49 protein-coding genes, 1 tRNA gene and 1 pseudogene (1 of these 51 only partly in view) are annotated in these 57,671 nt (G+C 34.9%); 16 read left to right on the forward strand and 35 right to left on the reverse strand.

The window, feature by feature from the left end; all coding sequences use genetic code 11:
• Positions 1–581 precede the first annotated feature (581 nt).
• From UABHE_RS15560 to UABHE_RS15590, 7 genes are all read right to left on the reverse strand, one after another.
• A complete protein-coding gene (locus tag UABHE_RS15560) occupies positions 582–1,250 on the reverse strand; it encodes a leucine-rich repeat domain-containing protein (RefSeq protein ID WP_372371257.1) in 669 nt (222 codons plus the stop codon).
• Between the two features lie 956 nt (positions 1,251–2,206).
• On the reverse strand, positions 2,207–2,479 hold the full coding sequence (locus tag UABHE_RS15565) for a hypothetical protein (protein WP_372371258.1): 273 nt from the start codon (positions 2,477–2,479) through the stop codon (positions 2,207–2,209).
• A 239-nt stretch (positions 2,480–2,718) separates the two neighbouring features.
• Positions 2,719–3,216 (reverse strand): shikimate kinase, encoded by a 498-nt coding sequence (locus UABHE_RS15570; protein ID WP_372371259.1) that lies wholly within the window; start codon positions 3,214–3,216, stop codon positions 2,719–2,721.
• Entirely contained in the window at positions 3,203–4,018 is an 816-nt protein-coding gene (aroE, locus tag UABHE_RS15575; protein ID WP_372371260.1) for a shikimate dehydrogenase, read from the reverse strand. Before aroE ends, UABHE_RS15570 begins: the two co-directional genes overlap by 14 nt.
• Positions 4,015–4,182: a hypothetical protein gene (locus UABHE_RS15580; RefSeq protein ID WP_372371261.1), complete on the reverse strand. Its 168-nt coding sequence runs from the start codon at positions 4,180–4,182 to the stop codon at positions 4,015–4,017. Before UABHE_RS15580 ends, aroE begins: the two co-directional genes overlap by 4 nt.
• The gene (locus UABHE_RS15585) at positions 4,182–6,326 is read right to left on the reverse strand and encodes a RecQ family ATP-dependent DNA helicase (RefSeq protein ID WP_372371262.1); all 2,145 of its coding nucleotides are present in this window, start codon (positions 6,324–6,326) and stop codon (positions 4,182–4,184) included. The genes UABHE_RS15580 and UABHE_RS15585 overlap by 1 nt, the downstream gene beginning before the upstream one ends.
• A gap of 54 nt (positions 6,327–6,380) precedes the next feature.
• On the reverse strand, positions 6,381–8,186 hold the full coding sequence (locus tag UABHE_RS15590) for a protein kinase (protein ID WP_372371618.1): 1,806 nt from the start codon (positions 8,184–8,186) through the stop codon (positions 6,381–6,383).
• 705 nt (positions 8,187–8,891) lie between these two features.
• On the opposite strand from UABHE_RS15590, the gene UABHE_RS15595 reads away from it, so the two are divergent.
• Complete coding sequence (locus tag UABHE_RS15595; protein WP_372371263.1) at positions 8,892–10,310, forward strand: hypothetical protein; 1,419 nt, start codon at positions 8,892–8,894, stop codon at positions 10,308–10,310.
• 319 nt (positions 10,311–10,629) lie between these two features.
• A complete protein-coding gene (locus tag UABHE_RS15600) occupies positions 10,630–11,091 on the forward strand; it encodes an NUDIX domain-containing protein (protein WP_372371264.1) in 462 nt (153 codons plus the stop codon).
• Here UABHE_RS15600 and UABHE_RS15605 read toward each other — a convergent pair.
• The 13 genes and pseudogenes from UABHE_RS15605 to UABHE_RS15665 form a co-directional block, all read right to left on the reverse strand.
• Complete coding sequence (locus tag UABHE_RS15605) at positions 11,086–14,868, reverse strand: anti-sigma factor antagonist (protein ID WP_372371265.1); 3,783 nt, start codon at positions 14,866–14,868, stop codon at positions 11,086–11,088. The genes UABHE_RS15600 and UABHE_RS15605 overlap by 6 nt on opposite strands.
• On the reverse strand, positions 14,869–15,801 hold the full coding sequence (locus UABHE_RS15610; RefSeq protein ID WP_372371266.1) for a hypothetical protein: 933 nt from the start codon (positions 15,799–15,801) through the stop codon (positions 14,869–14,871).
• 32 nt (positions 15,802–15,833) lie between these two features.
• Positions 15,834–16,769 carry a tRNA (adenosine(37)-N6)-dimethylallyltransferase MiaA gene (gene miaA, locus UABHE_RS15615; protein WP_372371267.1) on the reverse strand — a complete coding sequence of 312 codons (936 nt, stop codon included), beginning with the start codon at positions 16,767–16,769 and terminating at the stop codon, positions 15,834–15,836.
• On the reverse strand, positions 16,756–17,523 hold the full coding sequence (locus tag UABHE_RS15620; RefSeq protein ID WP_372371268.1) for a YebC/PmpR family DNA-binding transcriptional regulator: 768 nt from the start codon (positions 17,521–17,523) through the stop codon (positions 16,756–16,758). The genes miaA and UABHE_RS15620 overlap by 14 nt, the downstream gene beginning before the upstream one ends.
• A gap of 11 nt (positions 17,524–17,534) precedes the next feature.
• Positions 17,535–18,770, reverse strand: a complete 1,236-nt coding sequence (locus UABHE_RS15625; protein WP_372371269.1) for a hypothetical protein — start codon at positions 18,768–18,770, stop codon at positions 17,535–17,537.
• Between the two features lie 162 nt (positions 18,771–18,932).
• Positions 18,933–20,156 carry a hypothetical protein gene (locus tag UABHE_RS15630; RefSeq protein ID WP_372371270.1) on the reverse strand — a complete coding sequence of 408 codons (1,224 nt, stop codon included), beginning with the start codon at positions 20,154–20,156 and terminating at the stop codon, positions 18,933–18,935.
• 1 nt (position 20,157) lies between these two features.
• A complete protein-coding gene (locus UABHE_RS15635; RefSeq protein WP_372371271.1) occupies positions 20,158–20,922 on the reverse strand; it encodes an ABC transporter permease in 765 nt (254 codons plus the stop codon).
• Positions 20,922–21,845 (reverse strand): ABC transporter ATP-binding protein, encoded by a 924-nt coding sequence (locus UABHE_RS15640; protein ID WP_372371272.1) that lies wholly within the window; start codon positions 21,843–21,845, stop codon positions 20,922–20,924. The genes UABHE_RS15635 and UABHE_RS15640 overlap by 1 nt, the downstream gene beginning before the upstream one ends.
• Positions 21,842–22,903 carry an aminopeptidase gene (locus UABHE_RS15645; RefSeq protein ID WP_372371273.1) on the reverse strand — a complete coding sequence of 354 codons (1,062 nt, stop codon included), beginning with the start codon at positions 22,901–22,903 and terminating at the stop codon, positions 21,842–21,844. Before UABHE_RS15645 ends, UABHE_RS15640 begins: the two co-directional genes overlap by 4 nt.
• Before the next feature lie 73 nt (positions 22,904–22,976).
• Complete coding sequence (locus UABHE_RS15650; protein ID WP_372371274.1) at positions 22,977–23,981, reverse strand: hypothetical protein; 1,005 nt, start codon at positions 23,979–23,981, stop codon at positions 22,977–22,979.
• Positions 23,981–25,237 carry an ATP-dependent Clp protease ATP-binding subunit ClpX gene (gene clpX / locus UABHE_RS15655; RefSeq protein WP_372371275.1) on the reverse strand — a complete coding sequence of 419 codons (1,257 nt, stop codon included), beginning with the start codon at positions 25,235–25,237 and terminating at the stop codon, positions 23,981–23,983. The genes UABHE_RS15650 and clpX overlap by 1 nt, the downstream gene beginning before the upstream one ends.
• 473 nt (positions 25,238–25,710) lie before the next feature.
• Positions 25,711–25,989, reverse strand: a complete 279-nt coding sequence (locus UABHE_RS15660) for a four helix bundle protein (RefSeq protein WP_372371276.1) — start codon at positions 25,987–25,989, stop codon at positions 25,711–25,713.
• Between the two features lie 106 nt (positions 25,990–26,095).
• Positions 26,096–26,242: pseudogene (locus UABHE_RS15665) on the reverse strand (IS1 family transposase); the annotation flags it as partial.
• 537 nt (positions 26,243–26,779) lie between these two features.
• On the opposite strand from UABHE_RS15665, the gene UABHE_RS15670 reads away from it, so the two are divergent.
• The 3 genes from UABHE_RS15670 (at position 26,780) to UABHE_RS15680 (ending at position 30,486) form a co-directional block, all read left to right on the forward strand.
• Positions 26,780–27,844: an anti-sigma factor antagonist gene (locus tag UABHE_RS15670; RefSeq protein WP_372371277.1), complete on the forward strand. Its 1,065-nt coding sequence runs from the start codon at positions 26,780–26,782 to the stop codon at positions 27,842–27,844.
• A gap of 75 nt (positions 27,845–27,919) precedes the next feature.
• Positions 27,920–30,352, forward strand: coding sequence for a response regulator (locus tag UABHE_RS15675; protein WP_372371278.1), 2,433 nt, complete (start codon positions 27,920–27,922; stop codon positions 30,350–30,352).
• A 50-nt stretch (positions 30,353–30,402) separates the two neighbouring features.
• A tRNA-Leu gene (locus UABHE_RS15680) sits at positions 30,403–30,486 on the forward strand.
• Positions 30,487–30,506: 20 nt separating this feature from the next.
• On the opposite strand, the gene UABHE_RS15685 is transcribed toward UABHE_RS15680, so the two are convergent.
• Genes UABHE_RS15685 through UABHE_RS15695 form a run of 3 tightly spaced genes read right to left on the reverse strand, consistent with a single transcriptional unit; the run spans position 30,507 to position 32,535 of the window.
• Complete coding sequence (locus UABHE_RS15685) at positions 30,507–31,463, reverse strand: DUF368 domain-containing protein (RefSeq protein ID WP_372371279.1); 957 nt, start codon at positions 31,461–31,463, stop codon at positions 30,507–30,509.
• A gap of 7 nt (positions 31,464–31,470) precedes the next feature.
• A complete protein-coding gene (locus UABHE_RS15690) occupies positions 31,471–31,818 on the reverse strand; it encodes a hypothetical protein (protein WP_372371280.1) in 348 nt (115 codons plus the stop codon).
• Positions 31,819–32,535, reverse strand: a complete 717-nt coding sequence (locus tag UABHE_RS15695; RefSeq protein ID WP_372371281.1) for a polyprenol monophosphomannose synthase — start codon at positions 32,533–32,535, stop codon at positions 31,819–31,821.
• 105 nt (positions 32,536–32,640) lie between these two features.
• On the opposite strand from UABHE_RS15695, the gene hslV reads away from it, so the two are divergent.
• Genes hslV through UABHE_RS15710 form a run of 3 tightly spaced genes read left to right on the forward strand, consistent with a single transcriptional unit; the run spans position 32,641 to position 35,717 of the window.
• Positions 32,641–33,183, forward strand: a complete 543-nt coding sequence (hslV, locus tag UABHE_RS15700) for an ATP-dependent protease subunit HslV (protein ID WP_372371282.1) — start codon at positions 32,641–32,643, stop codon at positions 33,181–33,183.
• Positions 33,176–34,540, forward strand: coding sequence for an ATP-dependent protease ATPase subunit HslU (gene hslU / locus UABHE_RS15705; RefSeq protein WP_372371283.1), 1,365 nt, complete (start codon positions 33,176–33,178; stop codon positions 34,538–34,540). Before hslV ends, hslU begins: the two co-directional genes overlap by 8 nt.
• Positions 34,541–34,556: 16 nt before the next feature.
• Positions 34,557–35,717, forward strand: a complete 1,161-nt coding sequence (locus UABHE_RS15710) for a protein kinase (protein ID WP_372371284.1) — start codon at positions 34,557–34,559, stop codon at positions 35,715–35,717.
• A gap of 275 nt (positions 35,718–35,992) precedes the next feature.
• Here the strand turns inward: UABHE_RS15710 and UABHE_RS15715 are convergent, their stop codons facing one another.
• From UABHE_RS15715 to UABHE_RS15730, 4 genes are all read right to left on the reverse strand, one after another.
• Positions 35,993–36,478: a hypothetical protein gene (locus UABHE_RS15715; RefSeq protein ID WP_372371285.1), complete on the reverse strand. Its 486-nt coding sequence runs from the start codon at positions 36,476–36,478 to the stop codon at positions 35,993–35,995.
• A gap of 10 nt (positions 36,479–36,488) precedes the next feature.
• Positions 36,489–37,799, reverse strand: coding sequence for a hypothetical protein (locus tag UABHE_RS15720; RefSeq protein ID WP_372371286.1), 1,311 nt, complete (start codon positions 37,797–37,799; stop codon positions 36,489–36,491).
• 377 nt (positions 37,800–38,176) lie between these two features.
• Positions 38,177–40,732 (reverse strand): hypothetical protein, encoded by a 2,556-nt coding sequence (locus tag UABHE_RS15725; protein WP_372371287.1) that lies wholly within the window; start codon positions 40,730–40,732, stop codon positions 38,177–38,179.
• A 300-nt stretch (positions 40,733–41,032) separates the two neighbouring features.
• A complete protein-coding gene (locus UABHE_RS15730; protein ID WP_372371288.1) occupies positions 41,033–41,893 on the reverse strand; it encodes a peptidylprolyl isomerase in 861 nt (286 codons plus the stop codon).
• 547 nt (positions 41,894–42,440) lie between these two features.
• On the opposite strand from UABHE_RS15730, the gene UABHE_RS15735 reads away from it, so the two are divergent.
• Entirely contained in the window at positions 42,441–42,605 is a 165-nt protein-coding gene (locus UABHE_RS15735) for a hypothetical protein (RefSeq protein ID WP_372371289.1), read from the forward strand.
• Between the two features lie 122 nt (positions 42,606–42,727).
• On the forward strand, positions 42,728–43,696 hold the full coding sequence (locus UABHE_RS15740) for an MvdC/MvdD family ATP grasp protein (protein ID WP_372371290.1): 969 nt from the start codon (positions 42,728–42,730) through the stop codon (positions 43,694–43,696).
• Positions 43,697–43,900: 204 nt separating this feature from the next.
• Here the strand turns inward: UABHE_RS15740 and UABHE_RS15745 are convergent, their stop codons facing one another.
• From UABHE_RS15745 to UABHE_RS15780, 8 genes are all read right to left on the reverse strand, one after another.
• Positions 43,901–44,128 carry a hypothetical protein gene (locus UABHE_RS15745; protein WP_372371291.1) on the reverse strand — a complete coding sequence of 76 codons (228 nt, stop codon included), beginning with the start codon at positions 44,126–44,128 and terminating at the stop codon, positions 43,901–43,903.
• A gap of 800 nt (positions 44,129–44,928) precedes the next feature.
• Complete coding sequence (gene topA, locus UABHE_RS15750) at positions 44,929–47,487, reverse strand: type I DNA topoisomerase (RefSeq protein WP_372371292.1); 2,559 nt, start codon at positions 47,485–47,487, stop codon at positions 44,929–44,931.
• A gap of 35 nt (positions 47,488–47,522) precedes the next feature.
• On the reverse strand, positions 47,523–47,978 hold the full coding sequence (locus tag UABHE_RS15755) for a thioesterase family protein (RefSeq protein ID WP_372371293.1): 456 nt from the start codon (positions 47,976–47,978) through the stop codon (positions 47,523–47,525).
• Positions 47,979–48,347: 369 nt separating this feature from the next.
• On the reverse strand, positions 48,348–49,544 hold the full coding sequence (rocD, locus tag UABHE_RS15760; protein ID WP_372371620.1) for an ornithine--oxo-acid transaminase: 1,197 nt from the start codon (positions 49,542–49,544) through the stop codon (positions 48,348–48,350).
• 99 nt (positions 49,545–49,643) lie between these two features.
• A complete protein-coding gene (locus UABHE_RS15765) occupies positions 49,644–50,312 on the reverse strand; it encodes a prepilin-type N-terminal cleavage/methylation domain-containing protein (RefSeq protein WP_372371294.1) in 669 nt (222 codons plus the stop codon).
• A complete protein-coding gene (locus tag UABHE_RS15770; RefSeq protein ID WP_372371295.1) occupies positions 50,293–50,712 on the reverse strand; it encodes a prepilin-type N-terminal cleavage/methylation domain-containing protein in 420 nt (139 codons plus the stop codon). Before UABHE_RS15770 ends, UABHE_RS15765 begins: the two co-directional genes overlap by 20 nt.
• Complete coding sequence (locus UABHE_RS15775; RefSeq protein ID WP_372371296.1) at positions 50,696–51,895, reverse strand: nicotinamide-nucleotide amidohydrolase family protein; 1,200 nt, start codon at positions 51,893–51,895, stop codon at positions 50,696–50,698. Before UABHE_RS15775 ends, UABHE_RS15770 begins: the two co-directional genes overlap by 17 nt.
• Positions 51,892–52,764, reverse strand: coding sequence for a hypothetical protein (locus tag UABHE_RS15780; protein ID WP_372371297.1), 873 nt, complete (start codon positions 52,762–52,764; stop codon positions 51,892–51,894). The genes UABHE_RS15775 and UABHE_RS15780 overlap by 4 nt, the downstream gene beginning before the upstream one ends.
• A gap of 466 nt (positions 52,765–53,230) precedes the next feature.
• Here UABHE_RS15780 and rplU point away from each other — a divergent pair, with 466 nt between their 5' ends.
• The 6 genes from rplU to UABHE_RS15810 all read left to right on the forward strand — a co-directional run.
• Positions 53,231–53,545: a 50S ribosomal protein L21 gene (gene rplU / locus UABHE_RS15785; protein WP_372371298.1), complete on the forward strand. Its 315-nt coding sequence runs from the start codon at positions 53,231–53,233 to the stop codon at positions 53,543–53,545.
• Between the two features lie 3 nt (positions 53,546–53,548).
• Entirely contained in the window at positions 53,549–53,794 is a 246-nt protein-coding gene (rpmA, locus tag UABHE_RS15790) for a 50S ribosomal protein L27 (protein WP_372371299.1), read from the forward strand.
• A gap of 315 nt (positions 53,795–54,109) precedes the next feature.
• On the forward strand, positions 54,110–54,475 hold the full coding sequence (locus tag UABHE_RS15795; RefSeq protein ID WP_372371300.1) for a DUF6677 family protein: 366 nt from the start codon (positions 54,110–54,112) through the stop codon (positions 54,473–54,475).
• A gap of 225 nt (positions 54,476–54,700) precedes the next feature.
• Positions 54,701–56,911: a primosomal protein N' gene (gene priA / locus UABHE_RS15800; RefSeq protein WP_372371301.1), complete on the forward strand. Its 2,211-nt coding sequence runs from the start codon at positions 54,701–54,703 to the stop codon at positions 56,909–56,911.
• Between the two features lie 8 nt (positions 56,912–56,919).
• The gene (locus UABHE_RS15805) at positions 56,920–57,081 is read left to right on the forward strand and encodes a Trm112 family protein (RefSeq protein ID WP_372371302.1); all 162 of its coding nucleotides are present in this window, start codon (positions 56,920–56,922) and stop codon (positions 57,079–57,081) included.
• 9 nt (positions 57,082–57,090) lie between these two features.
• Positions 57,091–57,671 carry the 5' portion of a bifunctional oligoribonuclease/PAP phosphatase NrnA gene (locus UABHE_RS15810; RefSeq protein WP_372371303.1) on the forward strand. It continues 499 nt past the right edge of the window, so 581 of the gene's 1,080 nt are visible here — the first part of the coding sequence; its start codon is at positions 57,091–57,093; its stop codon lies off the right edge, out of view.

Here is a 57,671-nt window from a genome sequence, read left to right on the forward strand (position 1 = left end):
TTTCCGTACAACAGTCTTTTATTTCAAATACTTTTTTTATCACAAGTCCAAAATTTCACCTATATCGAAATGTCATTGCTTTTTAGACCGTAATGGGTCTGTCACTGAATAGTATTCTAAATATTATTCAAGAACATGCTAAACATAAATACTATGAAAAACGAAAAATTACAAGACGCAAGAAAACGAAATATATACTCTAAGAAAAACAAATATTGATACTAGTTAGTAAGTTATTCTAATCCCAGAGCAAAATGATTGTGAACATCGACAATGCTCAAAGTCTGTCAATAACTCCTTAATGTTACATCTTCTGCACACAATTTCCTCATAATTGAATTTTTATTCAACTACTCTTTTCGCTACTATTCTCTTTTTCTTAAATTCCATTGATTATTCATCCACAAAATCTTTATTTGTATATATAAGTTTGTCTCCGTGAAAAAGGTCTGACACCCTTATTTTTAAAGTTCTGACACCCTTATTTTTAAAGTTCTGACATCCTTATTAGCACCCTTATTATTATAGAGTTTCTCTCTCTTAACTGAATGGCATTCATCGCTGGCACCCTTATAAAAAAATTAGAATTGGATGCAGCAGTTTGGCAAATAAGATCTTATTTGCTTTTTCTCTTCACCAAACATAAAATTAAGGGATAGATATAAACGTTTTAAAGAAATTAACTCACTAATTTCTTTCGGTAAGGTAGTTAATTTATTTCCTTGAAGATCCAAGTACTCCAGACGTTTCAATTTAGAAATTCCTTTTGATATACTATCTATTTGGTTTCCTCTCAATACAAGATGTGTTAAGTTTCTAAATTGATAAATATCTTCAGGTAAAGTTGTTAGCCCTACAAAAGGAATCATTAAACGTTGTAGTGAATGCATTTTCGATATTTCTTGAAAAAATCTGCCTGTGTAGGCAAACTCAACCAAATTAGAAATCTTTAATATTTGAGAAGGAAATTCATCGAGTTCACATTCAACTTGTAAATTCGTTACAGGAATTTTATGTATGTTTTTTAAAATACTTTTATTAGGGTAGGATACAATCAGATTAAACTCATCAGAAGAACAGTTTTCAAACCGACATCCTGATAAATTTGAGAAAACACTTATATATTCAAACTTACAATTATAAAAAAAAGAATTCTCAATAGAAGAAAATTCTTTTACATCAAAACAACAAGAAAAATATTTAGTGTTGCATTGAATAATGTTCAATGTTTTATTTTTTATGATTTGCATTTTGATCTCCAAATATTAAAAAGTGAGAATCTATGTTCTTTATAACTTTTTCCATTTAAATAATGACATTCCAGTCTGACACGTGCCAGACTCTCCCTGAAGTTGCTTTCCTTGGGTTAGATCATTCTTTAATGCCGTTTTGGGTTGTTTTTGCTTCCAGCAGCGCTCTCGTTGAAACCAAAGCTTTTTTAAAATACATCCAGTATCAAAAGGATCGCCAAGAGACAATGAAGATCACTGAATCTCCATGATTTTCGTGTGACTATCACATTGGATTTGATAACTAGCAAAAAAGGAAAATTCTATCTCCCAAAATTTGTAAACAAGCATGTGGTAACAGACCAAGAAGAAAAGGTGTTGTTAAAGAAATGTTAAGAGTTTAAAAACAGACTTCTTACTGATCCTGTTGATACACAGGGGTAAATTATCAACTACTTGTTTGGTGGTGTTTAGCGGCCAAACTAAACACCAAACAAGAGAGATTCATCTGAAATATTTTGTCTTTCTTTTTGTTGAACTAAGGGCATTTGAACAGAAACTAGCGGTTTTGAATTTTTGGTTGCAAGCTGAACCAAAAAATATCGTTTGTGTCTCAGGATAAAAATAACCGTTTTTGTCTCGTGTGCCAATTTAAAACTAATTTGTACATAACAACTGATTATGTTGGGTAAAAGATGTACCATTTTGTCCATATGGATTTTGGCAAAAGGATTGTCAATATGGATTTTGGCAAAAGGATAAGGTTCCTATTTCGTTGCGCTATCTAACCGCTATAGGAATTATAGTTAAGGGCATATCCACCTATTGAAATAAGAAATAAATTATTAGAAATCTTACATATAGAAACAATATTTTCTGTTTATATAAAATTCTTATTTCAATAGGCTTGGGACGAATCCACATTCAAGATTTGTTTGTACAACAAACCAATGGCTTACTCATAAAACAAATGAATGTTAGTTATAGCCAAAAATATTTGCACCTTCACCTCGTCCGCCAGTGAATATTAGTGGATTATCTGGAATTGTCGGAATTGTTGGAATTATAACTGGTGGTGTCGGATTTGGTGTTGTGTTGATAGGAGGTTCTAAAAAAGGTCCTTCTTCGACTCCTGTTGGTTCAGGAGGCTGGTTTTGTAAATCAATTTGTTCTTGAATAGATTGTAATTGTTGTTCTAAACTAGAAACTTCAGTTTCCAGTTGATCGCGTTGAATTTTTAATTTCTTCAACGTTGACCAATAATCTGGATGCGCCTTATCAGAAAACTGACCTAGATCACTAAGCGCTTCCTAAATTAGATTTATCGAACGTGTTAGACGATTATGACATCTCTTTTTATACGATTTTTAGTTAGATGGAATTGAATAAATTCAAATTCTCTAAACTCGAAAACCACAAGCATAAAAAGATCCAAGTCTCTGGCCAGAGACTTGGATCTTTTGGTTCCATTCTGATTCGAATTGGAAGACTATTTTAGATAATCGTATATTTTTTTGGCCACTATTTGTGGATGGGAAACTGCGTTAACGTTTTGGTCGCAATCACAGTATAAAGAGTAGCGTTCGTTGTAGATAGACTGCAATTGCTTTTTGGATTTTGCCAAAGGACGTGTGTAGGATTTTGTTAGCCTGTCGTATAAAGTGTCAATGTCTACTTTTAAAAATACTCGGTAACCATTTCGAGACATGATTTTGCGGTTTTTAGAGCTCAAGATACAGCCTCCGCCAGTAGCAATTACTGACGAGTTGTTACTACTCATTTTTGCCAAGATACTTTCTTCGAGAAGCCGAAAGTAATTTTCTCCGTGAATTTGGAATATTTTTGTTATTTGCATATTTGCGTCTTTTTCAATTTCGACGTCTAGGTCGATAAAACGCAATTTCAAAAGACGAGCAAGGTATTTTCCTACAGTACTTTTTCCTGCTCCCATCATTCCAATAAGGTAGATATTTTTATCGAATGACATTTTTGAGGACATTTCGTATTATTTGTGGTGGTGGAGAAATACCTGTCCACTGTTCAAAAGCATAAATAGCTTGATAAATGAGCATTCCTAAGCCATCAACAACTGTAGCATTTTTAGTACTAGCTATTTGTAAGAGTTTTGTTTGTAGAGGTTTATAGACTAGGTCAAATACAGTATGCTCTTTATGTATCCACTCATCGGGAATAGGGGAAATATTGATGTTAGGAAACATTCCTACGGAAGTCGCATTGATAATAATATCCGCAGAAGTAACTAATTTCTTTGTTTTCTCTCCATCAAAAAAGCAACCTGTAGCTTCAAATAAAGAAACCATCTCTTGTATTTTTAATTTGTTGCGGCCTACAATAATAATATCTTTAGTATGAGAAGTAATAGCAGCTGTTACTGCTTTTGCTGCACCTCCTGTACCAAGCACTACTATTTTACGGTTTGTTAAGTTGATATTTTTCTCTTTAAGCGCAGCCACCGCTCCTTGCCCGTCTGTCGAACTTCCATGTAGTTTATTATTTTTCATAAATAGTGTATTTACTGCCCCACACTTTTTCGCTACTGGACAAAGCTCATCTACATATTTTATCACTTCGCACTTGTAAGGTATTGTTACATTTGCTCCGCTGATTTTGCCACTACGGATGTCATTTATTTTTAATGGGAGTTTTTCTAGGACGGTGTCGCTGAGAGTATATTTGCAATTAAGTTTATTGTGTTTGAATGCTGTATTATGTATTGTTGGAGATAATGATTTTGCGACAGGATGTCCTATTAGTGTGTACTCTTTCATTTCTTACGCTTTTTCTTTTTGAGCTTTTTCTTTATTTCTTTTTTAGCCATAACATCTGCAAAAAAATCTTTTTCGTGTAAATAAGATAATAAAATTAAAATAAGTGGTGGAAATACAATAAGAGAAAACCACTCTAGTTTAGAAAATAACATTGCGATTATCATTATATTCCTTTGTCAGTACATGTATCATTAATAATTTGTAAAATTTCACAACCATATTTTTCTAGTTTTGCTTTTCCAATACCAGATACTTGTCCTACTTCTTCAAGTGTCTGTGGTTTGGATTTTGCCAGTTCTTCTAAAGTTGTGTTATGTAGCACAACAAAAGCAGGCTTGTTGATTTCTTGAGAGATTCGCCTACGCATTTCTGAAAGTTTTTTGTACAAATGTAAGGTATCTTTATGGGTTGCAACTTCAGTTTTCGATTCGAGTGTGGTATTTTTGCCTTTACTGAAGTTGCGTAAAGTATCTAATTTTGTTGAGCGTTTTGTTGTTTTTTTGGTGATTTGTAACAGGCTATCTTGTGGAAAATAACACTTTTCTTCTCCCATCATAATAGCTCTTCCACCTTCCGTAAGACTTAACAAGGGATAACGGCCATCTTTTAAACGTACTTGTATATAACCCATTTCGATCAATTTGTCCAAGAACTCACACACATAGGTTTGCGAATATTTTTTTAGCGCTCCATATGTTGGAATATCAGTAATGTTTAAAGATAAAATATCTTTTGATTTTGATCCAACTAGTAACTGAGCAATCCTTACTTTTCCTAAGCGCCCATTTAAACGAGCAACAGCACTTAAGGCTTTTTGAATATTAATGAGATCATCACCTACAACCTCGTTTAGGGTAACTTCCATATTACAATTATCGCAAGCATTGCAACTTTCTTTTGTGCTACTATCACCAAAGTAATCTAAAATCCACAATCGCCTACAACCTTTATGATAAGCGTATTTTATCATATTGTTTAGTTTTTGTTCGTCATGTTCTTTACGTTTCGCGTCATTGTTGATGATATTTTCTAGAATTTGAAAACCTTCTTTTGAAGGTGTCAATACATAGAAATCACCTGGATTTGCTTTTGCAACAAGACCTGCTCTTTCAAAAAAACCTAAAGTATAGCGTACAGTCATATGGCTGGATGCTTTGCATTGCGAAGTTATTGAGTCTATGCTTGGTACAACTTGTTCATTTTGTATAAAGCTCCACACTGTGTGTACAAATTGGATGGTAGGATGGGCTTCTTCAATAAAAAAACGTGGTATACGCGTATCAGCATAGTTAAATAATAAATAGCAAGAAGCAGGTTTACGGTCTCTACCTGCGCGACCTACCTCTTGATAGTAAGACTCCATGTCTCCAGGAATATCAAAGTGGACAACAAAACGAATATTAGATTTGTCAATCCCCATACCAAAAGCATTTGTCGCTACAATTAAATCAATTTTGTCTTCCATAAAATCATTTTGTATTGTTTCGCGAATATTGTCAGCTAGTCCAGCGTGGTATTTCTGAACATTAATTCCTAGAGCACTTAATTCATTACAAACGTATTCAACATTTTTTCTTGTACTCGCATAGACAATTCCAGCAGCGCCTTTTTCTTGGAAAATATCATAGATACTATCAATTTTGGCTTTTTTTGACGGAGAGAATGCTACAGAAAAATATAAATTATTGCGATCAAATCCTGCAACATGGTCTGCCCATGTATTTAAATCTAGTCTACTTGCTATTTCTTCGCGTACGATTTGGGTTGCTGTTGCTGTCAATGCAATGGTTTGAGGAAAGTTCAAATGCTCTCTGATGTCTTTTATTTTTAAATAGTCTGGACGAAAATCATGTCCCCATTGACTAATGCAGTGCGCTTCATCTATAGCCAGCATTGCAATATTAGTAGAGCGTAGTGCTTCCTGAAAACCTTGGTGTTGTAATCTTTCCGCAGAAACATATACAATATCGTAATGGCCTAGTTGCATTGCTTGTACTTTATTGTGTCTTTCTGTTGCGTTTAGAGAACTGTTTATATAAGTTGCTTTAATTCCAAGTTGTAGCAAACTATCTACTTGATCTTTCATTAAACTTATGAGAGGAGAAATGACAATAACTGTTCCTGGAAATATAATTGCTGGTAGTTGGTACAGCATAGATTTACCAGCACCAGTAGGCATAATAGTAACAACATCTTTTCTGCTTAGTACATCTTCCATAACGACTTTTTGCCCAGGTAAAAAATCATTATAGCCAAACTTAATTTTTAATATTTCGAGAGCTTGTGTTATCGTAAAAATTTTACTCACGTTGCTTTTCCTTGCTTAAGAAGATGTAAAAAAAATTATACAAATTTGTGTAATTTATTTTTTCACAGTCCCTAACCATTCAAATGGAATCTTGGTTTTTTCCCATAAGAAACTATTTGTTCCTGCTTGATTTCTCACTGCTTTTATTGATTCATAAGCGCTAGCATCGCGAAGTCGACCTAGTGCCCAAATAAGGGCTCCAGCCTCTTCTATATTATTGCGAATATCAGTGTATTTTAATTTTTCTAATAGCCATTCCACTGTGTTTTTGTCTTGTACTTTTATTTCTTTATTTCCTATTTTTCCGAGGCATTCTATTGCTAAACGTCTTTGCCATATAAGAGGGCTGTTTATTAGTGAAATAAGAGGCGCAACAACATCTTGCGGTGGCATAGTAATTACTTCGTGTACATATTCATCAAAAAGGCCAAATTTAGGTGGAGTTGCTAAATCGCGTTTAATTGTGGAGAGCCGGTTTAAATAGTATTTTTGCTGCCTTTCTTTGTAATCACGGAGAATCTGAGACAATTGCTCAGCTCTATTTCCGCCAATAGCCTGACAGCGATCAAAAGCTAGCTCACTTAGCAGATAGTTGTGTGCTCCTAAAGCTATAATACCAATGCCCTTTTCTATACGGTATAACAGTTGGCGTATACGATTATCATTTTTGAAAAAAACCTGATTTTTTTCTAATTTACTTCGCAGCACTCGATATTCTTTTATTAAGTTTTTTCGTTTCTCTAGTTCAGAAAGAGGAATACTCGCCCTTTGCTGCTCTGTTACCTGCAAATAGTTAGAATTTTCAGATGTGTCTAGAAATGTTTGAACCTCAACAATTGTAAATTCTAGTTCGGTGCGATGTGCTTCACTTGTCTTTTCTTCGCGTTGATTTTGCCGTTCTTTTGCCCAATATTTAACTACGATGATTCCTAAAATAGTTGACATCATGGCAATGAAGATAAATAATACGCGCAGCAAAAACTTCTCATGTCTTTTGATAGAGTCAACAATGTATGATGAGTTCCCCCATAGTTGAACATGCACTTTTTCTCCACGAAGAAAGCGTAGTAAATCATCTCCCATAAATGCGGCGCTGCGATAGCGAAATTCTTTATTTTTTTGAATAGCTTTTAGGCAAATATTGTTTAAATCTTTTGGAGTACGCGAGTTAATTTTTATAGGCGGTGTTGCCGGAATATTCAATATTTGATGGTAGATTTGGGTGAAAGACCGTCCTGCAAAAGGCAAGCGTTTCGTTAACATTTCGTATAAAATAATTCCCAAAGAGTATACATCTGTTCTTTCGTCAACTAGATTATTTTTACCGCTCGCTTGTTCGGGAGACATATAGTAGATTGTGCCAAGAGAGGTGCCTGTTTGTGATAGTTTTTCACTGGTATGAGTTAATTTTGCTAAACCAAAATCCATAATTTTTGGGGTACCGCTACTAGTAATAATAATATTGGAAGGTTTTAAGTCGCGGTGAATAATGCCTTTGCGGTGAGCATAATGCATAGCATTTGTTAACTGCCCAAGGATCTTAGTTATTTGACGTGTAGTTAAAAGGTTATTTTTGATGGCTTCAGACAATGTATAGCCCGATAAAAACTCCATTACAAAAAAATAAGGCGGCGATGTTATTTGAATGTCATATACTTTGACAATATTAATATGTTCAAGAACGGCGATAGATTTAGCTTCGCGAAAAAATCTTTTTAGTTGTACTTCATTGCAATTTACATCACGTAATACTTTAATAGCGACAGTACGCTCAAGTTTTGTGTCATGAGCTTTGTAGACTTTGCCCATGCCTCCTTGTCCTACTTCTTCTAAAACATCGTAGCGATCAAAGTAATTCATCGTCACTGTTATCCCCAATTGCGGAATGTAAGTTATCTGACAATCAATATGTTTTGTTAGGTTAAGTAGCCAGACAAACTAAGCGAAATGTCGAAAGTACAACAAATTTTACTTTACTAATTAATATACTTTTGCATAATTTAAATAGGCTGTGTCGACATTTATTTTACCTGTAATTTGGTACTTTTAGAGATTAGCTACGTTACTTTTGAAGTGTAAAGCACCACTATTCGCTTTCAAAATGCTTCGCTACTATCTAAAATAACTCACATTATATAAAAATCTAAATGTCGGCATACCCTGAAAGTAAATACTTTTGACCGACCACATTCACCTATCAGATGCGAAAGCCATTATTATATTTGTATCATAAACAATGACAAATATCTATGCTCGTTTTCGCCATTCTCAAAAAAACATAAGGTTCAAAGGTGTCAAAATTATAAAGAAAATAGGTAGTTCCCTACAAGTAACGGTGATCCCGAGTCTAAAAGAGATGTAAATAATTTCTTCTCGACTTTATATGAAGTCATTCACGTTCGCGGCCAGCGTTTACGGACATTGGATGTGCGATACTGTTAAACCATGTGAGCGTGAACATAAATGATGTTCAAAATTTAGAATATAAACTTATTTGTTTGGGATCACCAGGAAATGAATGTCGATACGCCTTACATAAAGATATAAACCTGAAAGGATATATAGATGAAATACTTATGTATTTTATTGGTAACACTTGCGGTTCCATTTACGTTGTGGGCTGATAATTGCAGTGTTACTGTTGGCTCTATGGAGATATCACAGTCTGTTCCAGACAAAGTATCCATAGGCGAAGAGTATGTGAATAATATTGAGCTTCGAGCGCAAACAAATGTACGTAGAGTACAGGCTGTTGTATTTCTTTCTCCCAATATGGAGTATGTGAAAAGTGTGCCACCTGCGGAGCAAACAGGTGATACTTTAACTTGGAACTATGACCAAATGAGCGCTGGGGAAAAGCAAGGGGTTAAATTGTGGTTGAGAGCTGCTTCCGAAGGTGAACTTACTACATGCGCAACTGTCTCATCAATACCTGTTTGTTGTGCAACCACTTTTGCTGGTAAAGCAACTTTAGTTGTTGAAAAAACAGGACCAGCAACGGCGACAGTCGGGCAAAAAGTTACTTACACAATTATAGTGAAAAATACTGGTTCTGCTGCAGCAAGAGATGTAAAACTTATTGATCGTGTTCCTGAAGAACTGGCTTATTCAAAGACTCAAGATCGCAAAGAAATTCGCCACTCGTTAGGAAATTTACAGCCAGGTGCATCTAAAACTTTTACTCTGAGTTTATTTGCTGTGGCGCGAGGAACTGCTTGTAACGTTGTTGAAATTACCTCTTCTAATGCAGAGACTGTTTCAGACCAAGCCTGCACTGAAATTCGTCAATTAGGCGCAGAACTTGTTTTACAATGCCGTAATGTGAGCTATATTGGTAAGAATTCAAAAAATTCACTGATTATACGTAATACTGGTGATGCTCCTTTGACCAATGCAGTTGTCGTTGTAAACATGTCAGATAAACTCAAAGTTACTAAAACTTCAATTCCTGGTGAAGGATATGGATCACGGCTAACTTGGAAATTCGATGAAATAAAGCCAGGAGAAACAAAAACGATTGACATTATTGTTATCTCAAAACACAAAGGCAAGCATTGTGTCGAAGCTTCTATGAAAACAGCTGAAGGTTTACAAAAAAGTGCAAACTGTTGTACTCAATGGCAAGGATTTGCTGCTATTTTAATAGAAATGATTGACACTGAAGATCCACTTATTGTCAATGAAGAAACAACATATATTATTAAAATTACTAACCAAGGTACTGCAGACGATCACGATGTGAAAATACATGTTCAATTTCCACAAGAGATTTCTCCAATAAGCGCGTCAGGTGCTACTAGAGGTACTGTCGAAGGGAAACGTGTTGATTTTCAAGCTTACGCAGTATTTAGGCCGAAACAAATTATAGAATTCCGTGTTCGTGCCAAAGGTGTTTCTACTGGAGACGCTCGTGTGCGCGTATTTTTGACATCAGAGCTACTTAAAAAGCCTGTGCCTGAAGAAGAAAGTACACACGTATACTAAGATTTAAATGAGTATGTCTTAAAATGAGTTACAGTTTCTATGATCTTTGTAATAAAACCATTCAATGTCCATAAAAATCGTAGGCACCCATAAAGGGTGTCTGCGAAAAGAAGAATCAAAATGTTTGTTTTGGGTTATTATATCGATTGTCACGGATATCGACAACGGGGTTCTAGTCTTTGTACATTTCTATCTTTGCGGATTGCGGAACTTATTTGGACACACTTGCCTTTACACACTTGCTTTAATTTGCGAACTGAAGCAGGTACTTATACAATTAAGAATTAAGAGCTGATAATTCGACTTGAAGGAGAAATGAATGCCTAGAGAAACTATCCCTTCTCATTTTTTTACCATTATTATTATTCGCAGGGGACATCGCTTTTTACTTGTGCAGGAAAAAAAAGGACAATGGTACTTTCCTGGTGGAGGTGTACTTCCGCGGGAAGATTTGTTTCAAGCTGCGCAGAGAGAAACGCTTGAAGAAGCTAGCATTTCTATTTTTATTGAAGGAATTTATCGTTTAGAGTATATTGCCAATCCAGATGGAACAAGTCGGTTTCGTATTATTTTTACTGCGCGACCTGTGGATGATATGCTTCCAAAATCGGAGCCTGATGAAGAAACTTTACAGGCTAAGTGGTTTACTGTGAAAGAAATAGAGCAGCTTTCTCTTCGAAGCTCTGAGGTACTTGATATTATTAATGATGTACTAAATGGAGCTGCTATTTCTTCCACAGATTTACTTTTGACCAATCCTTTGAAAATAAGAACACTATGAGTTATGTTCTAGGCTAAAATGATAAACAATTGGAATCATTGAATTGTTACACGCCCATATCTCATTGCCGCAGAAATGACCAGTTAATAAAGAGCGATCCGTTGCAAATACTTGTAAAGCACAACCTCGCGTTAAACACCATAGTCGGAGTGTACCATCGAGAGATGCTGATAAACCTAGTTTGCCATTTGGAGAAAACGCAACGGATGTTATGCTTTTTTTATGCCCTGCGAAGGTAAATATTTCCTTGCCACTTTTTGTATCCCACAATTTAACAAGACAATCTTTTGCACCTGAAATAGCCGTAGAGCCATCAGGGGAGTATGTAATTGCAGTAATTGTGTCAAAATGCCCTGGTAGTTTACGAATGTTATTCGTTTCAAGACTCCACAAAATAACATTTTTATCAGTACCACCAGAGATCATTTCTGTGTTTCTTGGCGAAAAACTCAGGGAAGTAACAGCACCTTTATGCCCGCGAAAGACTCTTAATAGTCGACCAGCTTCAATACTCCACATTTTAATAATACCATCGCGACCACCAGATGAAAATAAACGACTGTAGGGTGAAAAGGCCAAAGAAAGAATCCAGTCATTGTGCCCTTTAATTGTTGTTATAAGAGGATCATCTTGTTTCCAAAAACCAATCGTATCATATTTACAAAAGATAATGTATTTGCCGTTTGGTGCCATCTCAACAACATTTGCATCTGTGACTTTTGACAATAGTGTTGAAACTTCTTTTCCAGTAGCAGTATCCCAAGTTTTAACTGAGTTAGGAGTTGCGACGATAATACGACTACCATTTTTAGAAAATGTTGCTGAGCAAGCATTACCTGCGTATTTTAGAATGCGATGGGTTACTAATTTTGAAGAATCACTTTGAATACGATTGATTCTTTTTAGCCAGTATGCTCCTTTTTTCCATTCGACGTTATTTAATGAATTTTCTAAAATATTAACAAGCAAGTCTCCAGTGCGATTGTTTTCTCTAATACTGTTATAAATTTGCTGAATGAAAAAATGAGAGTAATGAGCAAATTCATAGACATGGTTCTTCTCTTTTACCAACGCTGAACGAAGTTTGTCAATTTCTTTATTTCCTTCACTCCAAACAAATGCAATATTAAAATCATCGATGATCGAATGTAAATCTCGTTTATACAATTGTAGTTCGAGAAAAGAAAATTCTTTGTATAAGTCAAATAGTTTTTGCGCCATTCCTTTTCTAAAATTACGCATCGTATTTTTGTCTGTGAGTTTATAAAAATTCATTATCTCACTTCGTAGAAGGCAGTGCATTGAAAGAGTGCGATCTGTATTCTGGTTTAGTAATTTTAAATTTACTAAACTCTGGATATTTTTTTGGACAATTTCTGATCCTTCGTTAGCCCCAAGAAAAGAAGACAAAGTATGGAGTGAAATACTGCGGTTTTCGGGAAATAAGGCGATAATTTTTAGTATCATCTCTGCATATTCATCTTTTACTAAACTTAGGTGTTTTTGAATGATTGCCTGTAAAATCACAAAAGGAGCCATGTCTGTGAGATTGAGTGACTGGATATAATCTTTGTATGTAGTATTCATATTTTTCTTAAAGTAACTACACAAAAGTGTTATTGCTACTGGAAAGTAAGCTATGCGATTGCATAATTCGCGGACGGCTTTTTCGTCTAGCATGCTTGTTGGTTTGTTAGCGCCGTTTAAATATGTCAAGGTATCTTCGACGGATAAAATTGGTACGCAGTAGTTTTCTATTTCTTCAATTTGTAGTTGCGAACTTATAAAAATTGTTCGACAATTACAACTCATAGGAGAGAAACCAGGAACAATGTCTTGGGTCATTTTTGAAAAATCATGTACATTGTCAATAATAAGTAGAGTTTGTTCTTGCATATGCATTTTAAAATTCATTAAGAACTTAATATTGTTTCTGTCGTATTTAATGTTTAAATTCTTTGCTGCGCGTACAAATTCTTTTTCCATATTGTTTGCAGCATTTATCCAAACAATACCTTTTTCAAATACGCATCCAAAGTTTTGGACAAATTGATAGACTAGCTCTGTTTTTCCAATACCATGTATCCACTGAGGATCGGTGGGGGTAACACATATTTTCTGAGAATCAAGTAATTTTAAATATAGGCTTACTAGATGCTGACGATTGCCGTAATAGTCTGTACTTGGTTTGCCAAAAAAGCTTTTATTTAATGGTGTGATGCTAGCAATTTTACGACTCAATCGATTTTTGGCAATGCTATTCATAATAGTAAGTAATTGCTCTACACCCTTCTTAAATTTACGGAGAGAAACACTTGGTAAATTTTGAAGCGGTAGAGGTAGAGTATATTCATCATCAATAAAACATGGAATAACTTGCTTTTTTAAAAAGACACTTATTGCCCATTCGCGATTAAAAAAAGTTCGTTCGTCTGTATTATCAGAACAAAGTAAAACTACAGTGTCGCTTTGCAAAAGAACATCGGTGATTTCTTTTGTCCATTCTCCTCCTGTTTTGTAGCAACAGGTGTTGTAGCCGTTGTCAGTAAAATGCTCTTCCAGTTCTTGTGCTATACTTAGGTCGTCAGAAGAGTGGCTTAAAAAAATTCGCTTTTTGTTTTCATCTACAGTTTTGTATTTTAACTGGCTTGATTTTTCTTTAGGAGTTGTAGGTGTAGAATTTACCTTGCTAATAGTTTCTTTCTTTTCACCTTCTATTTGAAATGCCGAAATTGCTTGTTCCTCTGTGTCATAAATCCCTAAAAAGTGTTGAACGCCCATCATTTCAAAAAAAGTTTTTATTTTAGGCCGAACATAAACGAGATTTACTTCACCTTTCATCATCTTCGCTTTATTTGCAATTTCTATGATCATACCAAAAGCAGTACTTTGCATATGTTCGACCTCTTTAAAGTCAAGAACTATACGGAAATCACCTGCCAGGTAACACTCTTGTAGTTTTTCTTTTAAAAAGTTGATACTTTCTTTGTCTATTTTGCCTTTTAATCTCAGTAATAAAACGCGCCCTCCGTCTGACATCTCATGTTTAATTTCGTCAACTATTTGGAAATTTTTCATATTTGTTAGGATTTTTTTTATTGACGGATCTAAAACTTTCCTTTGTGTTTGTTCTATTGGTGCGATAACTTTGTTGAGTGGCGTGAATTTTTCACTTGGTTTTTCTTGTTCATTTTTTGACACTAGTTTGTAGTTATTTTCGACAAGTTGATCTGCTAGTATTTCAAACGTATCAAATACTCCATCTCCTGAAACTGCAGATGCTGAAGCCTCTCGTGCTCCCATATAATTAATTTGTTTTTGCAGAACTTCAAGACCAAGGGCCTTTTCGTGGTCTCTTTTGTTCCACTGTATTATAAGAGGTATATCGTTTAACTGTAGATTTTGTTCTAGAAGTGAATTTTCAAGTTTGGTCATTGCTTGAATATTTGAATCTAAATCACAACTATCAACAATAAAAATGATTCCATCCACGTTTTGTAATATCAACTTAAGTATAGGCATATATTCTTCTGAGCCAGGCACACCAAAAAGTTGAAAATTTGTTTTCAAGCCCGCAATAGAACCAACGTTTAAGGATAGAAAGTCAAAATTTAAATCTTTCCCTCTCTCAGTGGCGATAGATGTAAGTTTATTTCCGCGAGCGTAAGAAGAATTTTGTTCAATATATTTTAAATTAGTTGTTGTACCGGAATACTTTGGACCATAATAAACAACTTTATACGAAACTTCTTTCTTCATAGCGTTATATTGCACCATTTACTTCTCCATATTAAAAATCGACTGAGAAAAGTACTGAATTCTGTGGTTAAGAGCGTCAACAATAAAAAGTTTACTATTAGTAATAACAACATCCCAAGGATTGGCAAACATTCCAATTACTCGTCCGCTGGTACCAAAGTAACTAATGGCCTCACCATCTAAAGTAAACTTTTGTATGCGATTATTTCCAAATTCACTAACATACAAGGCGTTGGATGTTACGGCAACTCCGTATGGATAAGATAGATCACCTAAATCGCTGCCTATTTTTCCCCAAACAGCAATAAGGTTTCCTTGTTTGTCAAACTTTTGTATACGATGATTGCAAGCATCAGCAACGTATATTTTTTCGTATTGATCTATGGCGAGACTCATCGGTCGGTCGAATTCGCCAGGTTTATTTCCTCCTTGTCCCCAAGAAGCGACAAAGTTTCCTTCGTAGTCAAATTTATATATACAGTCAAATTTACCTAGAGCACCACCATATTGAGAAATGTAATAGTACTTCTCATCAGCCGTTACATCCGTGACATAGATAAAATCAGGTTGTTCTGCACCATATTTTCCAAAAGACAACAATTGTTTTCCTTGTGGAGTATAACAAAGAATACGATGATAATGAGTATCGGCAACAAGTAGATTTCCATTTGGAGTAAATCCTAACCCTGTAGGTTTTCCTTTTGCTATAGCAGGTGTATTAAAGAGGAAAAGGTATTTTCCCTGAGAGTTGAATACTTGTATACGTCCTGTCATGTCTACAACATAGATATTTCCATTAGGAGATATTGCAGCCGCCCTAGGTTTGTTAAACATTCCTGGAATGCTACCTCGTCCACCAAATGAATGGATACTATCATCGTCAATAATCGAAATTTCCGAATCGCATCCTAAAAACGCAATAAATAAGAAAAAACAAATATACTTAATCATAATTTATACTATTCTAAGAGATAGAAACGATGTCAATTTCTTAATTCAATATTTCCAAATTGAGACAAAACTTGCGTCACAATGTGATCTTCTGTACCATTATTTTCATCAAGATCAATCCATGAAACTTCAAAACTTCTCCACCAAGTCATTTGTCTCTTGGCATAACGTCGTGTATTTTGTTTAATGATTTCCGATAAAGAGTCACAGGGATTTTTACCGGAAAGAACATCGATGATATCTTTGTAACCGATAGCTTTTGCGGCAGTTTTTGAAAGTTCATAATCCATAGAAAGTAAGCGCTTAGTTTCATCAATGAATCCTTGCTCAAGCATAAGATCTACGCGTTTTTCAATACGCGTATATAATAGATCGCGTCTCCAGTTTAAACAACAAACTTTCCAAGGATAATAAGTCGCAGGTTTTGTCTCTTCGCGTTGTAATACAGAAATTGGTTTTCCTGTTAAGTGGAAAACTTCAAGAGCTCTAATTACTCGCTTACGATCATTAATTGCTATACGTTTTGCTGCTTCTAAGTCTACAGATTGTAACCGTTGGTGAAGTTCAAGGCTTTCGCATTTTTCGAGGGTCTTTCGAAATTCTTCATCGGCTTGCGGAGATTCGAACATACCTTTTACAAGAGCTTTAAAATATAAAGGTGTACCAACAACTAACAAAACGTTTTTTTTTCTGCCAAAAATATTCTCAATTGTCTTAACGCATTTATCTAGAAATTTTTGAACGCTGAACTCTTCCGATGGTTCTATTATATCTAATAGATGGTGCGGCACTTTTTTTTGATCCTCTATAGAAACTTTTGCTGTGCCAATATCCATATTTTTATAGACAGACATTGAGTCTATACAAATAATTTCAGCTCCTAATGCTTTTGCTATTTTTATAGATGATCCTGTCTTGCCGCTTCCTGTTGGTCCTGCAAGAACGTATAAAAACTTATTGAGATTCACTAGATATCTTGTCCAATATATCGTCGGGAATTTCAAAATTAGCATACACATTATCTGCGTCGTCGTAGCCTTCTAAATCAGTAATTATATTGAGTACTTTGAGGGCATTACTTTCATCCAAAGTTATTTTATTGCTTGGAACCGTTGTTACCTCTGCTAAAACAATGTTAATTTTTTTGGCTTCAAGCTCTTCTTTTACACTACCTAAGTTTCCAGGATCAGTTATGATTTCATAGCTGTCGTCTTCGCTAATGATATCATCAGCGCCTGCTTCCAAAGCCATTTCCATAAGCTCGTCTTCTGAAAGGTTTTTTTCTTCTACAGAAATAACACCTTTTTTATCAAACATGTACGCGACGCAACCGCTTTCACCTAATTTGCCGCCATTGTTTTCGAATAATTTTCGCACTTCGAATGCAGATCTGTTGCGGTTATCAGTAATGACTTCTACCATAATTGCAACTCCGCCAGGGCCATACCCTTCATACATAATTTCTGTAAAAATAGTATCGCCACTAGAGACTCCAGCTCCTTTTTTTATAGCGCGCTCAATGTTGTTTTTGGGCATATTGTTTTCTTTAGCGCGATCTACAGCATAACGGAGTTTTAGATTACTACTTAGGTCCGTACTTCCTCCACCGTCTTTCACAGAAATTATGATCGCTTTTGCTAATTTAGAAAAGAGCTTTCCTCGTTTTTTATCCGCGGCGCCTTTTTTGTGTTTAATACCAGCCCAATGCGAATGTCCTGCCATTTTTTTTCTCCCTAGTCACTTACATTTTCTTCATCAACTACAAAATCAAAATCATCATCATCTTCGGAGTTGGCCACAAGAGTGATGTCTATTTCGACTTCAACATTGCTTTCTTCATCATCAAAAATATGTAAATCATCTTGATTTATATCCAAAGTTTGTGAAGCTGTTATTCCTAACTGATTTTCTGTAAAATTCGCAATGCTTTCCATGCCCTCTTCATCAATTTCTTCTATTTCTTCAATCTCTTCGATTTCTTTTTCGTGTATATTTTTTATTGTAGGCAATTTGAGATCTTTTAAATCCTCATCGTCTAAAATTAAATGTACCTCAGAAGAAGCATTTTTTACAATACTAGATATTTCTTCTCTAACAATGGGGAGTACGTTTACCTCGTCTGTGTCTTTTGTCTTGAGTATTTTGCGAAAAAAATATGGAGTTAAATATCCATCATCTATCATAATTTGTTCAATAGGTACGTATTTTTTTTGGCCGCGAATTATATTCAATTGTTTGAGTAGACATTTATTAATTCGCCAAGGGCTTAAGTACTTCTTGCGGGCAATTTTTCGCGCAATAGCTATGTCGTCTTTTTGTTTTTTGTAGAAAGGGTATCTTTCGGATATTGTTTTTTGTACGACTTTATTAATTCGTTGTGAGCTTTTGTCGTTTAAAAAACCTCGGTCTAAAAAAATCTCAACCAGTTTTTTGTTTGGCCATTTTTTCTTTAATTCACTCCAACATTCTTTAAACTGATGTTCTGAAATAAAATCGTTTTTTACAGCAATTTGTCCTAAGTATCTATCTTTTTGATATTGAGTAGCATCTACTACTAAATCGTCTGGAGACTCATATTTTTTAAGCTTTTTACGCAAAAGTTTGCGAACCATGTATGGAGTGATGTACCCTTTCTCCACAAATAACTCAAAAAAACTTTTTTTAGTACTTTTTCGCAAATCATTACAAAATTCAATATCTTCTTTACATACGATTTTTAAATTTTGAATTTCTTCCAAAAGCCTTTTATCTTTTTTGCGTTTTCTTTCTTTGCTTTTGACTTGTTCATAGTTTGCTTCTAGTAACAATAGTTCATCGAGAGACTCTTTACTTAGTATTTTTTCTGCAAAAAGTATTTCACCAAGATGTCGTTGTTCTTGATCCTGGACATGAACACACCTGTAGTACTCCAACTGATCTTTAGACAATACTTGTTTTGCTATTAATAATCTTTCAAAGATTTTGCTCATAGCATCTCCTTGATCATCCTGTGCGCTTAAAGTTTTAGTGGTCTTTGATACAACAATATCGACAAGTAGGTAGTTTGCCACGACATGCGATTCATGACGGGTTTAAGGTAGTGGCGAAAAGTAATCTTTCATTTCACTATACTAACCTTTTGTAGAACGAAATTATTCTGAATTACCAACTTCTCCTGTTTTAGGATTATAAGTATATTTTCTGTTTAGTGGTAAAGGGTTTAGCTTTGGAAGTCCAGATTTTTCCACGACCTCTTGAAGGTTTTTGGGAAAATATCCAAGTTTTTTCTTGAATCTATCTACCATTATTTGCATACCACGGATTTGTTTTTCAAGATACTTTTTTTCTATAGTGAAACTCAAAATTTTATCACCACTTACAATGTAACTTTTTCCTAAAGGAAATTCTAATAAAAGTTGTTTGTGAATGAAATTGTTAAGTAATATTTCAATTTCATTTGCTTTCATTCTTTTTTGTAATGAACTAGTGATAATTTGTAATAGTCTTTTCGCTATTTTTGGCATATTTTCGATAATAGGTTCCACGGGAACAACAGCCATACATTGTTCGAGTTTTTGTGGATATACACCATGCTTTTGATAGTACCCTTTAAACTTTTGACGAATAGACGATAGATGAACTTGAGATATCAACTCTTGCAAAGTTTCCAAAATCAGACCGCGTAGTACTTCGTTTTTCTCTGCACCACTATAAATTTGTAACCATGTTAGTAAATCAAAAGAAAATCCTTGGTCCAAACGAACGAGAAAATAAGCAAAAAATTGCGCTCCCGGATGTTTGCCTTCACTTAATTTTAAACATTCATCCATACAATGAACAGCTTTTCTCATTGTTTCTTTAATAGTAACTCCGTCTTTTTTCTGTAGCTCCAAGCGTTGCAAGCAATAAATACGTCCTAAGAGATACCACATCCATGGTTGCTTGGATAATTTTTCATTTTTCGGATACTTAACTCCTAGTGAAGGTTGCTGTTGCAAAGAATTTTCTATGAACTCAACACCTGGTAATGCCTTTTTTTCAACCATGTTAATATAGATGCAAGCAGTTTCATACATTCCTTCGAAATGTGGATCTAATCGCGCTATACTTTGATATACTTGTTTTGCTTCAGAAAACGGAACTTTTTCAATACAATATTGCCGAAAAGCCTGAATGCTAAGCATCCATAAAACATCGGCGTATTCAGATTCAAAACCAAAGGCAAAAGATTTTATTTCATTGTTTTTTGCTAGATACAAAAACTCTTGTAGTTCTTGGTTAGGTCTAATCTCATCGCATTTTTTGGCCACGAAAAAAATAATATTCACCGACGCAATAACAACTAGAAGGTGAATTGTAAAGCGTATTCCGCGCATATTACAAATTCCTTTTATTAATTGCCAATGACGCAAGGTATAGCATCAAAAAACTATATATCAACATATACAAACAGGCGTATAGATAAACTTCTCCTGGTACAGTAAGTGCATGTGCAGCTTCTTCTTTTATGTCAAAGTTATTAAAATTTGGCAGTATGTAGTATAGTATTTCTGAAGTATATTTCGCAAACGCAGAATCGTTAAATTGTGGAATTGCTTTTAAGTGATATGTGCTCCTACCAACGAAAAAAGTAATTGCTGTTACAATAATACTTACAGATGATGAAGCAAGTACGGACAGTAATATTGCGACGGAGTTTAAAACCATAAGTCCCATAAACAGTAGTATGATTGCCCCTATCAAATCAAAAGTGATTTTTCCTCCCATAAGATAATAGTAGGTGCAGAAAAATGTACCCATCACTGATGTTGAGACAAAAAGAGTGATACTCATTCCTAGGTATTTCCCAAGAATAAATTCCCAACGGTTAATCGGGCAAGAAAGAATAGTGTAGAGTGTTTTCTTCTCTATTTCTCGTTGAATAAGATTTGCGCCTATAAAAATACACAATACGACCCCGAATATATCTATTGTTCCCAATGAAAAGTCGACGAGTATTTTGAGATCCTGCCCAATAGACAGTTCTCCTATAATTTTTGAAATAATGATAACAAAAATAGAGACACCTACTATTACTCGTAAAATTCGATCGCGCATTGTTTCTCTAAAAGTATTTATAGCAATTACCGTAAGTTTCACCATTAAACTCCTCTAGAGTTTCTAATATAAAAATCTTCTAAATTTTCTCGATGGGGAATCATAGCACGAAGTGTTCCTCCGCATTTTTCAAGAATGTCTTTAACCTCTTGTGCTTTTTTTTCATTGTTAACAGTAACAAACGTTATATTGTCTTTGTGTACTAAATGAGTACTAATTTTTTGTAGTTTTTCTAAACTATTTTTGTCAAAACCTTCTCCGTGTATATCAATAGAGATAACTTCACGATTGATTAAATCATCTATTTTTCCAAAAGACACAAGTTTTCCTTGGGAAACAAGAGCTACCTCATCACATAACATTTCAACATCTGCAAGAACGTGTGAAGTAAAAAAAATAGTACTACCATTTTTTTTAAGCTCAATGATTTTTTCGCGAACTTCTCTACGGCCTACAGGGTCTAGACCACTTAGTGGTTCGTCAAGAATGTATACATCGGGATTGTGCACCATTGCTTGGGCTAAACCTAAACGCTGTTTCATTCCTTTAGAAAAACCGCGTACGGCAGTTTTCTTAGCTTTTGCAAGACCAACACCGTCTAAAAGTTTATCTACTCGTTTCGCGATTTCTTTTCTTTCGATTCCATGAAGACGTGCATAAAAAGTTAGTGACTCTTCAGCGGTTAAATATTCATAAAAATAGGGATTTTCTGGTAAAAAACCTATTTTATTGCGAGCAATGACATTCTTTACCGATGTCCCCATTATTTCGGCATCCCCACTCGTTGCGCGACACAAACCAGTCAATATCTTGATTGTTGTTGTTTTTCCTGCACCATTATGTCCTATAAAACCAAAAATAGCACCTTCAGAAACTTTTATACTTAGGTCACTTACCGCTTGTTTTTGTATACCCCATTTACCGCGATAGACCACCGTTAAATTTTTTGTCTCGATAGCTGTTTTCATATTACAAAATTTCCATTTTTATAAATAATCTCGTCATCAATATAGACTTCACTGTCACTACGCATATCTTTTACTATGTCAAAGTGAATTGCTGAGCGATTTGTCCCACCAACTTCGGGGTACGCATCTCCCAAAGAAATATTGCAAGTACCTGCAATTTTTTCATCAAATAAAATATCATGTGTCAACTCTTGAATTGCAGAGTTAATTCCAAAACCAAATTTTCCCAAACGTTTTGCGCCCGAGTCTGTTTCTAGTAACTGCGCGAATTCGCTTTTATTACCACTTGTTTGAAAGTTAACTACTTCGCCCTTTTTGAATTCTAGGTATAAATTGGGAAATTCTTTTCCGTTGTAAGAAGCACTATCAAATTGTATAAAACCATCAACAGAATTATCGTAAGGAGAGCAAAAAATTTCTCCGTTTGGTAAGTTAATAAGTAAAGAATGCATTGTGAAAATTCGTCCATCGTCTAGAGAAAATCGCAATTCTGTATCTTTTGTTTTAACATAAAAGTTTTTTCCAACGTTTAGTCGTTTTTCAATATGATTGTATTTTTTATATAGATTTTCAAGGTCAACAGAGACAGCACTATAAAATAGATTTTGGTACTCGTCAAGACTCATGTTTGCTTTGTTTGCATAGTAGGCGTTAGGAAAAATAGTGACCAAGGTCGGTATAAAATCAAGTCTAGAGTGAAATGGTTCTACTGTTTGATTCCACAAATTGAGACGCTCTTGATCAACCTTACTTAATTGATTGGGGTTTATTGCTGAATCAATAGAAATAAGCTTAGTTGCTAACTCTATATCTTTTGCTAACCCTGGCGGAAAACGACGTAAATGTTTTTTTTCTCCATATTTAAAAAGTATATAGCGCGTCTCTTCTAGTGTAATATGAATTTCAGGAAAAGCTTTGCGTAGCAAGATCTCTTTTTGTAACTCAAATAACAACGAAGCTGTATTTCCTGTACTCATAATAAGAACTACATCGTCTTCAACTATCTCTAAGGCATTACATATTATTTGTGTGAAACGTGTAATTCGCGGGTCACTCATCGTTTTCCTTTCTGTAAAACATTGAATTGCGCTTTAAATTTCGTATTGAGTTACAACTTCTCTAACGATGTACCTAAAGTCTTTCTGACAAAATATATTTTTGCGCATATGCTTTATTCATAATTTGTTGATTTACCATTGAACTTTTCGAATTGAGTACGTTTTCCATTACGCAAACATTTCTGCGAATAGGATATGGATGTAATAAAAAAGCGCCGTCAGTTTTCTCCATATCAGACATTTTTATCGACCAATTATCAAATTGTTTCTGGTATACTTCTTCAGCTGCGCGATCAGCATAGTGTTTACAACTACGCCAATTCATTGCATAGACAATATGAGCGCCATTTAAAGCATCATTCATATTGTTACTTACTTCAAAAGATGAACGATTGTGGGCTGTATTTTTATCAATTAGTTTCATAACACCAGAATCTAACTCAAAACCCTTTGGAGCAGAAACAGTTAAGTCCATTCCTAGCTTAGAAGTTGCTAAAGCAAATTCATTTACACTTCCGCTTCCATGCGCATAAGGATGATGTGTCCATACAATACCAGCTTTCCATCCGTTGAAATTTTTTAACAGGTCTTTAACAGTCACAAGATCTGCCAATCCTTGGAGAGGATTGTATAAATTCGATTCTAAATTGATGATTGGAATGGAACTGTAACGAGTAATGTAGCGCAATAACGAATCTTGTCTATCTGTTCGCCATGACCCTGAATAGGGTAAGTGCCTGATGGCAAGAGCATCTCCACACGTGTCTAAAAAAGCGGCTGCATCTTGAATATGGGCCATGTTTGGATGTAAACACATTACCCCATCTTCATGTAGAAGGTTCCACTTTTCACTCGAAAAATTGATATTTACAATACTACCACCGAGTTTTTTGACAGAAGATTCTAAGGAGAGCCTACTGTATGTGCAGTGGTCAGGGAAAAAGCCTAGTATTGTTTTATGTTCGAGGCCAGAGAAATATTCTTTTTCTTTAGCAATTATTACATTATTAATAAGATCGTCTAGCTCATCACGTCTTAACTCTTGTAAAGTAAGAAAGTGTTTAGTTCTAAATCTCATTATGCGCTTTCTAAATTCTTTTTTGTCTTTGTTGAAAGGATAGGTTGTTTGCCTTCTATCATTTTTTCTGTAATAGTTACTTTTTTGATATCATCTCTCGATGGTATTTCAAACATTGCGTCTAACATGAAATGTTCAAGTATTGATCGTAGTCCTCGTGCTCCGGTTCCTCGTTCAAGAGCTCTCTTTGCTACAGCTCGTAAAGCATCTTTCTCAAACTCTAGTGCTACTTCGTCCATCATGAAGAATTTTTCATATTGACGTACAATTGCATTCTTTGGTTCTACCATAATGCGCACTAAATCATCTTCGGATAGCGGATTTAGAGAAGCTACTATAGGTAAACGTCCAACAAACTCTGGTATCAAGCCAAAACTAACTAAATCTTCAACTTGAACTTTTTGTAGAAGATTTCCTTTTTCTTGTTCGTTAAGATCTTTTGCATCTTCATGGAAACCTATTAATTTTTTACCTATGCGTTGCCCTACAATTTCTTCAAGCCCTGTAAAAGCGCCTCCGCAAATGAATAAAATATTTGTAGTGTCTAGTTGAATATAAGACTGTTCTGGATGTTTACGCCCTCCTTGTGGAGGTATATTTGCCATTGTGCCTTCTAATATTTTTAACAAAGCTTGTTGTACACCTTCTCCTGAGACGTCGCGAGTAATGGAAACATTTTTACTTGTTTTACCAATTTTGTCTATTTCGTCAATAAAAATGATACCATTGTTTGCTCGTTCAATATCATAGTCTGCTGCTTGCACTAAACGCAGCAGTATATTCTCTACATCTTCCCCTACATAACCAGCTTCTGTTACTGTTGTTGCATCTCCAATGGCAAATGGAACATCTAATACTTTTGCTAAAGTTTTTGCTAACAAAGTTTTCCCTGCGCCTGTTGGACCAATAAGCAAAATATTACTTTTTTCTATTTCTACATCGTCTCCAACGTTACCGCGTAAGATTCTTTTGTAATGATTGTGAACTGCGACAGAAAGTACTTTTTTAGCTATTTTTTGCCCAACAACAAATTTATCAAGTTCGGCCATCACTTCTTTAGGAGAAAGTAACTTGTTATCTTTTCCTGAACTTTTATCGTGTCCTTTACGTCTTACTTCTTCCACAAGGATCGTGTTACAAAGTTCGATACATTCATTGCAGATGTAAATTCCAGGAGGCCCAGCGATTAGCGTTTCAACTAGTTTCCTGCTCTTCCCACAAAAAGTACATCGCTCGACATTATATTTCTTAGACATGAAGTTTCCCTAAAAAAGGCGTTTACGTGAAGTGTACAAACAATTTCATCCAAACACAAAACTGGCAATGTTTGGATGAAATTTTTGTATACTATAATTATAAAATTTGTGGTAAGAAAACCCTTCGATTTTAGCCGAGGTAGATTACCACTTCTATTCTTGCTATTCGATACTTATGAGTAGAGTACAACTCTACTAAGGCCGGTTGCCCATTACAGTACTGCACTACTATCTCGAATCGAATGACTCAAGCCCCTTAGTTTTTAGGGATGTAGCGGGTTGGCTAACTGTAGTGTCATTAAGGTGTGTATATTTTGACGATAACACCCTACATAACTATACAACAATCATACAATTTAAATTCAAATTTGCAAGATTTCTTACAAAGGATTTGTTTTGCCTCAGCAAGACAATACCGATTCGGATAAAACATCTCTACTGCTGGTATACTCTAAAAAAAAGGGTAGTCCATATCATGTAGTGATTAGGTAGTATTCTTTGGTAATTATTATATCTAAAGCGCCAGCACTTTCAAGCGCAGATCCTCTAGCAATATCAAAGTAGCGATCTTTAGGTGTATATTTTCCGTTTCCTTCTGCAATATTTAAAACAATCGAGGTTGATGCTCTATCCAACTGATAGAGCGCAGCCAATTTTCTTGGTAACTTTTTTAGTATAGGATTGCACCATTTTATGAATTCTATTGCTTGTTGGTATACTTTCAGTTTCTCGTGGTCAAAATATGCTTCCATTTCAACGCTCCAGATTAAGATTAAGAATTAGAATTATGATTAAGATCCTTCTATTCTAAATCACAGAGCGACAAAACTTCCAAAGGCTTTATATTCTTTTATAGCATTAATTCGTCAGCAGTACCTGGTTCTGTAGTAAAGAATTATAATGGTGAATGAATAACCAAAGAGCGCCAATATGGTTTTCGATTTTTTTGGAAAAAGAAAGAGTTTTACGGACGAGTCGAGAAACTCTTTGCCGAAGGGTATTATTGTCGTCCACACTCTTTACATTTCTGCTTTGCTTTTCCGTACACGCTTCCATTTTTTATAGATTTCTTCGAGCCACATTTCGGACATTTCATTCATATCTCCTTTTCTGATAACTACTTTTTTATTTTAAATTGTATCAAAAAAGAAGTTTTTAGAAAACATCACTACATGATATGGACTACTAAAAAAAGATTACAATTCGAAATTGTATAACTACTTTTGTCGTAACACTTACAACTCAAATTGAAATCTATAAATTTCAATTTAGAATAATATTTTGAGAATAAAAGAATTATTGGTAATTTGCGCAAGAAATTGTACCATAATAAAAGTATTTGCCTATTTGAAGACTTGACTTCTATAATAGAGATGATATACTCTAGAAAATAATTATAACAATTCCAATTTAGGACAATCACCAAGCCAACTTCGAACGAGTGTATCGAAATATACTTACCTACCGTACAAGTTGATTTATGTTAAAGGTTTGTCCTTAGTGACCACGAACAGTTTTGACAATACTGCAAGGAGGCCTAATGTGGCGGATTTGACATTTACTGTTGAGCAATTGCCTGAAATGAATACCGCAGCAATTGTCCGCATAAACGGAGCCATTGATGCAAAAACAGTAGTCCATTTTCAAGAAAAGCTAGATGAGCTACAAAACGGAGGATACACGCGCTTTATCTTAGACATGGTGGGAATCAAGTATGTAAATAGTACAGGTTTAGGAACTCTGGTTAATGTCGCTGATGCTCTCGAAAACCGAGGTGGAGGTATTGCCCTCGTCAAGATACATCCAAAAGTAAAAGTTGTATTTGATATGTTGGGTTTAAATGCTTTCTTTAAAATCTTTTCTAATGAAAAAGAAGCGCTTGGTTTTTTCCAAAAATCAGCTAAACCGGAAGAAATGGGTAGCGCCGCTCCACCAAAAAGCCCAAAACAAGAAAAACCGAGAAGTAGTAGTAACAGTAACAGCAGTAGTAATAGCAGCGGCAGTAGTAGCAGCAGTCAAAACAAAAACAAACCAACTAGTAAAAATGCTGATAGTGGCTACAACGTAATCAAAACCAAAGTCCCCCCTCCAGAAGCACCAGGATCCCCTTATTCTTTAGTTTGCGCTGTATGTACCGTAAAATTAACTATTCCAAAACCTGGTAGCTATAAATGCCCAAGGTGTGGAACTTTTTTTAAACTTACTAAAGATGGAACAGCTACTTTTACAGAAAGAAGAAGAGCAGCTTCTTTACAGATGAAACTGGCTTGTACAGATGAGTGTGTTGAAGGACTTTGTGATTTTGTGGGAGTACTTGCTAGTCGAATAGGTTTTCCTGCTGACGCAATCAAAGCTATCAAAGAATGCTTAATGGAAATCTGCGGTGCAGTGATTGAAAAAGCATACGATAATAAGCAGTACTTTTCTTATAGTGTTGTCATTAATCCGTCATCTACCGAACTCAAAATACAAATATCTGATTACGGTAAATTTATTTATGACAACAAGACATGTTTTGATAGAACTCGCCAGTTTATGAGTGAATTTGAACATAAGCAGCACCCAAAAGGCGGAAACATAATCACAATGGTGAAAAAATTCGGTTGATCTCCTGCGAAATGAATTCAGCAATGGACAAATTGCTGAATTCTTCAAAGAGTATCTCTGACGATTGGATTCTAAATGGGCTTGCAATTAACAATATTGAACGGTACTAGTAAGGGAACAAAGCTACAACTCAGACCGGAAAGCAATGTTGTAATTGGTAGAGGAGATGATTGTGATTTACAAGTAGCAGATGAAAGTGTATCTCGCGTTCATTGCTATGTTATCTTGGAAGAAGGTGTACCTTCGATAAAAGATGCAAAAAGCGTAAATGGAGTGTTTGTTAATAATGAAAAAGTAAACAAACATCAGCAGCTATATTCAAATGATTTAATTCAAGTTGGCTTAATAAAAATACGCATTCACGAAATTAGTGAAGTATCAAAATACTCTACTTTAGAAATAAACCTCGAAAATAATATTCTTTTCCGCAAGAAGAAAAAAGACCCTACTTTTTCAAAAAACTTCCAAACAATTAAAATGCATCGCGATCTTATGTTATTGCATAAAATTAGCAAACTAGTTTATAATTACAATGACATAAACAAACTTCTACAAACATTAATAAAAGATGTGACGATTGAACTCTTGTCAGAAAGAGGGTGTGTTTTCCTGTTGCAAAATGATATGCAGACCAAAGAGGAAAAGCGCCTTTTTTTTTCACGAAGTCACAACGGAAAGCATAGTAGCAAAGAGTTTGTGCTAGATGATTCTATACTAGAAAATACAGTGATAAATCTTCAAGGAACAGTTAGTGCAAAGGAATCTTTTGTTGAAAGTACAGATTCCGAAAAATTAAAAATTCGTTCAACTATTTGTGTTCCGTTAATGGGTCATTCCGGATGTTTAGGTGCACTGTATCTTGATTCGACATCAGCAGATAATTTATTTAGTGAAGATGAGCTCGATCTCTTAACAGCTATTGGTCGCCAAGTTGGTCTAGCGTTAGAACGAATGTTACTAGAAGAAAAACTGATTGCTTCAGCTAAACACTATCAATCAGTATACCAATCTATTATTGAACATGCTTCTGATGTAATTTATCGTCACGATCAAAAAGGTAATTATCTCATTGTAAGTCCTTCTGTCGAAAAAATTCTCGGGTATAAATCCAAAGACTTTTTAGAAAACCCAAATACTTGGGATCTTTGTGTTTTAGAAGAAGATTTTGAAGCTTTTTACGAAGGACGCAGTCAAGTCTACGAAAAAAAGCATTGTGCATTAAAATATCGTATGGTGCATAAAAATGGCAAAACCATTTGGGTAGAAGAAATACGTTATTTAATTGTAGAAGAAAATGATACTTATATTCAGGGTATTTTACGAGATGTTACAGAAAAAATGATTCTGGAAGAGCAGCTACAACGTGCACAGCGTATGGAGGCTATGGGGCTTCTTGCAGGAGGAGTAGCACATGACCTTAACAATATTCTGAGTGGACTTTTAGGTTACCCTGATTTACTTCTTATGAAGTTGCCTCCTGACAGTCCTTTATGTAAATATCTCCATGGTATCAAAGAGTCAGCAGAACGAGCATCAGATGTTGTTAATGATCTTCTCACTCTTGCTAGGCGAGAAAATTACAGTATGGAGTCGATACCTCTAAACCGTATAGTGAACGATTATTTGAATTCTTTGGATTTTAAGGCAATTAAAGATCGCTATCCAAAAATAACGATTGACCTTGATCTAAACCAAGAAAATATTTGTATAAAGGGTTCTTTATCGCATCTTGTAAAATCTTTTATGAATTTGATTATCAATGCAATGCAGGCTATGCCAAAAGGTGGGGATCTTCACGTTTGTACTAAACAGTTGTCGACAGAGAAATCTATTTTTGGCTACGAAGAAATCATCTCTGGTGATTATGGGGTTATTGAAATACAAGACAATGGACAGGGTATTATTAACAAAGATATTAAGAAAATTTTTGAACCATTTTATAGCAAAAAAATACACAAACGAGGTACAGGGCTTGGATTAGCTATTGTATACGGTGTTATTCATGATCACGATGGATTTATCGATATAAAAAGCATAGAGGGTAAGGGGACAACATTTTTCATTTATCTACCGCAAACAGTACCAAATGAAAAACGTGTTCCTACAGCATCTCTAAATCTAAGAGGAACAGAGAGGGTTTTGGTTGTTGATGATGTTCCTGAACAACGAGAACTCGCAAAAGAATTTTTAGAACCTTTAGGTTATAAGGTGGAATGCGTTCCATCAGGAGAAGAAGCTGTAACCTATCTTTCTAAGAATTACGCAGATATACTTATTTTAGATATGATAATGGAAGATGGTATAGACGGTCTTGAAACTTATCAACAAATATTAAAAATGCATCCAAAACAAAAAGCAATTATTGCAAGTGGTTTTGCAAATAACGAACGAGTTAAAAAAGCCCAAGAATTAGGTGCTTGTAGTTACCTAGGGAAACCTTACACAAGGCAACAATTATCTGTTGCATTGCGCAAGGAATTAAACAGGAAAAAAAACCCACTTTTTTAATGAAAAACGCTTGACTTTATTTAGGCATTGCTGTACTATTACCTAAACAGGCCGAAGTGGCGGAATTGGCAGACGCGCTGGATTCAAAATCCTGTGAGGTTAAACTCGTGTGGGTTCGATTCCCACCTTCGGCAATTAGTTTATTTTTATTCGGTTATTCGTGGCGGCTAAAAATTTTAACTAAAATAATACCAACCAAACACACTCCCAAACATACCAAAAAATGTAAATTATATATATTTGGTAAAACATTTTTTCCATAAAAAACCATATCATCTACTACTAAAACTTCCTTGAATGGCCATATACTATACAAAGATCCGAAAATCAGTCCTGAAAGAAAAAACATTAAAGCTGATTCGTATTTCTCCAGTAGGTATTTCATTATTTTTGTAAAACCAATTAATCCAACAAGGCACCCACAGCCAAAAAAAGCAAGCAGTAGAATATTGAGTTGTTTAATCGCTAAAAGGATATCAAAATACGATCCCATAAGTAGTAAGATAAAAGAGCCACTAATTCCTGGTAAGATCATAGCAGAGATGGCAATCGCTCCTGCTAAAAAATAGTAACCTAATTGATAATAGTTTGTTTCTATATTTGATTGTACAATTCCTTTTTTGATCATTGTTTTTTTCTGATGTGCTTTAGCTTGGTCTTCCACTGTAATACCAAAAGAAAGACTAACAACAATAACTATAGCAAGAAGTGCAATTATCCAATTGTACCACTTTTTGTCTTTAGCAAGACGAAGAGGGATGACTACCGATGCTAAAATAAGTCCAAAAAACAAGCTATATGTTGCATCATGGTAGTGATCTAAAGAATAGGAAATAGCGAAAGAAAAAATATACACAAAAGTAAGCACTCCAAGTAAAATTGCTGTTAAAAATCCTCCCTGGATTTTGTGCATCTCTTCTTTGAAGTTTTTTAGATTAGGCAATGACTTTAAAACAGCTAGTATTGACTGAATATTAAGTGCATCAATTGCTGTAATCAGTCTTTTGTATATTCCTAAAAGCAGGGCAATTGTCGCTCCACTTACTCCTGGAATAATATTTCCTATTCCGATAAGACCGCCTTGAAAAAAATATTTGATCGTAATTCGCATTATTCACCTAATATTTCTGTAGCTTTCCTTGGTAACCTTGCCAAATCAAATGTGCAGTATAACCATAAATAAAAGCGGCCCAAAACAAATCATCGCGGAGAGGTGCTCTTAACATTGGCAACACAACAAAAACGCAAACGCCTAGCGCAAGCCAAGAATTAATAAGAGGTAGACTTCGTCCACTTACTTCGTCAAGCGCTCCAATAATGAGTCCCGCAAGACAACCAAAACCAAAAGCTTGTATAATAAACTTTGCTTGGACATCATCAAGTCCGTATTTGCCTATTACAAAAAAACAGTAGACTGCCATACCTCCAAGGCCTGATATTAGTATTCCTCTCATAAGATGATTCATCTAGTTCTCCTTTTTTCTGTGTGCTTTGAACATTAGCTTAGGTAAAATTTTTATTGCTTCCCATGCTATATCAAAAGACATTTTCGATTCACCATAAACTCGATCTTTAAAAATAATGGGAAATTCCTTAATTTTATGACCTTTGCTATGGATACGATATGTTGTTTCAATTTGAAATGTGTATCCCTGCGAACAGAGTGTTCCAATATTCATATCATCTAGCGCTTTGGCATCGTAACATTTAAATCCGCCGGTTAAATCCTTGTAGCGTAGATTTAGTAGTAATCGTGCGTATATATTTCCTCCTCGGGAAATAAACCTACGCCATAAAGACCATCCATCAACCCCTCCACCAACAACATATCTTGATCCTAGAACTAGAGAGTATTTTCTAGCTAGAAAAACCATTTGTTTAAGATATTGCGGATCATGGGAAAAATCACAGTCCATAGTAATTATTTTGTCATAATTTTGATTTAGAGCCTCGTAAAAACCGTGTATATAGGCTTTTCCTAAACCTTCTTTTTTTACGCGGTGAATAACAGATATGTTATTGTACTGCGTTTGCAATTCCTCTGCAACTTGACCTGTACCATCAGGAGAGTTATCATCAATGATAAAAATATTAACACCCAAATCTAGGCGATAAATGGCTTCTACCATAAGAGGTAAATTGTCTTTTTCGTTGTATGTTGGTAATAGAATAACGATTTTCATGTGTATGTCGAATTTAAAAAACCTGGAAATAAAAAAAATTTAGGTATATAATACCTGTTAATTGGAAAAAAATAAACATTTTACTGCTAGCAAGGTACAATAAATATGCAAGAAATACGTGGAACAACTGTTCTTTGTGTTCGAGATGAGAACACTGTAGCTATGGCATCTGATGGTCAAGTTACCCAAGGAAACGTTGCTATACTTAAAAATAACGCCAAAAAAGTACGTAAAATAAATGGTAACATTCTTGTTGGTTTTGCTGGCGCTACAGCAGATGCCTTTACTTTAATGGAGCTGTTTGAAGAAATGGTCACTAAGTATCAAGGTAACTTACAAAAAAGTGCCATTGAGCTAGCTAAAAAATGGCGAACAGACCGCGTGCTTCGCCGCCTTGATGCTCTTATGGCTGTTGCCAATACCGAGGCTTCCTTGCTTATCTCAGGTAGTGGTGACGTTATTGAACCAGCCGACGGAATTTTAGCTATCGGTTCTGGAGGAATGTATGCTTACGCAGCAGCTAAAGCTTTACAAGATCATAGCACATTAAGTGCCAAAGAAATAACAAAAAAAGCACTATTAATAGCTGCCTCTATATGCGTTTATACGAATGATCATATTAGTATGGAGGAACTATCTATTGATTAATTTAACACCGAGACAAATAGTCGAAGAGCTGGATAGATATATTATTGGACAAAAAGAAGCAAAACGCAGTGTGGCAATTGCTGTAAGAAATAGGTGGCGTAGACAACAACTCTCGGGTGAATTACGTAACGAAGTTGCACCTAAAAATATTATAATGATTGGTCCTACAGGAGTTGGAAAAACAGAAATAGCAAGAAGACTGGCTCATTTAGTTAAAGCACCTTTTTTAAAAGTAGAAGCGACGAAGTATACGGAAGTAGGTTATCACGGGCGCGATGTTGAATCTATGATTCGCGATCTTGTTGAAATAAGTGTAAATATGGTGAAGCAAGAGCAAACTAAACAAGTTCAGGATGCTGCTTCTCTTGAGGCGGAGGAAAAGCTTCTCGATTTGTTGTTACCTTTACCACCTATTCCTCATAGTTCGGGTGGAGAAGCTGAAGATATTCAATATGAAGAAGAAAAAAAGAGAAGAGCTAAGTCTCGCGATCGTATGCGCCAAAAATTACGTGCTGGAGAACTTGAGAAGAGTACTGTCGAAATTAACGTAGAAGAAAAATCAAATGGTCCCGTCATGGAAATATTTACAGGTGGTAATCCTGAACAAATGGGAATGGATATTCAAAACATATTTGAAAAAATGGTTCCTGGACGCAGCCAATTAAAAAAAATGTCTGTTGAAGATGCGCGCAAAATACTAGTGCAACAGCAATCAGAAAAGCTCATTGATCGTGAAAAAGTTTCTACGGAAGCACTTTCACGTGTTCAAGACACTGGAATAGTATTTATTGATGAAATAGATAAAATTGCTGGCGGAGGTGCTGGAAAAAGCCCTGATGTTAGTCGAGCTGGCGTGCAACGGGATCTTCTACCTATTGTAGAGGGAAGTACTGTTGTGACGCGATATGGTATTGTGAAAACGGACCACATTCTATTTATTGCTGCTGGAGCTTTTAGTTTTTCTAAACCATCGGATCTAATTCCTGAATTACAAGGGCGTTTTCCTATAAGAGTAGAGCTTCAATCACTTTCACAACAAGATTTGTTGAAAATTTTAACGGAACCACGTAATGCTCTTTTAAAGCAATACTCAGCACTATTAAATACTGAAAATATCAACATTCATTTTACTGACGATGCCACTGTTGAAATTGCCAAAATATGTGAAAAAGTTAACAAAAATACTCAAAATATTGGCGCAAGAAGATTGCATACGATAATGGAAACACTTCTAGAAGAAATATCTTTTTCTGCCCCTGATTTTAAAGAGAAAAAAGTAACTATTGATAAAGAAACGGTTTGCGAAAAATTAAATAAAATAGTGCAAGACGAAGACTTATCTCGTTATATTCTATAGATTTCAAGGATATCTCATGAAAGCGAAACTTCTTATTCGCAACACAAATAAAGAAGAGATGCAAGTTAAACTTGATAAAGCCCAACAGACAACACTTGGTCGTAGCCGTAAATGTTTAGTCCCAATTAATGATGTGCGCTTATCTCGTATTCATTGTGTGGTCTTTTATCACAACGAGCATTTTTATATACAAGATAATAATAGTACAAATGGTACTTATGTGAATGAACGTAATATAGATACTCCTAAGAGATTAGAGCATTCAACAACTATCAACATTGGTGGGACCCAGATTACCTATATAGAAAATGATCAAAGTGTAAAAAATAAATCTGTTCCGAGTGAAAAAATTGGTCCATACCGCCTTCTTGAAAAAATAGGTAAAGGCGGAATTGGTGCTGTATACAAAGTTCAAAAAGATGATACAGATGAAATATATGCACTAAAGATTTTAAAACCAGAAGTAGCGGAAGATGAAAAAATAGTAGCGCGTTTTATCAAGGAAGCTCGTGTAACTGCTATCTTAGATCATCCATCTATTGTAAAAACTATAGATATGGGAGTATATAAGTCTGAACCATATATTGTACTAGAATACTTGCCTGACCCATCATTATCTGAAGTAGTGCACAAAAAAAGAAAAATCTCTTTAGAGCAAACTTTACTTATAATAGAACAAATTGCAAGTGCTCTCGTTTGTAGCCATAAACAAGGTGTTATTCATCGAGACATAAAACCTTCTAATATACTTGTTTCTGATAAGTGGCATGCTAAGTTAATTGATATGGGACTTGTTAAGGTAATCCATGAAAGCGGGCTTACTTTAAGTGGGCAAGCAATGGGAACTCCGCGATATATGTCTCCAGAGCAAATTTTAGATTCTAAATCCGTTGATCCACGCACAGATATATATGCATTAGGCGCTACAATGTATTACTGTATATGTGGTAAACCACCTTACTATGATGTACACGATAAACGCATCGCGAGTTTACTTAAGAAGATATATGATAGCTCTCCTGCGCCAATAAGCTCTGTTATAGAAGTTCCAAATGTTATAGAAGAGTTGATTGATAAATCAATGGCGCGTAATCCTGGTGATCGTTTTCGCAGTGCAAAATCTTTTTACAAAGCTGTTTATAAGATTCGTAAGAAAATGTTTTCAGAGAGTGATTAAGAGGTTTGTGGTGATATCTAGAATTTCAAAAGAGCAAGGAGGTTGTCTTTATAAGAGTCTGATGTAGGGCGGTCTTGTACCGCTCGTATTACAAACAAATAAATAACGTTTGCTATTTTTTTACCTGTTATTACTGTTGAATAAGTTTTTGCAACTGTTTACGAAGGCCGGGCGGCACGAAACCGCCCTACATTGCACTTCGTTTAAGTATTTTATGAGTTTACGCTAGAACTTGGCTCGGTTATTCTCCAAAATTTATACTCATCTAGTATACCTTACTTCCTACTTATCTTATATTCCACTCTTTTGATGTCGTAGTTGTCCATATTCATGTGAGTTGCGTGATTACTTTCTGACCAAAATGTATAATACATCTCAGGATAAGAAACTACATAATTATTGTGATAAGCATCATCTAGGTGATCTTGCAATTGATTAGTTGGTCGATTAAAACATATATTTGACAGTTCAATAAGAGGAGAAACCGTTACTAAAGTAAGTTCTTTTAAGGTATTCACTGGAAGATGATAAAATAGATAACCAGTCCATGCCACAGGATGCTTATATGAGTTTTCAATAAGTGTATCTGTACAAGATGGCCAATCTGTTCTAATAAGTGGCTTAGTTTCTGTTTCTTGTTGTAAAGAAACGATTAAGTCGTAATTACTTTGTGCTAGTTGTAAGTCTTGTTGTGATGTAACTTTTTGCCCGCTGTTACAGCCAACTAAAACTAATGTAGAAATAAGAATCAATATTCTCACTTAATTCTCCTTATGTTGTAGATGTGTGATCGCGGACAGAATATCCACTTGTTATGTCGTTATAAGAATATGTACCTTTTGACTCTGAGGTTGAATTTGGATCGACTTTGCGGAGTATTTTCAATTTCATTTTTCCAATCACAACTCCTTTGCGTCCTCTTTCTTTAGCCGGAACAAAAATAAGCATTCTATCTGACGCACCTAAAATATTACTCTTGAACTTGGAGTTAGGGTCGCGGTTTGCTTCTTTTGCTAGCTTAATCATTGCATCAATCTGGTAGTCATCGCGGGTAGGAGCGTGATGCCCAATTGCAACATTAGGTACTTTTAATTTTTGGGCCATTTCCCCAATTAATTCTACACGCCCATGCCCAAATCCAGGAATATAATTCTTATTTTCGTATTGCCCATCAATATACAAAGCGTCGCAACCAAGTACCTGGTCGCGAAAATAGTTTTCGCGGTAATCTGTATCGCGAATATCATGATCAGACATAAAAGTAATGGCAGAAACAATTTCGTTGTCGTGATTGTATGTTTCATAACGATAGCTAATACATGGATCAGGGTGGCATGTTGGGAAACATTTTACTACGAGGCAGTTTGCAAGGTCATGACTTATTTTCTTATGCTTGATTTGCGGAACGTTTTGTCTTCGCAAATTTTTAAATTCAGAACATCCCATTTCTTTGAAATCACCATCAGGCAAAAAGATCATTACAGAAGAACGAGGGTCTTTTATTTGATAAAAGGCATAGCTTGCATTCATCTCGCTAAAATCTCTAGGAAAAGCCGGACGTTTAAAGACGTTTTGAAACATTCTTCGTGGTCCGCAACCGCCAATAATCATTTTTCTGACAATAGGAGAGTGAAAAAGGCCAGAAATAGGTGCACCTGTATGAAGATGATCATAGTGATAGTGAGTGTAAGTGTTTACAATTTCGGTGATTACAGAAGAAACCTTTTCCTTGGAATCTGTAAAAGGATTGACCCCTTGCGAAAAACATTTTTGAATAATAGCTTTGTCAATTTCGAGAATTCCACTACCCCCATCACCTAAATAAAGATAATTACTTGGTAGTTTTGGGCTAAAAATTTGATATGAAGTTGTATTACCACCATATCGTAGACAATCAGGGCCAGAAAAAGCTGTACTTCCACGTGTTCCATACGTAATCATAAGCAAATCATTGTCATAAAACTCTATCGTGTCTTCACCTTCTGAGTTTTTATGTACATTTACCCAATCAATATCAGCTAAAGATTTAATTATATAATCAGGAAGCAATAATTTATTTGTGCTCTTGCGAATAAGTTTCATCAATTCTCCTTTTTCAATAGGTTCTTCAACTATTTATGCATGTGTAAGTAGGTACCGATGAATAGTTGACTTAACAAGGGATGTGGGCTTGGAGAACAGCAAAGCCCATTGAGTCGCAAAAAATTTGAGGTTTGTGCTTTACCTTTGAGTATAATTGTCGTACTCAATCTTCGATTAACTATACTTCTCAGGTTTTACTCGTCCCCTAACTAAATGCATCTAAAAATCTTCGTAATCTATTTTATTCAATTATAGATTTAGAGCGTGTTGACATTTATGTAAAATCTAAATGTCGACACGCTTTGAAAAGAAATAATCTTTATAAATTTATTTACTAAAAGGTATTATTTATTTTTTTAAATAAATGAGATTATTTTTTACTCATCTTCACCAAGAAGTTCAAGTTCTTCATCAACATTGATTTCGTCAGCGCTATCATCAAGGTTGAACTTAAATTTCTCAACAAGACTATTGTAGTTTAGAAATTCACTTCGAAGTTTCTCACGAAACTGTAATTCCCAAAGACCTTGTTGAATGTTAACGAGTTCAGTTTGTGGAATTTCACTTAACGAAGGTTCACGTTTAGAATTTAGTAAAAATAAGCAAACAGATTTTGTTTCACTATCTTCAACAGGAGCACCAAGAGATTTGACAGCAGTCTTTTTGATTTCAGCATCTACATTTGCGAAATCTTGAAGCTGACCGGTATCCTTGATATTTGTAAAAGGAGCACTACTGTGGTATGTTAAAGAATGTTTAAGTGCAATAGTACGAAAAACTTCTTTAGGTAAGTTTTCTAGCTTGGCTGTTTTCTCATTCTTTGTATCTTTTATCGCTTCATAGTGCTTTTCTAAATTCTTTTTGGCTTTATCTATAGTACTAGTATACTCAGAAGCAAGTTTACCAGCAAAACTTTTAATTTCTTCCATTGCTTGTTTTTCTAAAAACTTTGCTTTTACTTCTTCTCGAACATCTTCGAATTTTTCACCGTCTTTATTCTTGTGTTCCAAAATGATAAAAAAGTATTTTCCGTTTTTATAATCAACTACATCGGAAACTTTAGTGTCTTTATTGATATTTGCTGAAAAATTATCATCACCTGGAATATTCTCTTGTTTTATTTTTTCGACAGTTTGAAGATCTGAACTTTCGTGGTACTTTAGACCAACGCGGCGACCTAATTCTTCTACTGCAGGCCCAACATTTGCATTTTCACCTAAACTTTTACATTGCTTTTGCACAGCGGCAATTTTCTGTAAAATACGTGTTTTTAAAAGGTTTTTTGCTCTTGATGAGACGTCTGATTTAACTTTTGAAAACTCCTTATGACCATCTTCTGTTTTGTACAATTCTTCTTTGTATTTATTGTAGAATTGTTTTAAATCGTTGGTTGTTGGTATAAGAGTTTTTTCTATTTCATCGTAATCGGCGATAATATAAGCCAAACGATATTCTTCAATAGATTTGAATTCCCACTTGTTGTTTTTATAGTATGCTTTTAAAAAGGCAGTCTCATCGCTTGCAACGTCTTCTTTGGTTAATTTACTACTAGGAGTAACCTCTGTTAAGCGTATAAAGAAATAGCCTTCTGTTCGGCCAGCGAAAATACGACTAAAATCGCCTTGCTTCAGACTTTCATATACTTGTTTTTTTGCAGCAGTGGTTCCTACATCTTTTAAATCTAAATAACTGGTTGCTGCAGTATTAGTATGTTGCCCATAGCTAAAATTATATGATTTGGCAATTGTATCTAAAGGTACTTTACCTTTTAATTTACCCAAAGTAAGTCGTAATTGACTTAAAGCTTGTTGTGCTTTTTGTTTTGCTGTTTCGTTTTTTAAGTCTTCTACAATACGATCGCGATTAATAGCAAGAATATCTTTAACTTGGTCATCTTCACTTGCGCGGTATTTTTCGAAGTTTCTTTCTGTATAAGCTGTAATATCTTGTTCACTAAATACTAAATCTGACTTGAAAGCATCTTCATGTGCATACACAAATTCGAAACTCGCGCTAGGTGATGTTTCAAAAAAAGTAGGATTTTGGTTTTTTTCAAAAAATGCAACACGTTGTTTGCGATATTCACGTTCGGTTTTCGCTAAAAAAGCTTTAGAATTAACAGTGACGTAATCAACTTGATATTCTTGGTAGTTGCTTTTTATGTTGTCATACACTTCTTTAGAACGAACTTTTATTGTACTTGCTTTTGTGTCAATGAGTTTAGCAACCATCAAAGCTTGGCTAATAATATTGCGAAAATCTGAATACAACATACGTAGACTACTGGATAATTCACGATTGAAAGCTTGGCGACCACCTAAACGATCCATTGTATTGCGCACAACGTTATCTATTTCGATGTTAGAAACTTGAATACCGTAACTAGAAGCTTCCTCAGAAAGGATTAAGATTGCCCATACATCTTTATCAGTAAGTGGTTCTTCTGCATCCTTCTTGCCTTCTTCAGGGAGATTTAGATATGCATCAACTCTTCTCTGTAGCAATTGTTGTGAAGTAAGTGGTGTCGGACTAGATTCAATTTGTTTATCAATTTGTGCATCTAGCTTTTGCACTTTGCTGCTCAACATATATATTTGGTTCCATATTGGCGGAGCTTCCATTTGATCGAGAATCATGCCTTGCATAAAACGAATATATTGTTGGTAGTCGTTACGGTCGATATTTGCTGTCGCTGCTTTAGCTTGAGGACTCATTTTTCTTGCTAATCTGTGTAGCCCTCGCCATTGACTAAGAGCAACGGAAAACTGCGATTCAGAATAGCTCTTGTCTAGCTCGTTAATACTAGCGATAGATGTAAAATTGCTGGGGTCAAAAAGGGTAAAACATACACCACCCAAACCAAACGCAGCTGTGAGTAAAACGGTTATAAAAACTAAAAATGCCTTTTGATATTTTTCTATAGTCGTAAACATTTAATCATTCCTATTTTAGAATAATTTCTTGAAAACTCAGGGATAAGACGTATCACATAAAGCGTGTCGAAATAAACAACTATATTGATGATAAAGATCAAGCAAATGGTATATTATATTTCTATACGCCTAAGAGCCTGTTATAAAATTATTTTAAGGTGCAAAACTGTTCCTTTTAACTTCTAAATATTATTATTTTTTTATTATAAAATTACTACTTTACGTTAAAAAAATGTCTTATTAGAAGCTAAAATACTCGAATTTTTCACCCTTAATTAATTTTGTAACAGGTTCTAAAACCTATTCAAATTTGTCTGTAGCCTTGTATACTTTTTTCATGTGATTCAGCCACCGTTTAAAATCTCTAGGAGACGGTTGCTTTTTTTCGAGGGAATTTTGGATCTCTTTTTTTATAGATGACCAGCTAGCATTAGGAAAACCATTGTTTACACTCATGACTTCGACAACATGGTATGCGTTTTGCGAAAATATGGGACCGCTAATCTTCTTAGGTTTCATGCCCCATACTTCTTTTTCAAGATCAGCAGGAAGTTCTCCAGCAAATGCCATAGGTAGTTTGCCACCAACATCTTTTGTAGTCATAGCTTTTGATTTTTGACTAGCCAAAGCAGCAAAATCAGCTCCTTGCTTTAACTTGCTAATGATCTTAAGGGCTTCATCTTTTGTTTCTACCATTATGTGTCTTGCTTCAATGTGTTTGCGTCGTAACTCAAACAAACGTATTAATTGTTGAACAGACAAGCTGTAGCGCCACTTTATAAATAAATTTCTCTTTAGGTCGCGTTCTGTTCCTCCCTGGCTTTTTAAATAAGAAGCCCAATTTTTTCCTAGCTCTTTTACTTTTTTTTTGGTCTCTTTTATTTCTTTTAAAACGTTTTTGATTATGTCATCTGAACTAATTTTGATTTTTTCTCTATTTATTTCTTTACGTATAATATACCGCACAACAAGTTGTCGAATAACTTCGTTTGCTTCTAGTGGGTACTGACGCACAAACAAATCAAAAACGTCTTCTTTTGTAATTTGGTAATCGTGAAATTTGACGATAACATTTTTATTTTTGCTATTTTGCGCTATTCCAGGAGTTGCTAAAATAGCTGCGAGCAATAATATAATAATATACCTAACAACACTAATCAAAACGTTCTCCTGCCAACTTCAAAATTAAGATAAGAGGTTAGTTTAAGATTTACTTTGTTGTTTGTCAACAAAATACTAAGGTAATCGCTAGGGCGTGTTGACATTTAGACATATTGTATAATGTGAGAATTTTAGGGAATAACAAGGCACTTTTAAAGTGAATGAGTTATTTTATGAGTAACATTACCTAAGGACAATTCTTTTAAATGGCTAAATCATAAGAAAGATAAATACCTGGTTGTCTGCGAAAAAAGTAAGAAAAAATACTTTTTAATGATTCTAAAATCATATCATTTAGTAAAAACTATTGACAACGGTTCTAAAATAATGTTACATTTTGTAACACACTGTATGGAATTGATATACGAGACATCCAAACATTAGGATACATACGAAACTACAAAAATGACTCAAAGCTTTATATTTTCGTATTGAAACAAAAAATCAAAGAAAAAAATAGAGTTTGGCACAGTAATCGCTATATAATCCCAGTGTAATACTAAAATTTAAATTAAACCATTTAAACAAAATTTGAAGGGGCTTTAATATGAAACCTTTTATTCTTTCTGTACAACCAAAAGAAAAAGACCTACTAAATGAAGAAAATCTTTTCGCAAAAGAAAGAGCATTTGCTCGTAAATTAGGTCTAGATGCTCGTCTACTAGAAAGCTGCACACCTACTCCAGATGATGACTGCGACGAAGGTTTCTAAAGACCGCATTAAAATTTAATATGATTTATGAAAACCCCAGGTAACTGGGGTTTTTTTATTAGCTAGTTAGTTCTTACGACTCTATAAGAGTCTATTCATAAAACTTTTTTTTAGATTCTAAAATGAAAAAGCCCAATATCTTAATTATTTCTCCGCATGATGATGGTCATACAGCAGTTGTACAAGCCCAAATAAAAAAGATAGATCCGAATATTGAAGTTTGTATTTTTGCCACCCAAGACTTTCCTCAAAAAATGGAGATAAGTACTTCTGTTTCAAATGAAGATGTACAAAGTATAATAACCACTGAAAGCGAGACGATTTCCTGCGAAAACATAAAAAGCGTTTGGTTTCGTCGTCCGAGAAAGCCCGTTCCGTCACCTGATGTCACAGATTCCAAAAGCATAGATTATATTGAAATGGAATGTGATCATGCTGTTTATGGTTTTTGGCAAACTCTTGATTGTCTTTGGATTAATCCTCCTTCTTTAAACAGAGTTGCTCATCGAAAAGTATTCCAATTACAAGAAGCACAAAAGATAGGATTGGCAGTACCCGATACACTCTTTACCAATAGCCCTGAAAAAGCACATGAGTTCTATGAAAAACATAATAAAAAAATAATATATAAAACTTTGAGTAGTAAACCTGGATTAACCTTCACAACAAAAATGTTAACAGAAAAAGATTTGGAATTTTTAAAACAAGTGAAGTTAGCTCCTGTGACATTCCAAGAATTTATACCTGCTAATTATGATTTACGGATAACTATTATCGACAACAAAGTATTCTCTGCTAAAATAAAATCTCAAGAAAGTAAATGTGATTTAGATTGGCGAAATGATCTTGATATACCAATGGAAGTGTATAATTTACCTGAAGAAGTAGAACGTAAACTGTTAGCTTTGACAAATAAATTAGGCCTTGTGTATAGTGCTATCGATTTGAGAGTAACACCAGAAAATGAATACGTTTTTCTAGAAGTAAATGTTGGTGGGCAATTTTTGTTTGTTGAAATTAACACAGATTTGCCAATTTCCAAAACTCTTGCAGAGTTACTTATAAGAGGTAAAAAATTCTCTGATATTTAGGATTTTGAGTAACTAAGTGACCTGCCAAAAGTATTTACCCATTGGCATTTTGTTCTTTAATTTTCTAGCTTTGTTACTCCTCTGTTACGCAGCTACGGCTGCGCGCCTTCGTCGCGCCGCGCTAATAAAAATAAAGCCCTGTATTCAACGGGTAACTACTTTTGTCAAGTCACTTATTTTTGTCAGAGAACTTAGTTTGACTTTTTAGTCGTCGTTTTTGATCCAGTTTAGTTGTGGATCGTTGCCAGAAATAATATTATTACGATTTGTTGTGATTCGGTGATCGGGAACAACTGCTTTTTGGTTTTTTCTATTTGTGTCTGGTCGTGTGTAGCGACCAGAAGCAAGAGTAAAATTAAAATAGTCGTTTTCTGCCGATATAACCTTACGCAGTCCGCTAAGAATTTCACCTTCATTTTTTCCTCCAACCACACAAATGGCATGTCTATGACAAAATATAGTTTTTCTAACACTGTTTTTTTTACATATACATTACTATGAGTATCGTGAAGAGAAACGAGTAGCTGTCCAAGCACAAAATAAAACTCTTTTGATGGTAAAGACGTTGTTATTTGTTTTTGGGCTTGCTTAGCAGCAGATTCAAATTCAGCAGAAAAGCTATTGATCGTTGCAATATGTGATGTTTGTACTTTATTAGGGTGTGTCATCATTCAAAATATTGTGTGTTTTTTCGAGCCCGAGCCCGTTTGCGAGTCCGTTTCCGAAACTTTCACTAACAATTTATCAAAGAAGCAAAGTTTCTTTTTCCATCGCAAAAAACTAGTATTGAACCAATAAATCACTTTCTGTCGCTCTCAAAAAGTTTTCGGGCGCGGGCTCGGGCTCAATACTACTGGCGTATCATTAAATGAATCCGTTATATTTTTATCTGTATTGAATGATGACACGCCCTAATTACATAATTAAGAGACTATTTCATCATCGTTGGCGAAAGGTGTGTCGTTTTAGTTTGTGTACAAATGAAAGAGATACAGAAAACGAGAATAATAATTTGTTTCACAATCGATCTCCTATCCTGTAGTTTGAATCAGCAATAAATTTAATCTAATTTGATTTTATCACTATAGTGAATAACCCACCAAAAGTATTTACCCGTTGGTATTTTGTTCTTTTAATTTCTAGTTTTGTTGCTCTTTGGTTATAGCATTGCGCCCTCGCGCTGCACTAGAAAATAAAAGCTCTGTATTCAACGGGTAACTACTTTTGTCAGGTTACTTAGTTGTCTTAGCAGTAGCTTTTTTGGTAGTAGTTTTCTTAGCAGCAGCTTTTTTGGTAGTAGTTTTCTTAGCAGCAGCTTTTTTAGTAGTAGCTTTCTTAGCAGTAGTTTTCTTAGCAGTAGTTTTTTTGGTAGTAGTTTTCTTAGCAGCAGCTTTTTTGGTGGTAGTTTTCTTAGCAGCAGCTTTTTTGGTAGTAGTTTTCTTAGCAGTAGCTTTTTTGGTAGTTTTCTTTGCAGCAGTTTTTTTGCCTGCTTTTTTAGTTTTTTTCTCTGGTGCTTCTTCTATGATTTTCAAACAGTCTTTTGCTGTTAGTTTTTTAGGATCTTGGCTTTTGGGTATTTTGTAATTTCTTTTGTTGTAAGAAATATAAGGGCCATAAGGACCGTTTAAAACTTTAATGTCTTCTTCTTCAAATTCGTGGATTGTTTTTTTAGCATCCATTTCTTCTTTTTGTTTAATTAAAACAATTGCTTCATCAAGTGTTACTTTTAGTGGATCGTATTCGCCTAAAGACACAAATTTTCCACTGTGTTTTATATATGGTCCATAACGACCTTCTGCAGCAATAACCTCTTCACCTTCGTGCTCACCTATCTTTCGTGGAAGTTTAAATAACTCTAAAGCTTCTTCTAGAGTAATTGTTGCCAAATGTTGTTTGGGACGTAGTTTCGCAAACTTAGGTTTTTCTTCATCGTCTACATGTCCAATTTGAGCCATTGGTCCATAGCGACCAATTTTAACAAAAACATCTTTTTTACTCTTCGGATCAACACCTAGTTTTCTTTCTCCTGTAACTTGTTTTGCTTCTTTTAAAGCTAATTCGACGTCTTCATTAAATGGTTGATAAAAACTATGAATAACATCATTCCATATTTTTTCACCTTGAGCAATATCGTCAAATTCCTTTTCAATTCGAGCAGTAAAATCATATTGCAAAACCTGCTGAAAATACTCAATTAAAAAATCATTTACGACCATTCCAATGTCTGTTGGAACTAACTTTCCTCGATCTGATCCAAAATTTTCTGTACAAATTTGCTCTAGTATTTTCTGTGCTTTTAGGGTTAGTAATTTAAATTCCCGCTCTTTTCCAGGGGTTTCGCCTTTTGTTACATAGCCGCGTTTTTGAATAACGCTCATTGTTGGTGCGTATGTCGATGGTCGTCCGATACCTAACTCTTCTAACTTTTTAACAAGAGACGCCTCAGTATAGCGCGCTGGAGCACGAGTAAATCTTTGTGTGGCTTTCATTTCATCTAAATCAAGTTCTTGCCCAACTTCAAGAGGTGGCAATATCTCTGAATCTTCTGAAATTTCCTCGTCGGTAGATACTTCGTATACTTTCAAAAATCCATCAAATTTAATTACTTCGCCATTTGCTGTTAGTAAATCTTTCAGAGTGGATATTTTAATTTTGACGATGGTTTTTTCCAGTTGAGCGTTACTCATCTGTGAAGAAATCGCACGTTTCCATATTAAACTGTATAGTTTTTGCTCGTCACTTGTTCCTTCGACTTGATTGTTTTCAAAATATGTAGGACGAATAGCTTCGTGGGCTTCTTGTGCGTTGCGTGCTTTGCTACGATATTGTTTAGAATTTGAGTACTGTTTTCCATAGGATTTTTCAATAGCTTTTTTCGCTGATGCAATCGCTACTTTAGAAAGGTTCACTGAGTCAGTACGCATGTAGGTGATTTTTCCTGATTCATATAAACTTTGTGCAACGCGCATTGTTCGCGCAACAGAAAATCCTAATTTACGACTGGCTTCTTGTTGTAAAGTAGATGTTGTGAATGGGGCGCTTGGAGATTTCTGAGTGGGCTTTACTTGAACACTCGCAACGGAAAAACTTGCTTGCGAACATTTTTCAAGAAACGCACGTGCTTCATCATAATTTTCTAATTTTCGTCCCAATTCGGCTTTAATTTTATAGTTTCTGTTGTTTGAAGAGGCTTTAAATAGAGAATTTATTCTAAAAAATGGAGATGTAGTAAACTCAAGTATATTGCGTTCTTTTTCTACGAGAATTCTTACCGCTACCGACTGAACTCTTCCTGCCGAAAGAGAAGATTTTAAACGAATTTTTTTCCATAGTAGAGGAGATAGTTGAAAGCCAACTAGTCTGTCGAGAATTCTACGTGCTTGTTGTGCGTTTACTAAGTTTTGATTTAAAAAACGCGGTGTTTTTATTGCTTCTAAAATAGCGGGTTTTGTTATTTCGTGAAAAACAATTCTTTTTGCACTTTCAGGTTCAATGCCTAAAACATGGCAAAGATGCCAAGAGATAGCTTCTCCTTCGCGGTCTTCGTCTGTTGCAAGCCAGATTTTCTGAGAATCTTTTGCTAATTTCTTTAGTTGAGAAACAACTTTCTTTTTGTCTGTGGGGACTTCGTAAGTAGGTGCATATTTTTTTTCAACATCAACTGCTAATTTTTCGCGGGGTAAATCGCGTATACATCCATAACACGATTCAACTACAAAATCTTTCCCCAAAAATTTTTCTATTGTTTTTGCCTTAGCAGGTGATTCGACAATCATTAAATTTTTTGGCATATTTTAACTCTTAGAATGGATTACATATATAAATTCTAACCAACAATGTAAGTTGCTGTTCCTATAGCAATCAAGTCTTCTTTTTGATTACGAAGTTTCATTTGGGTAACTGCAACTTTATTCCCAAGACGTAAAAGTGATCCGGTCGCAAAAAAGCTTTGACCTAAACCGGGTCTTAAATAATCAACTCTGAGATCTATAGTTCCGAATTGATAAAAAATTTCTTCTATCTTGTGTTCCCAAGTACATGGGTCTAACGTTTTTAAGATGCCTACAAAAGCGGTAATGCCTCCCGTAACATCTAATACTGTAGAAATAACACCACCGTGTAAACTTCTACGCACAGGATTACCTACAAGCAAATCATTCATCGAAAGTTTTAAGCATACGCTTTGTTCATCTAGGCAATCCAATTTAATACCAATAACTTTATTAAAAGCTATTTTTTCATTAATAATATTCGAGACAATATCGTACAATTTCGGTTTCATATTCTTATATTTTTCGGATTAGGACGTTTGTCTTTTATTTTGAGATACCATTACTTTATAAATCGCGAACTTACTCCTTTATTTTTTACAATATAAAAAAAAGAAAGCAAGACGAATTAGAGATTTTCGTGTAAAAAAATAGAAAATATGAATTTTAAAAAAGAAATGGCTACTACTTTAAGTGACCTGCCAAAAGTATTGAGTGATTGAGATTTGTTCTTTTATTTTCTAGTTTTGTTGCATATTTGTTGCACAATACAGCTAAGTATTCTTGCCGCACCGTACTAGAAAAAAATCTCTATTCAATCGAGTAACTATTTTTGTCAGGTCGCTTAGAATTTGTATTTTGGTATTTAGTTACAATTTGATTTACGACAACACTTCTGTAATTTTTTGCATCGCGTCATCAATTTCCTCTTTAGTTATGATAAGAGGAGGTGCAAAACGAATGATATTGTAATGAGTTTCTTTACACAGTATACCTAGTTTTTGTAAAGCTTCACAAAAACGTCTAGCTCCTTTAGCCTCTTCGGTGAGTTCTACTCCGATAAGAAGCCCTTTACCTCTAATATTCGCAACATGAGGGCTATTCATTGCAACAAGTTTTTCGCGGAAGTATTTTCCTACGTTGTAGGCATTGTCGATAAGGTTTTCATCCACTAAAATCTTTAGTGCTTCGCGAGCAACAGCCATTCCTAATGGATTTCCACCGAAGGTAGATCCGTGCTGACCTGGTTCAAAAACATCAAGTACATCAGAATTAGCTAGTACTGCTGATACAGGGTAGAATCCACCAGAAAGTGCTTTACCAACAATTGTAACGTCAGGTTTCACGCTTTCGTAGTCACTGGCAAATAGACGTCCTGTTCTTCCTAGGCCAGTTTGGATTTCATCTGCTATGAAAAGAGCATTCTTTTCTTTACAAAGTTCTGAAATTTGCTGAAGATATCCTTCAGGAGGCATTATAATACCAGCTTCTCCTTGAATTGGTTCGATTAGAACAGCGGCTGTATTATCGGTAAATGCTTCTTTCAGAGCTTCTATATTACCGTACTCAACTATTTTAAAACCAGGAGTGAAGGGGCCAAAGTTTGTTTTGTAGCATTCTTCAGAAGAAAAAGAGATAATGGTCGTAGTTCTTCCATGAAAATTGCCAGTAAAAACAATAATTTCTGCTTTGCCGTCTGCAATACCTTTTTTGGTGTATCCCCATTTTCGAGCAGCTTTGATCGCTGTTTCTACAGCTTCTGCTCCACTATTCATTGGCAATACCATATCATACTTTGTTAGCTCGCAAATTTCTTTACAAAATAAAGACAATTGACTATTGCGAAATGCTCTAGAAGTTAGTGTCAATTTCGCGATTTGTTCTTTAGCTGCGTTGACTAATCGTGGATGGCAATGACCTTGATTTACTGCAGAGTAAGCACTTAGGCAATCAAGGTATTTATTACCTTCTACATCATAAACCCAAATGCCTTCTCCTTTTTCTAAAACAACATCTAAAGGATGATAATTTCGCGCAGCATATGTGTTTTCTAAATTGACATATTCTTCATTACTCATTTTTACCGGTGAAACTTTTCTTTGTTGATTCATGGAAACCTCCTTGAGGGATGTGGTGGCAAATTATTTACCATCACATTCCTAATTTCTTTTGCTAGATCACTTTTTGTTTTCTTTTTGCGGTTTTTTCTTTTCGGGTGCTGGTATCTTACGAGATACTAAAATGGGTACTGTACGCCGGAATAAACGTACTTCTTTTTCTTGTTTTATACCAAGTATAATTTCTACAGCTTGTGGAAGTTGTTTTTTTTGCGTGCTGTTCCATGTTGATTCGGCTTTTCCATTCTCGTAAAAACGTAATTCAAAGCTCACAACCTCATCATACAATTTAATCCCCAACCCTCCTGAAAAAGGGTCCTTATCAATAAAAAAATCTTCGCGTCGAATGATTCTATGAGTGCCATCTCTATTTTTTTTCAAAAAATAGCCTATTTCACATAAATCGCTATGATTTCCGCCAGGAGCTAGTAATATACTATCTGTATTTGAAATAAAGTCAATACGTGTATTTTTTCCTTGTTTCCGCGCAAAAAAATAACGATCGTCTTGTACCTGATACATATAGGCTCCCTGGATATCTTTACTGATGAAATTTAGTAGCCTATTTCCAACTCTTTCGGTTTGGACGCGGGCTTCAATAAAATTTCTAGAATTTAGAGTAGTAATGAGTATTGAGTAAGCCATTGTTAAAATAATAGAAAGTATTGTTGTGGCTATTAGTACTTCTATCAAAGTAAAACCTGTTGACTTACTTCTTTTTCTCTTCATTATCAGGTCTTTCTGCTAAAACTTCAGCTTTTAGAATATATTTTTTTTCTTTTTCTTCTACGTGAAACACACTTACTGTAATTTCTTTGATTTGCACAGAAAATTCTTTTTCTGTTTCAGTAGAAGTTACGGACAAAGCTTTTGGACGCTGTTTGACAGTCCACTGATAGTATTCAAAACCTTCTTTGCGGAAATCTCCTGACTGTCGTCTTTCTATTCCCATCATTACTTCTGTCATTTTTTGCTCGAGTAAATTCTGCAGCCGGCGAAAGGCAATAGCGTTGATTGATTCTTCTACAGCTTCGTTACGAATGACAAGAAGTGTAGAAACAGCAATTGATAAAATCGCAAGAGCAACCATTACTTCAAGCAGTGTAAAACCATTATTTTTTTTTGTCATTTTTTTTGTCTTTTAAACATTCCCAAAGTAAACCTAATACGAAGTGAGCTGAATGTTTTTTGTGCTCGACTCTTGGTTTACGAATAACCTTTTTTCTAACAATAGTATTGTCTTTATCTGCATATGCGACGTACAACAAACCCAAAGGTTTATTTGGAGTAGCACCTGTTGGTCCTGAAATACCTGTTGTAGCAATCCCAATATCAGTTTGAGTAATTTTGCGCACACCTTGTGCCATTTCTTGTGCACACTCGCTACTAACAGCACCGTATTTTTCTATTGTCTCGGGGCGAACGCCGAGAATTTTTACTTTTGCCTCATTGCTATATGAAACAACACCATGTTGAAAGTAACTAGAACTTCCTGGAACATTTGTTAAAAGGTGAGACGCAAAGCCACCACTGCATGACTCAGCAACAGCAATTGTTTTTTGTTGCGCGCAAAGTAGTTTTGAAATTGTTTCTTCTAAAGTGAGTGCACTTTCGCTGTATATATGCTCTTGTAATTTACTACGTACATCATTAATAAATGCCACCGCCTCAACAGAGCTTTTTATTACTACGTTTACTCCATTGTATTGCGGTAGTAAGCTAATTTCTACGTGTTTAGGCCAGTTAGTTTTTTTTAATATTTTTTGAACCTGTGATTCATACGTTCCGCTAAGACGCATTACATGACTATGGTAGGTTGTTGACATTGTTTTTAATATAGGCTCTACTTCTTTAGAAAATAGACTTTTGGCTTCTGATGGAACTCCAGGTAGCGCAAAAATGTGGCGCTTGTCGACTTTTATATAAACACCTGGGGCCGAACCAACAGGATTTTTTAGTAAACAAACGCGTTCATGTAAGTGGTTTATCTCTTTTGTTTTACAATAATGTGTTATTGTTTTTTGCCATGAATTTTTAGTCACAAAACTATTAAAATTGTCTGTACAAAATTGAAAAAGGGCATCTGTTGTTATATCGTCATGGGTAGGACCTAGTCCTCCTGTCACCACTAGGATATCTTGTGGTGCGTTTAGCGAATGAACTATATCATTTATATCGTCTCCGATTGTAGTGATACGAGAAATTCCAATACCCATTTGTTGGATTTGTTGTGCCAAATAAGTCGCATTCGTGTTTAAAACGCGCCCCTCTGTTAGCTCTGCGCCTATAGAAATAATATGAGCTTTTGTCATGCTTTTCTCATTAATGAACAATTAGCCACCGCATGTTGAAAAACCCATACTCGATTGTTTGCAAGGTTTAACATAATATCATATGGCGTAGACCATAAGATTGTTCCGCGGAGCATTTCTCCTTCGTGAAGAGAAAGTATAACTTCGTTACCTTGCTGCAACATCTCTTTAGAAAAAGAAAATCGACCGTCCCTACTATGTGTAGGTTTTAATCGCTTTCTTTGTACATCTTTATCTACCATAATAAATTTTTTCAACGTTTTTTGGATAGATCTTTCATACATATATTTAATTTCCAAGCGGTGAATTTTTTCAATATTATCTTTGCGATCTGCTGCAAAAAATTCGTATGGTGTGAAATTTTTTATTCGCACTGTTTGGTACTTGTTTTTGTACTTTTCAATAACAACAATACTGTCTTTTTCCATGTATTTAGATAACTGAGAAAATGCATCTTTTTGTAAATTGTCATTTTGCATTTTCAACTTTTTTTGCATTTCTTTATCAAGTCTCTTTTTCTCAAGCGTTAATTTTTGTTGTCGATGTTCTTCTATCGAAATATTGTCTTTTATTAGAGAGCAAGCTAAGGCCAATGTAATTTCAGGATGTGCATCACACATTTTTTGTGCTTTTTCTTTACGAATATCTTTTTCTTTTTTTTGAGCAATGGCATCTTCAAGGGAGATTTTATTGCGGTATATGGATAATGCCGTATAAATTCCAAGATTATGCGTTGTTGAAATTTCTTTTACCTCATCTGGAATTTTTGTTTTTCTTCTTTTATTTGTTAGCCGCCTTTGTGGCTTTCCATATTTAGAAAACTTATTTTTTGGTCTTGCTCCTTTGTAGCTTTTTTTGTGTGATGACACTTTTCTATCCATGTTGTTATCTCACTAAATAATAGTTTTGTGGAATGATAGCATCTCCTTGGTATTGGCAAGTAAGTAACCAAAAGAGGAGGTCGCCGAAGGCCTTTTCCTTCATTCAAATAATATTATCTGTTTACGATAATGTCAAGTCGGGGTACAAATTCCATGCGAAAAATAATTTTTTAATTGATTCTTTAAAATCAACTGTATAGTATATGTAGTTTGCAAAACAAATTACATACTCTCAAACCTCTCATGAATAAAATAAGTACCATAAAGTTCTCGAATCTCAAAAAACAAGTAGAGTTTGGTATTCCAGATTCTAAATGAATATTCATCTTCGGATGTGCTGTATTCTTAATGGCTTTTATGGTTTAGATATGAAGGTAGTCGCAGAATTTCCGGTTTAAGACTTCGCATGAGAGCATTACATTCATAGACACAAAAGCTGAGAAAGGACTTGTACATGTACGCTATAATCGCAGATGGTGGCAAAAATTATACAGTATCGCCTGGCCAAGTAGTAGAATTAGAAAGAAAAGATATTGCTTCAGGTAAAGAAATAGACTTTTCTGATGTGCTATACTACAAATCAGACAAAGAAGTTTTGGTCGGAACTCCTAAAGTTGACGGTGTGAAAGTTACAGGCGTTGTTGAAGGAGATATGAAAGCTGCAAAAGTTACCATCCTAAAATCTAAACGCCGCAAAAATTACCGTAAAAAACAAGGTCATAGACAGACATATACAAAAGTTAGAATTAAAGATATTGTAAAGGGGTAAAATATGGCTCATAAAAAAGGGCAAGGTGCTTCGCGCAACGGCCGAGATAGTAACGCACAATATCGCGGCATAAAGAAATATGGTGGAGAAAATGTGAAACCAGGAACAATTATTGTTCGCCAGTGTGGAACACGTTTTAAGCCAGGAGTTAATGTTGGTGTAGGTAATGACTATACAATTTTCAGCCTAATTGGTGGAAAAGTAAAATTTGAACGCAATAGAGTTATTAGTGTTTTGCCAGCAGAATAGTTATCTAGGCGTATCATCATTCAAATTTAAATGGTGATACGCCTAACTTTTTTATAATTAAAGTTGCGATCTTGAACTCTAAGAAAAAACAATCATAATAACTGGCGGCGGCAACGACAACCATGTTTTTTTATCTAAAACACTGGTAGGACTAGAGTGCTTTTAAAATTATGACATATCTACTAATATTAATAATTATTTCTCCCTTTACTAACACTCCAAAATTTTTCCATATAATTCAAACGAAAGTGGATTTTTTTTCTAGTTGATAACACACCCTAACTAAATCTTTTACTAAAATACCTTTATTGTAATATGAAAAAAATACTTATACTTTTCTTATCGTGGTTAGTTCCAGGTAGTGGTTATTGGATTTTGCGCCAAAAAGCCAAAGGCATCGTATTCTTTTTTTTGATTGTGTCTATTTACTATCTCGGAATACAAATGTTAGATTTTTCGCTATATTTTTTGCAAAAACATCATTTCTATTTTACACTTAACTTTGCTGTTGGTATACCTAGCATTGTTTTTAGTAGTTTTGCTAATAACCAAATAAAACTATCATCTTCCCCTGATCTAAATCAACTAGGTTTTTTATGCGTAGCCGTATCATCACTACTCAATATATTGTTATTATCTAAAACATACTTTATCCTTAGTAAAGTAAGCAGTAGACAATGATTCCATTAAAAATTCTCATATTGATGTGTTTATGCTACGTGATATGTATGTGTTCGGCCTTGACACTTGAACATGATATTAAAAATTGCTTTATCAAAGGTTGTAAGTTTTTTGTCTTGGTACTTATCACTATTACCACTATTTTACTATTTTAACCAAGCTACAATATTTGAGTTATTTTGGGGTGATTGTTTATCAAAATTCAATAAGTAGAGAGAATACATTATGTATGCTCAAATTGCTCTTCCCTTACCATTAAAACAACTTTTCTCATATAATATTCCCAATGATTGTTTGCTTGAGGTAGGAATGAGAGTAAAAGTGCCTTTTGGCCGTAGAACCCAAATAGGGATTTGTGTTGAAACTCTTGCTCAATTAGAAAACAATAGTTTTCGTATTAAAAACATACTTGAAGTTATAGATGAAAAACCAGTAGTCGATAGTATAATGCTGAAGTTAGCTAAGTGGATTTCTGAGTATTATAGATGTTCTCTTGGGGAAGCATTAGAAACAATGGTTCCTAGCTTTTTGCAGCAAAAAAGCCATAGTAAAACGATTGCGTATATGAAATTGAAATTTCCGCAAAATGTTGAAGAACAGATAGAAGAAGTACAACAGAAATTTCCGCTACAAGCTCACGTTTTAAGGTTGGTTCGCGAATTTGATGGTGAATTAACTATGAAATCTATTTGTAATAGATTAGGCATCAGTCGCTCAGCGATTAAAACGCTTTTAAAAAAAGAATTTTTGTATGAACATAAAGAAATACAAAATATCGATCCTTTTAGTGAAGTAAAAATTGAGAGAGTAGAAAAGCCAGAATTAAGTGGTGAACAACAAGGCATAGTTAATACTCTTCTTCCGGTTATTCGCGAAAAACGTTTCTTTCCGGCTCTTGTTCATGGAGTGACAGGGAGCGGTAAAACAGAAATATACATGCGATGTATCGAAGAAGTAATTAAAAACAAACGTGCAGCTATTGTACTGGTACCTGAAATTGCTCTGACCCCGCAAACAGTGACTCGCTTTAAACAACGATTTTCTAATGTAGCTGTATTACACAGCGAACTTACCAATGCTCAAAGAAACTTCCAGTGGCAAAAAGTCCTACATGGCGAAGCTGATGTTGTTATTGGTCCAAGATCTGCATTATTTGCGCCAGTGAGTAATTTGGGACTTATTGTGGTAGATGAGGAGCATGAGCCGTCATTTAAACAGCAAAATACCCCAAGATATAATGCTAGAGATTCTGCTGTAAAAAGAGCGCAGTTAACAGGTATTCCGGTTATATTAGGTTCAGCGACGCCTGCTCTTGAAAGTTATTATAACACAGATGTCGACAAATATCATTTATGTACTTTGCAACAAAGAGTTGGAGATAAAACACTTCCACATGTTAGCATTATTGATATGAAGGAAGAATGTCGCGACCATAAAAAATTTGTGTATTTTTCACGAATATTACTAGGAGAGATGCGAAATACATTGCAAAAAGGACACCAAACAATTTTATTTTTAAATCGTCGCGGTTTTGCCACGACGCTAACATGTCCGCAGTGCGGGTATAATGCTAAATGTGATAATTGTAATATTGCTTTGACATACCATAAAAAAAACCACACAGCTGTTTGCCATTATTGTAATTACGATTACATTCCCCCTAAAAGTTGTCCTATTTGTTCATGTCCTGCTATTCTATATGCTGGTGCTGGCACCCAAAAAATAGAAATGATGTTGCGAAAACTTTTTCCTGAAAATAGCATCGAGCGTATGGACAGTGATACAATGGTGGGGAAAGGCAAATACGAGGATGTTCTTTCGCGTTTTGGCAATAAGGAGATAGATATTCTTCTCGGAACGCAAATGATTGCAAAAGGATTAGATTTTCCCAATGTCACTCTTGTTGGAATTATATCTGCGGATACAGCTTTGCAAGTACCTGATTTTCGAGCAGCAGAAAGAACTTTTCAGCTAATTGTTCAAGTTGCGGGACGTTCGGGTCGCGGTGATGTATCGGGAAAAGTGATTGTACAAACATACCATCCAGATCACTATGCTATACAAACAGCTATTAACCAGGACTACCATTCGTTTTTAAAGTACGAGATGAATCAACGTCGGGACATTGGTTATCCTCCTTTTGCAAAATTACTGCGTGTCTTGATTCAAGGAGAAAAAGAGCAAAATGTTATTGATGAATCAATAAAAATTGCTCGTCTCTTACGCCAAGATAAACATACAAAACACATTCAGCTATTAGGTCCAGCCCCAGCTCCTATTGATCGTATAAAAAATCGTTATCGCCATCATCTAATTATAAAATGCCAGAATGTACAACTTTCAATGCATTTTTCACGTTTAATTGATCAATTGATACAAGGTAGTTCTAAATCGTTACGAATATCTCTTGATGTAGATCCCTTATCTTTAGTGTGAGAAACAAAATGATTGACAAAACAATTCTCAATTTATTGTCTTGCCCACAGTGCCACGAGGACTTGTACGAAGATACAACAGGTCTGTTGTGCAAAAAATGTAAAAAAATATACCCAATTGAAGATGAAATAATAGTGCTTTTGCCAGAAAGAGCACTTCAACAGAAGTAGGATGATATAATGACTACCAATAACTCTAAAACGAAGAAGATACTAAACAAAGCGGAACAACTAAAAAAGATATTTAACGAAGATGTCAAGAAAGTAGCTATTTTTATCGGTAATCCTGACCCTGACTCCATTGGTGCGGGACTGGGAATGAATTTGCTTATTCAACGCACTTGCGGAGCTGTTTGCGACTTGATTTATGAAGGTGAAGTATCTCATCCTCAAAACAAAACGTTGCTCAACGTTCTTAACATTCATTTTCTCAATAAAAGTGAAGTGATTGGCAATGATCATCCACTGCTTTTAGAAGTTTATGACAAGTTTGTGTGTGTAGATCACGTTCCAAGAGAAAGATGGTGTAAAGAGTTGCCAATGGCTGCTGTTATAGACCACCATAAAGTGAATTATAGTGACTCAGAGTTTGTGGATATTCGCCAGGTTGGTTCTTGTTGTTCTATAGTACTAAGTTATCTTCTTGAAGCAGAGATTGATTTTACTCAAGATGATGATGGTCTAATTTCTAAAGCTGTTACCGCAATGTTGTTTGGAGTAAAGACTGATACTCTTGATTTAATGTCTGAAAATGTTGCAGA

Origin of the sequence: Candidatus Uabimicrobium helgolandensis (assembly GCF_041508025.1) — a bacterium.
Lineage (GTDB): Bacteria > Planctomycetota > Uabimicrobiia > Uabimicrobiales > Uabimicrobiaceae > Uabimicrobium > Uabimicrobium helgolandensis.

Bases quoted from the DNA above. Each gene is read 5' to 3' on its own strand.
- UABHE_RS15675 (WP_372371278.1), top strand. From the start codon at position 27,920: ATGGGCTTGCAATTAACAATATTGAACGGTACTAGTAAGGGAACAAAG.
- UABHE_RS15685 (WP_372371279.1), bottom strand. From the start codon at position 31,463: ATGCGAATTACGATCAAATATTTTTTTCAAGGCGGTCTTATCGGAATA.
- rplU (WP_372371298.1), top strand. From the start codon at position 53,231: ATGTACGCTATAATCGCAGATGGTGGCAAAAATTATACAGTATCGCCT.
- UABHE_RS15805 (WP_372371302.1), top strand. From the start codon at position 56,920: ATGATTGACAAAACAATTCTCAATTTATTGTCTTGCCCACAGTGCCAC.
- UABHE_RS15560 (WP_372371257.1), bottom strand. From the start codon at position 1,250: ATGCAAATCATAAAAAATAAAACATTGAACATTATTCAATGCAACACT.
- UABHE_RS15590 (WP_372371618.1), bottom strand. From the start codon at position 8,186: ATGAATTACTTTGATCGCTACGATGTTTTAGAAGAAGTAGGACAAGGA.
- UABHE_RS15650 (WP_372371274.1), bottom strand. From the start codon at position 23,981: ATGAGATTTAGAACTAAACACTTTCTTACTTTACAAGAGTTAAGACGT.
- UABHE_RS15660 (WP_372371276.1), bottom strand. From the start codon at position 25,989: ATGGAAGCATATTTTGACCACGAGAAACTGAAAGTATACCAACAAGCA.
- UABHE_RS15690 (WP_372371280.1), bottom strand. From the start codon at position 31,818: ATGAATCATCTTATGAGAGGAATACTAATATCAGGCCTTGGAGGTATG.
- UABHE_RS15625 (WP_372371269.1), bottom strand. From the start codon at position 18,770: ATGAGCAAAATCTTTGAAAGATTATTAATAGCAAAACAAGTATTGTCT.
- UABHE_RS15570 (WP_372371259.1), bottom strand. From the start codon at position 3,216: ATGTCATTCGATAAAAATATCTACCTTATTGGAATGATGGGAGCAGGA.
- UABHE_RS15770 (WP_372371295.1), bottom strand. From the start codon at position 50,712: ATGACAAAAAAAAATAATGGTTTTACACTGCTTGAAGTAATGGTTGCT.
- UABHE_RS15595 (WP_372371263.1), top strand. From the start codon at position 8,892: ATGAAATACTTATGTATTTTATTGGTAACACTTGCGGTTCCATTTACG.
- rpmA (WP_372371299.1), top strand. From the start codon at position 53,549: ATGGCTCATAAAAAAGGGCAAGGTGCTTCGCGCAACGGCCGAGATAGT.
- UABHE_RS15620 (WP_372371268.1), bottom strand. From the start codon at position 17,523: ATGGCAGGACATTCGCATTGGGCTGGTATTAAACACAAAAAAGGCGCC.
- hslV (WP_372371282.1), top strand. From the start codon at position 32,641: ATGCAAGAAATACGTGGAACAACTGTTCTTTGTGTTCGAGATGAGAAC.
- UABHE_RS15640 (WP_372371272.1), bottom strand. From the start codon at position 21,845: ATGAAAACAGCTATCGAGACAAAAAATTTAACGGTGGTCTATCGCGGT.
- UABHE_RS15630 (WP_372371270.1), bottom strand. From the start codon at position 20,156: ATGCGCGGAATACGCTTTACAATTCACCTTCTAGTTGTTATTGCGTCG.
- UABHE_RS15725 (WP_372371287.1), bottom strand. From the start codon at position 40,732: ATGTTTACGACTATAGAAAAATATCAAAAGGCATTTTTAGTTTTTATA.
- UABHE_RS15795 (WP_372371300.1), top strand. From the start codon at position 54,110: ATGAAAAAAATACTTATACTTTTCTTATCGTGGTTAGTTCCAGGTAGT.
- UABHE_RS15610 (WP_372371266.1), bottom strand. From the start codon at position 15,801: ATGATTAAGTATATTTGTTTTTTCTTATTTATTGCGTTTTTAGGATGC.
- UABHE_RS15645 (WP_372371273.1), bottom strand. From the start codon at position 22,903: ATGAGTGACCCGCGAATTACACGTTTCACACAAATAATATGTAATGCC.
- UABHE_RS15605 (WP_372371265.1), bottom strand. From the start codon at position 14,868: ATGGTGCAATATAACGCTATGAAGAAAGAAGTTTCGTATAAAGTTGTT.
- UABHE_RS15600 (WP_372371264.1), top strand. From the start codon at position 10,630: ATGCCTAGAGAAACTATCCCTTCTCATTTTTTTACCATTATTATTATT.
- UABHE_RS15755 (WP_372371293.1), bottom strand. From the start codon at position 47,978: ATGAAACCGAAATTGTACGATATTGTCTCGAATATTATTAATGAAAAA.
- UABHE_RS15775 (WP_372371296.1), bottom strand. From the start codon at position 51,895: ATGACAAAAGCTCATATTATTTCTATAGGCGCAGAGCTAACAGAGGGG.
- UABHE_RS15765 (WP_372371294.1), bottom strand. From the start codon at position 50,312: ATGAAGAGAAAAAGAAGTAAGTCAACAGGTTTTACTTTGATAGAAGTA.
- priA (WP_372371301.1), top strand. From the start codon at position 54,701: ATGTATGCTCAAATTGCTCTTCCCTTACCATTAAAACAACTTTTCTCA.
- UABHE_RS15740 (WP_372371290.1), top strand. From the start codon at position 42,728: ATGAAAAAGCCCAATATCTTAATTATTTCTCCGCATGATGATGGTCAT.
- UABHE_RS15710 (WP_372371284.1), top strand. From the start codon at position 34,557: ATGAAAGCGAAACTTCTTATTCGCAACACAAATAAAGAAGAGATGCAA.
- UABHE_RS15580 (WP_372371261.1), bottom strand. From the start codon at position 4,182: ATGATAATCGCAATGTTATTTTCTAAACTAGAGTGGTTTTCTCTTATT.
- UABHE_RS15735 (WP_372371289.1), top strand. From the start codon at position 42,441: ATGAAACCTTTTATTCTTTCTGTACAACCAAAAGAAAAAGACCTACTA.
- rocD (WP_372371620.1), bottom strand. From the start codon at position 49,544: ATGAGTAATGAAGAATATGTCAATTTAGAAAACACATATGCTGCGCGA.
- topA (WP_372371292.1), bottom strand. From the start codon at position 47,487: ATGCCAAAAAATTTAATGATTGTCGAATCACCTGCTAAGGCAAAAACA.
- UABHE_RS15635 (WP_372371271.1), bottom strand. From the start codon at position 20,922: ATGGTGAAACTTACGGTAATTGCTATAAATACTTTTAGAGAAACAATG.
- UABHE_RS15720 (WP_372371286.1), bottom strand. From the start codon at position 37,799: ATGAAACTTATTCGCAAGAGCACAAATAAATTATTGCTTCCTGATTAT.
- clpX (WP_372371275.1), bottom strand. From the start codon at position 25,237: ATGTCTAAGAAATATAATGTCGAGCGATGTACTTTTTGTGGGAAGAGC.
- UABHE_RS15695 (WP_372371281.1), bottom strand. From the start codon at position 32,535: ATGAAAATCGTTATTCTATTACCAACATACAACGAAAAAGACAATTTA.
- aroE (WP_372371260.1), bottom strand. From the start codon at position 4,018: ATGAAAGAGTACACACTAATAGGACATCCTGTCGCAAAATCATTATCT.